This is a genomic window from Agromyces sp. H17E-10 (assembly GCF_022919715.1).
GTDB lineage: Bacteria > Actinomycetota > Actinomycetes > Actinomycetales > Microbacteriaceae > Agromyces.
In genome coordinates this window covers 2,670,945-2,728,615 of sequence record NZ_CP095042.1, presented here as the reverse complement: position 1 = coordinate 2,728,615, position 57,671 = coordinate 2,670,945, and the positions used below count along the sequence as shown (strand labels likewise).

Here is a 57,671-nt window from a genome sequence, read left to right as displayed (position 1 = left end):
GCGCGACGGATCGCGTCGAAGATGACCGAGCGGTTGAAGTCACCCATGCGCGGCAGGTTCGTGCCCCGGCGGGCTTGGGCGCCGGATGCCTGCGGCTGCGCCGACGATACCCGTTCGGAGAGCGTGGTCGTCGGAGCCTGTGCCATCTCACGCCCTCCCTCGAGTCGCAACGATACGACCCGCCTCCTCCGAGTTTGTCACATCGATGGAGAAAAGGGCAGGGAGCGCTCTCACGTTTTCCCGTGACGGCGGCGCGGACCGCTACTGCTCGCCGAGCAGGATGCCGCGTTCGCTCGTCTGCTGCCGCAGGGCGGCGAGGTATTCGGCGTACGCCTTCTTCGTCTTCGAGTAGCCGATCGCGCCGCCCTTGACGGCGCCGAGTCCGGTGGCCTCGTCGAAGCGCAGCCAGGTGTTGCCGTACTGGTCGACGCCGATGTCGAAGGTGAACGAGATGTGGAAGTTCTTGCCCGCCATCGCACCGAGCAGCATCGTCTTCGAGAAGTCGCCGCGCTCGAGCTTGATGCTGCCGGGGTTCGGCTGGGTCGCCTCGTAGCCGAGGCCGCGCGAGATCTCGATGACGACGGGCACGGTCTGCTGGTCGTTGCCGGAGAGGATGAGCTGGGTCATGGGTCAGGCTCCTGGGTTCGGGTCGGTGGGCTGGGGCGGGGTGGGCGGGACCGGAGGGGTCGCCGCGGCCGTGGAGTACGGCGCGGCTGCCTGCGGCGCGTACGGGGTGGCCTGCGGCGAGTATGGCGAGGCTTGCGGCGGGTACGGCGTCGCCTGCGGCGGATACGGCTGACCGGCCGGCTGCGGGTATCCGGGGTACTCGGGCTGCAGCATCCAGGCGCTCGGACCACGCCACGGCTCGGTGCGGCCGTAACCGATGAGCGCACCCCAGATGAGTGGCAGGAAGACGTACAGCACGGTCCAGCCGGCGGAGCGTCCGAAGCCCTTGTTGAGGCGGTTGACGGCCATGATCAGGTAGACGAGCGCGACGATGTTCGCGAACGGCACGAGCGAGAGCAGGGCGATCCAGCCCTGGTAGCCGGCGATCTCGAGGATGCGCCACGAGTTGTAGATCGGCACCCACGCCGGCCATCCCTCGTTGCCCGTCTTCACGAAGACCTTCGACAGGAAGATGCCCATGAGCACGTACTGCGCGACCGCGTAGAGGAAGAAGAAGCCGTAGAAGGCGAAGACCGGGCCGAGCACGGAGAGGACGTCGCTCGGGTTCGTCTGGGTTTCGGTGAGGAACATCTCGGTCACTCCACGGTGTCGGCCGGCACGAGGCCGACGGTCAAGAGGTCGGTGGCGGCGGCGACGGCGTCGGGCAGCTTCTCGGCGGCGTCGCAGTCGACGGAGACGATCACGGCTTCGCCGAGGTCGGTGATGCTGCGAGCGATGACCGTGTAGTAGCGGTCGCCCTCGAGGTCGATCGCGACGGCGTCGGCCACGCCGGTGTCGACACCGTCGCCCGCGATGAGCGCGACGTCGTAGGCGTTCGCCGGGTCGACCGTCGTGCCGAACGTCGAGTCGATGAGCGCGAGGCTCGCGGTGCGGTCGTCGTCGCCTGTGAGGTCGGAGCCGTCGCTGCCGTTCGTGTACCAGACCGAGCAGCCGGTGGCGGCGTTCTGGTAGGTCATCGAGTTGCCGCCGTCGGAGGCGTCGGCCGTCCAGGCGTCGTCGGCGGGGAAGCTCGAGGCGAGCGCGATGTACGCAGCGCCGTCGACCTCGAGATCCCACGGCAGGTCGATCGGCAGATCGCCCGCGGCGGCGGGGTCTTCGGCGAGCGGATCTTCGGCGTACGGGTCGTCGGTCCAGGCGCCGGCGTACGGGTCGTCGGTCGTCGACGGCAGCTGGGCGATCGAGACGAACATCCAGATCATGATCGCCGGGATCACGATGACGGGCAGCGCCGACACGATGATCGCCGCCGTCAGCGCACCGGCGAAGCCCTTCGGGCGCTCGGACTGCGGCACGGGTGCCTGCGGTGCAGGGGCTTGTACCTGCACGGGCGGCTGCGCCGGCGGCTGGGGTACCGGCGGCACCGGCGCGGACGGATCGAACGTCACGAGTCCTCCAAGGGGATTCCGTGCAAGGGGTCGGCGTGCCCGTGGTATCGCGCACGGTGATTCGGCACCGGAGCGGCACCGCCACCCGATGCTACTGGTCGCCGGTGACCCGCTCGATGGGGAGCACTCCCCGGCGAGTCGTCCACACCCGAACGGCCGGTCGCGCTCACCTGTCCTCCACAGCCGCCACGTGGATGCCTGCACCCAACTCGTCGCCGCCTCTCCGTCGCGGCAGCGTTCGCGGTGGGAGTATCCCTCCGCAGGCCCTGTGCACAGTTCCACATGTCCACAGGGCGGCAGGACACAAATCCACATCTCCACACCGTCTAGGAAGTAGATCGTCGGCTGAACCGAACGGCGATCACAGCAAGGAGGGAACATGGCGACACGAACCATCAGGGTCGACGACGGCACCCACCGGGCGATCACCGATCTCGCGTACTTGCTCGACAGCACGAAGACCTACGTCATCGCCGACGCGATCGCCGAGTACGCCGAACGGCGCGGGTCGATCGTGCGGGTCGATGGACGGGTCACGTTCGACGAACTGCCTGTCGCCGACCGCCTCGCGCTGCGACGCGACGAACTCATCCGGGTGTTCGCGAAGCGCGAGGCGGTCGACATCCGCGTCCTGCACGTGGGCGACGACCGCGACGCCGACGAGGACGAGGCCGGCGACGACGACCCCGACGACGACGCTCCGTGGACTCCCCCGCGGCCTCCGGTCGAGCTGCTCGTCACGACCGCGCTGCACCGGGGCAGCGGCGAGGCGTACGCGCTCGAGGCGATCGCCTCGAAGCTGCTGCGCACACGGGTGCACATCGAGTCGGCGACGCGCCTCGAGCTCTTCGACAAGCCGGCCCTCGAGCGCGCGATCGCGAGCTCCACTCCCCTCTGACCGCTGGGGCACTCCGCCGGTTGAGTAGCGAGCGACGAAGGAGCACGCGTACCCCTCCGCCGGTTGAGTAGCGAGCGACGAAGGAGCACGCGTACCCCTCCGCCGGTTGAGGAGCGAGCGACGAAGGAGCACGCGTATCGAAACCCCGTGACCCGAACTCGAAAGTCGGGCAACGGGGGTTCGACACGCACCGTCGCTTCGCGCCGGCGCTACTCAACCAGCGGGGGCACTCACTCCGACTCCACTTCGCACCCGTCGCCGGCCGCCTTCGACGCCGCGGACGGCGTCACGACGAGCCGGGCCTCGGCCGCGGCATCCCCGACGGTTGCCGTCACGATGCGGAGGCCGGGATGCGTATCGGGCAGCGTCAGCGTGGTCGACGCCGTGCCGTCGGCGCCGGCGACGACCGAGCCGAGGGCGCTCGACGAGCCCTTGGGCGTCTTCGGTGCGAGCGCGAGGGCGACCTCCGCGCCGCGGGCGAACCCGGCGACCGAGACCTCGACCTCCTCGCCCATGGCGGCGCGGCACACGGTGAGCGTCACCGCCTCCGAGCCGGGCTCGATCGGGTTCGGCACGTCGACGCGCCAGCCCTGGGCGGTGAGGCCGCCGAACACGTCCTCCATCGAGCGCTCGCCGAAGGTCGGCTCGACGTCGCCGCCGTAGACCGACACCACGATCGGCTTGTCAGCGGTGCCGTAGCCCCAGAACGGCGTCGACGAGTCGGCGCACTCGCTGCCCGACATGACGTTCACCTGCGCGCCCGTGGCGAGCTCCGCGGTGCGGAACTGCTCGAGCGACGTGAACGGCCGGTCGACGCTTCCGTCGCCCGCGGCAGGCGCGGCGCAGTCGAGGTAGACCTCGGTGCGCTTGCCCGGGTCGTCGGCGAGCTGCTCGTAGAGCGCGAGCGTCGCGAGCGACCACGGCGCGCGCGCCTGGTCGACCGACACGCGGAACCGCTGCGCCGTGACCGTCTGCGACAGGGTGACGATGCGGCTCACGCCGATCGTTCCGGCCTTGGCGACCTCGACCCACTTGCCGTCGACCTCGGCGTCGATCGAGAACTTCTCGACGACCTGCCCGTGGTCCATGACGCCCTCGCCGAGCTCGATGCGGCGGATCGGCTTCGCCGACCCCAGGTCGATCACAACGTCGCCCGGCTCGGCGCTCGCGCTCACCCACGACGAGCGGCGGTTGCCGTCGGTCAGGGCCGCGGATGCCTCGGCATCGGCGCCGACCGCGACCGGCACGCCGAGCGCGTGGTCGAGGGAGAACGCCTTGCGCCGCTCGGCGGCGAACCCGTCGAGGGCCGCGACCGACGCCGGTGCGAACGTGCCGGTCGTCGTGGGCGGCGTGTTGAGCAGCATGACCGAGTTGCGACCGGTCGTGCCGAGGTAGTGGCCCAGCAGTGCCGACGGGGTCTTCGGGGTGTCGGTCGGGTGCGCGAACCAGCCCTGCGTGAGCTTCATGTCCGACTCGGTCGGCCACCAGTGCAGCGCATTCGCGCCGCTCGCGACCGCGGTCTGCAGCATCGCTGCCGAACCGACCTGCTCGAAGGTTCCGCCGCCGACGACGCCGATCTTGCCGCCGTCGCCGGCGTCGCTGATCGGCACCGGTGCCCACTCGTCCTGCCGGGCCGAGCCCGCCTCGTTGCCGACCCAGCGCACGTCGCGCCCGCCGACCGCGACGACGGCGTTCGGCTGCAGCTTGCCGATGAGGTCGTAGAACGCGGGATAGTCGTAGAACTCCTGCTTGCCGGTGTTGCCGGCGGCGCCGTCGAACCAGACCTCGTCGACCTGCCCGTACTGGGTGAGCACCTCGTAGAGCGTGTTGAGGAAGAACGCGCCGTAGTCGGTCGCCGAGTACTCGAACGTCGGCAGGTCCTTGCCGGCACGGTCATCGCCCTCGACGAGGGTCGGGATCGTGCGCGGGGTCTTCGCGCTGCCGTTGCCGAAGACGCCGAACTGCTCCTCGTGCGAGTCGGCGGGCGACATGTAGAGACCGACCTTCAGCCCGTATTTGTGCGCCGCGGTCGTGAAGTCGCGCACGATGTCGCCCTTGCCGTCCTTCCACGGCGTCGAGGCGACGTCGAAGGTCGAGTAGCGCGACGGGTAGAGCAGGAATCCGTCGTGGTGCTTGAGCGTCAGGATCGCCATGCGGTGCCCGCTGTCGCGCAGCGACTTCACCCACGCGTCGACGTCGAGCTCGCCCGTCGGCTGGAACTTCGAGAGGTCCTCGGTGCCGTGACCCCACTCCTGGTTGTAGAAGGTGTTGATGCCGAAGTGCACGAAGGCGGTGAGGCCGAGCTCCTGCCAGTCGAGCTGCTGCTCGGTAGGCCGCACGAGCGACGCCTTCGCGAGCACATTGGCCGGGCAGTCGGCGCTCGTCACCTGGATGTAGTTCGCGGGCGATACGTCGCCGAGCGGCAGGCACGGCATCGGCACGTCGAGCTCCTGGTAGCGGAACGCGGCGTTCTCGAACTCCCCGTTCAGCAGCGCGAACCGGGTGCGTTCGACGGTTCCCTTGAAGCCGCGGTTGCCGATCGCGGGCACCTCGTTGCCGATCGCGAGGGTCTGGGTGACCTTCGTGTTGCGAGTCGACGGTGCGGGGGCGGTGATCTCGGGCAGTTCCTTGCCGTCGAGCCAGGCGACGACCTTCGTCTCGGTCGCGCCGGGAAGGTAGGCGAGCGAGAGCACGTGCGCCGTGCCCGCGGCCGGCAGGGCGACCTTGCCCATGTAGTCGTGCCAGGTGCCGCCGACGTTCGCACTGAACCCGTACTGCAGGCCGTCGCTGCGGTAGCGGGCGCTGAGGTTGCCGCCGACGGCGGCGAGGGTCGCGAGGTCGGACTGCGCGCCTGTGGCGGTGAACTCGGTCTCGATCACGAAGGCGCGGTCGAGGGATGCCGCGGTGAACAGGTTCTCGGACGCGGTGAAGTCGGCCGCCTGGTTGCCGCCGCCGAGCTGCAGGTCGCCGCCCGACACGGTCGCGGTGCTGCGCAGCGCGACGGCACCGTCGAGGCGCTCACCGGCCGCGGGCGTGTACGCCGCGGCATCCGCCCCGCCGTCGAAGCCGACGTCGAGGAGTGTCGTCGTGATCGGGGCCGGCTGGAACTCGAAGAGCTCGGGGTCGTAGGCGGCGACGTCGCCGACGACGCGTACGCGACCGAGGTCGCCGACGATGCCGCGGCCGGCGCCGGCGGGGTGCACCTCGTTGCCGAAGCCGAAGGCGTTGGTCGAGGCCGACTGCACGCCGACGCCCGCGTCGGACGCGAGGGTCTGCAGCTCGACGCCGTCGAGCCAGGTGTGCAGCACGGCGCCGTCGTCGGAGGTGACGTACTGCACCGAGAGCTGGTGGGCGACGCCCGCAGCCGGCACGGGTGCCTCGCCGCGGTGGCTCGACCAGCTCGAGCCGTCGTACGAGTCGAAGCCGTAGACGAGCTTGCCGCCCTGCGTGCGCACGTAGAGGTTGCCCGCGGCCGAGAGGATCGTCGCCATGTCGGACTGCGCACCGGTCGGGGTGAACTCGACCTCGGCGACGAAGCCGGGCGTCGGCGTCGCGCCGCCGAACGAGAAGTCGGCCGCCTCGAAGCGGATCCCCTCCGTTGCGCCGTGCAGGCGCACGCCGCCCGCGGCGAGCTGCTCCTCGCCGCCGGCGATGCGTCGCACGACGCCGCGCATCTGCTCGCCCTCGGTGGTCGTGTAGGCGGTCGTGCCGACGAGCGAACCGCCGAAGCGGATGTCGAGGTCGTCGCCCTCGGCGGCGCTGGCAAGGCCCGCGGGCGCGAGTCCGGCGAGCGCAACGCCGAGTGCGGCGATGAGGGCGAGGGAACGTCGGCGGGTGCGCCGTGCGCTCGATGGTGTCGGTGTTCGTCGGTCGGTCAGGGCGGTCGGCGCGGTCATCGTCTACGTCACTCCAGCGGTCGTCACTCGGGGCGGCGACACTGCCGCCCGGTCGCGAGCGTAGTAGTCATCCGATGTTTAAGCAACGGGGTGGCGGATGCCGCCCGCAAACTCGGGCGACCCCAGCGTTCTGCTGACCGGAGGTCAGTAATTCGATCGGATCTTTACGGCGAATTTCGCCGGGTGAGTCGCGCGCGACGAAGGAGCACGCGTATCGAAACCCCGAGCTGGTGGTTTCGATACGCGTCGTCGCTTCGCGCCGACGCTACTCAACCGGCCGTGCGGCGTTCGGCCTTCGCGAGGTTGGCGACGAGCTCGTCGCGGGTCTGTGCGCCCGACTCGTAGGCCGGCTGGTCGCGCTCGACGCGCCAGCTGTCGTCGAGCGGGCCGACGTTCACGGTGTCGAATCCGAACTCGTCGTAGAGCGAGGTGACGAAGGCCGCGGCATCCTCGTGGTCGCTCGCCGTCGCGAGCGCGCGGCGGGCCGGGTCGCCGGCGGGACGTCCGTCGGTCGTGATGTCGGCGGCGGTGATGTGGTTGAAGCCCTTGGCGACGTGGCTCGTGGGCAGGTGCTTCTGCAGCATGCCGGTGACGGTGTCGCGGCCCTCGTCGAGGGCAGGCACGTGGCCGTCGCGCTCCCAGTAGTAGTTGTCGGTGTCGATGACGATCTTGCCCGCGAGCGGCTCGACCGGGATCGACCCGTACGCCTTGAACGGCACCGTGACGACGGCGATGTCGGCGGCGGCCGCGGCTTCGGGGGCGGTGGCGGCGCGGGCCGAGGGGCCGAGCTCGTCGATGAGGCCCTCGAGCGTCTCGGGGCCGCGCGAGTTCGCGATCACCACCGAGTACCCGTGCTTGACGGCCGCGCGGGCGACCTGGCTGCCGATGTGTCCTGCTCCGATGATTCCGAGAGTGGTCATGGTGGATGCAACGCGAGGCGCGGCGGGTTGTTCCCCTGGTTTCGATACGCGTCGTCGCTCCGCGCCGGCGCTACTCAACCGGCCGAGGTCGGTCGTAGGCTGACCGCATGGCTGCCGCGTTGGGGGATCCGGTACGACACGCACTCGAATCGGTGCTCGACGATGTGCGAGATCGCACCGACGGAGCGGTCGCCGACTACATTCCCGAGCTCGCGAAGGTCGACCCCGACCGGCTCGGCGCCGCACTCGCGAGCACGCACGGCATCGTGCACGAGGCGGGCGACGTCGAGGCGGAGTTCACGATCCAGTCGGTGTCGAAGCCGTTCGTGTTCGCGCTGGCCGTCGACGCGCTCGGTCTCGCGGAGGTGACGAAGCACGTCGACCTCGAGCCGAGCGGCGAACCGTTCAACGCGATCAGTCTCGACGAGGCATCCGGCCGCCCCCGCAACCCGATGATCAACGCCGGCGCGATCGTGATGACCTCGCTCATGGCGGGCGACACCGCCGACGCGAAGTTCGACGCGGTGCGCGCGGGCATCGAGCGCTTCGCCGGCCGCGACCTGCGCGTCGACGAGGACGTGTACTCGTCCGAGGCATCCACGGGCGATCGCAACCGCGCGCTCGCGTACCTCACCCGCTCGGCCGGCACCCTGGGGTCGGCCGTCGACGTGGCGACGCTCGCGTACTTCAGGCAGTGCTCGATCAGCGTGAACGCCCGCGACCTCGCGATCATGGCGGCGACGTTCGCGACGGGCGGGGTGAATCCGGTCACGCGCGAGCGCGTCATCAGCGAGGATGCCGCGCGCTGGACCACCGCGGTCATGACGAGCTGCGGCATGTACGACGAGTCGGGCGATTGGATGGTGCGTGTGGGCCTGCCCGCGAAGAGCGGCGTGGGCGGCGGCATCGCTGCGGTGCAGCCCGGACAGTTCGGCATCGGCACGTTCAGCCCGCGCCTCGACGCGCGGGGCAACAGCGTGCGCGGCGTCGCGACCCTCGAACTGCTGTCGCAGCGGCACGGACTGCACATGCTGCAGCACCACGGTGCGCCGCTGTCGCCGATCGCGTCGCTCACGCGGGATGACGCCGACGGCGGTGAGACGGTCGCGGTGCTGCGCGGGGAGATCCTGTTCAGTGAGGCCGAGGAGGTGCTGACCCGGCTCGCTCCCCTGGTCGGCGATCACGGATGCCTCGTGCTCGACTTCACCGCGGTGACGCGGGTGGCCGCGGGCTCGCGCAAGATCTTCAGCGCGCTGCCCGAGACGATGGGGTCGCTCGCCGACGGGCGGCCACGCGTCGAGGTGCGCGACCCCGACGGGGTGCTCGCCGCACCGGTCGGTTGAGGAGCGCCCGACGCAGTCTGACGCGTATCGAAACCACCCGGCAGGAGGATCCCTCCGCGAACCGTGTGGAATTGTGGAATTGTGGTCGCCCACCCTGTGGTCATGTGGAATTGTGGTCGGCCCCCAAAGAGCGAACTTGCCTCCCGGGAGCCGGCAGCCGACGCCGACAGCCGACAGCCGACAGCCGACAGCACGCTCACCGTCACCGCCCACGACGACCGTGAGGGTGGAGCGCCGTGCGCCGCGCATCGAGCGCGCCGAGGCGGTGTCGCAGGGTGAGCAGCAGCGCGGCGACGCGGTCGCGGAGGTGCGGCTCGAGTGCACCGGACTCCTCGAGGCGACGCGCCTGCTGGGCGAGCGCGCGGATGCGGCCGACGGTGTCGCGACGCCAGTCGTCGTAGAGGTCCTCAGGCCGGGTGGCGAGCCGTTCGAAGCGGTCGTCGATGATCGCGAGGCGCAGCTCGAGGTCTTTGACGTCGGTGGTGAACTTCGCCTGGTCGAGACGGCGGCGGGCAGCCTCGGCCGCGCGGGTCTTGGACGCGACGAGCTCGATCGCGGCGGCCGCCGTCGAGGTGGGTCGTGCGGGCATGGGCAGTGCGGCCGTCGGTGCGGGCAGATCCTGCGCGACCGCCGGGTGCGCCGTCGGAATGGCGCGGGAAGAGTCGAACCCCATGGTCGTCTCCTGAAGTGACTCCGGGCTCAGCCGAAGATCACGACGTTAGACGGGGCCTCCGACATTCGGCCGACGGGTGTCGATGCGCGTCGGCGCCTCGCGTCGGGGCGGGGTCCACACGGGCGTGTGATCTCGATAGAAACGAAGCATGGCGATGGGGCGGTTCAAGCACGGATTCCTGAAAGTGCTGCAGCGCACGCTCAACCCGCTGACGCTGCGGGCGGCGCGACGCGGCGGCGGGCCGTTCGCGCTCATCCGGCACACCGGGCGCAAGAGCGGCAAGGTCTTCGAGACGCCGGTCATCCTCGCGCGGGCGCCCGAGGGATTCGTCGCCGAGCTCACCTATGGACCCGAGGTGAATTGGTACCGCAACATCGTGGCCGCGGGCCGGGCGACCGTCGTCTGGAAGGGCCGGGAGTACGAGGTCGACGGCATCGAGCCGTTCGAGACCGGGGCGGGGCGCCGCGCCTTCGGCCCGCCCGCCTCGTGGTTGCTGAAGCTGCTGCGGCGGCACGAGTTCCGGCTGCTGCACGAGGCGCGGCCGGGTTCGAATCCCGGTGGGGGTGCAGCATCCGGTTCGAGTGCGGCCGGCGGCGCCGCATCCGGTTCGGATAACGGCGGGCCCGCGGCATCCGGTTCGATGCCGTGAACCGGATGCCCGCTCAGTGCGCGGGGTGCAGGTGCAGGCGGTGCGCGAGCCGGTGCAGGCGGCCGACGCGCGACGCGCGATCGGCGCGCTCGATGGCGCGGCGCTCGCCTGCGGTGCGGCGGCGCTCGTTGGCTCCGGTGGCGAACTCGGCGTCGTTGCGGCCGAGGGTGGTGGCGATGAAGCCGGCTGCGAGGTCCATGGTTCCGATCCCTTTCGGATGCTTCGCGGCCGGGTTCCGACCGCCTGAGATCAGATTCGTCGCTGAGGTAGGCGGGTCGTATCGGGCGGGTGCCGTATCTTCGCGGGCGCATCGCGCGGGCCGTGCCTCAGAAGCGTCTGAGGTACCTCAGACGGGTCGCTAGAGTTGCATCCGATCCTGCGGAGAGAACTGTCCGGATCGCACCCGAATCGACGACGATCTCCGAGGGAGCCAGCGATGACCCACACCCCCACCTCCCCTCCTGCCGGGTGGTACCCGGCGCCCGACGGATCGTCGGAGCTGCGGTGGTGGGACGGCGCACAGTGGGGTCCGGCGCAACCGCAGGCGGCGCAGCCGCACGCGCAGCCGCAGCCGATCTACCTGGCCGATCCGGGGCCGGCGGCGACCAACGCCATCGCCAGGCTCGCGGTGGCCGTCCAGGTGCTCCTGGTCGTGAGCGCCGTCATGTGCATCGTCACGATCGGCGTCGAGGTCTTCGGCATCGTCGCGGTCACCGACTTCCTCGGCGGCGACGACGCGAACCTCGACCGGTTCGACGTGTACGACCTGGCGACCGCCGTGGTCAGCATCGCGGGGCCGGTCTTCCTCCTCACGGCCGGCGTGCTCTGGGTCATCTGGCAGTACCGAGTGGCCAAGCAGGTGCGAGGGCTGACGCGGCGCGTACCGGGCTGGCAAGCGGGAGCCTGGTTCGTGCCCATCATCTGCCTCTGGTTCCCGTACCAGAACATCTCCGACCTCTGGCGAGCGGTCGGACGAACGCGCCCCTCGTGGCAGATCGCCTGGTGGCTGCTCTGGGTCGTCAGCAACTTCGTGTCCACGCAGGCGACCCGCATCTACCTGGGTGCCGAGGACCTCGAGACCCTCCGCGTCGCGATGTGGGTGAACCTGGCCGCCGAGGTGCTCCTGCTGGCGGCCGCACCGCTCGCGTGGCTCGTCATCCGCGGCATCACCGAGGGCATCTCGCAACGCGCCGCGAACCCTGTGCCCGCGCCGGTGGGCTGACGCGACCTCCCCTCGCCGCGCGGGCCGCACGTCGCTAGCCTGAAAGGTGGAACCGGACCGGAAGGTGGTGAGTTCCATGGATGCGACGAAGCAGTGGAGCGTCACCGTCGACATCGACGAAGAAGAGAACACCACGATGGCTGAGGCCACGGTGCGCACGCCCGCGGGGCGGGAGGTGACCGGCGTCGGCAAGGCCGATCGCAACCCGTTCGACCCGAACGTGCCCGCGATCGGCGAGGAGCTCGCGGTCGCCCGCGCGCTGCGCGATCTCGCCGAGCGGCTGCTGCACGTGACGGAGAAGGACATCTCGGGCATCACCGGGGAGCCGTCGCACGTGCATCGTTAGGCCGCATCCCTGCAGGACCCTGTCACACCGCGCGGCCGCGCGCGGTCGTAGCTAAGGTACGCGCACCTCGTGACGTCGCCGGGCGGAACCGGTCCCGGACGACACTGCGTACACACGAGCAGCACCGACTCCGCTGCGGCACACGCCGCACAGGGCACCGGCGCGGGAAGCGGGATCGCATGGCCACCTGGATGACGCGACAGCAGCGAACCGTGCTGAGTGTCGCGATACTCGCGAGCTTCATCGCCTTCCTCGATGGCAGCGTCGTGCACGTCGCCCTTCCGGCGATCAGCGAGGAGCTCGGCGGCGGCCTCGCATCGCAGCAGTGGATCGTCGACGCGTACCTGCTCACGCTCGGCTCAATCATCCTGCTCGCCGGGTCGCTCTCCGATGTGTTCGGTCGCAAGCGCGTGCTGCTCGCCGGGCTCATCGGCTTCGGCTTCGCCTCGCTCGCGTGCGCACTCGCTCCGAGCGCCGAACTGCTCATCGCGGCACGCGCCCTGCAGGGTGTGGCCGGTGCGCTGCTCGTGCCCAGTTCGCTCGCGCTCATCCTCGACGCGTTCGCCGACGGCACCAAGGCGCGGGCGATCGGCACGTGGACGGCATTCACGAGCGTCGCCAGCATCGCCGGCCCCGTGCTCGGCGGACTGCTCGTCGACTGGCTGTCGTGGCGATGGGTCTTCGGGATCAACGTGCTGCCGATCGCGGTCACGCTCATCCTCATGCGCGGTCTTGCTCCCGACGCCCCACGCGCAGCCGGTACCCGCGTCGATGTCATCGGCGCCCTGCTCGGCATCGCAGGCCTCGGCCTGCCCGTCTTCGCCCTGATCGAGCAGCCTCGGTTCGGCTGGGGCTCGCCGATCATCGTCGGCGCACTCGCACTCGGTCTCGTGAGCTTCGTCGCATTCGTGCTCTGGGAACGACGAGCACCGCAGCCGATGCTGCCGCTCGGCATCTTCCGTGCACGCAACTTCTCGGTGGGCAACGTCGCCACCTTCTTCGTCTACGGCGGACTCTCGATCGGCACGTTCGCGCTCGCGGTCTTCCTACAGCAGGGTGCCGGCTACAGCGCCACGCTCGCGGGCTTCGCGATGGTGCCGTCGAGCATCGTGCTCATCGCGCTGTCGGCGTTCTTCGGCCGGCTGAGCGGGAGGCTCGGCCCCCGCCTGATGATGACCGTCGGACCGTTGGTCGCCGGCACGGGCTTCGCGCTGATGCTCCGCATCACCGAGGAGGCCGACTACCTCACGCAGGTGCTGCCCGCCGTGCTGCTCTTCGGCCTGGGCCTCGCGATCACCGTGGCGCCGCTGACCGCGACCATCCTCGGTGCCGTCGAGTCGACGCACTCGGGCATCGCCTCGGCGACGAACAACGCCGTCTCCCGGGTGGCGGGCCTCATCGCCGTAGCGCTGGCCGGCTCACTCGGCGGTTCGGCCGTGATCGACCTCGCCAGCTTCCACCAGCTCGTGGCTGCGGCAGCGATGGGCATGCTCATCGGCGCGGTGGTCTCCGCGGTGGGCATCCAGAACCCGAGCCCGGTGCAGGGCCTGTCGGTGCCGCATGCCGAGGCGGCTCCCCTGCAGGCGCCGGCGATGCGGCGGCGCTGAAGCGCCGCTCAGATCCACCCCTGCTGCCAGGCCTTCTCGGCGGCCTCGTGGCGCGACGTGGCGTCGAGCTTCGTCATCGCCGACGAGAGGTAGTTGCGCACCGTGCCCTGCGCGAGGTGCAGGCGGTCGGCGATCTGCTGCACGCTCATCGTCGACCGGCTGAACCGCAGCGCGTCGAGCTCGCGGTCGGTGAGCGGGCAGCGCTCCGCGGTCAGGGCGGCGGCAGCGATCTCGGGGTCGATGTAGCGGCGGCCGGCGGCGACGTCTCGGATGACATGTGCGAGCTCTTCGGCCGGCGTCGACTTCGGCACGAACCCCGACACCTTCGTCGCGAGCGCCCGCCGCAACACCCCCGGGCGGGCGTGCCGGGTGACGATCACGACCCGGGTCGACACCGTCGCGAGGATGCGCGCGGCCGCCTCGAGCCCGTCGGCCTCGGGCATCTCGAGGTCGAGCAGGCACACGTCGGGTCGCGCCGCGATCGCCTCATCGACGGCGGCGGCGCCGTTGTCGGCGGTCGCGACGACCTCGATGTCGGGCTCGAGGTTCAGCAGGGCGACGAGCGCACCCCGAATGAGGTGCTCGTCATCGGCGATCATGAGGCGGATGCCTCGGCTCGAGACATCCTCGACCGTGCCCGCTGCACCGCAGGGCTCGGAAAGGGGGGCGCTCATGCCGAGACCCCAGCTCGTACGGGGACGGTCGCGGTGAGTTCGAACGTGCCGGCCGAGGCATCCTCGCGGTGTTCGAGGCTGCCGCCGACGGCGGCGAGCCGCTCGCGCAGGCCCGCGAGTCCCGACCCGGGCGCGCGCGACCCGGCGCCGCGGGGAGTCGCCGGCGCCGAGGCATCCGTCGTCGGAATGCCGTCGTTCACGATGCGCAGTTCGCATCGGCCGCCCTCGGTCGCGAGCGTAATGGTGACCCTCGCCGCCTCGCTGTGGCGCAGGATGTTCGTCGTCGCCTCGCGCACGACCGAGGCGAGCGCGCTCTGCGCGGCGGCATCCTCGGGCAGGGCGCCGAGCCGCAGCTCGCAGGCGGCGCCCGACGCGGTGAGCACCTCACGGGCGTTCTCGAACTCGTCGTCGAAGGCGACCTGCCGGTAGCCGGCGACGAGCGAGCGGGTCTCTTCGAGGGCCTCCTTCGCGATCATGCGGGTCTCGTGCACGAGTTCGCGCGCGGCGGCCGGATCGATCTCGAGCAGCCGCTCGGCGAGTTCGGACTTCAGCGAGATGACCTGCAGGTGGTGCCCCTGGATGTCGTGCAGGTCGGACGCGAAGCGCAGCCGCTCCTGCGTGACGGCGAGCTCGGCGGCGGTGCGGCGGTTGCGATCGAGCTGCACGACGACCTCCCACCACCAGAGGCTCGTGAGCAGCATGATCGGCAGCATGATCGCGAAGAGGCCGATCATGAAGGTGTTCGAGCTCTGCGGGCCTTCTTGTGCCGGCGTGCCGTGCAGCGCGGTGAAGATCGCGACGTGCGCTCCCGTGAGGATCGCGCCGACGAGCAGCGCGAGTCGCCGTTGCGGCTTCGGCAGCAGGGCGGCGATGAGGGATGCCGCGGCCCACAGCGGCACGGCGGCGACGAGTGCGTCGCCGGGAGTTGCGAGGCCGAGGAGCCAGACGAGTGCCGCGGGGGCGACGAGCGCGACCGTCCAGCCGGGGTGGGGCAGTCCGCCGCCGCGCCCGACCCGCAGGAACCAGCAGTACCGCAGCTGCGTCGCGGTCGCGATGATCTGCAGCGCGAGCACCGCGATGGCGAGCATTTCGTTGGTTGAGTAGGGCGCGCCAGCACCCGTATCGAAACCACCACCCGCGGCATCCATCACCGTCTCGAACATGCTCAGCCCGACGATCAAATCGAAGAACCCGAAGAAGAACACGATCGACGCGAGTGTGTACAACCAGGTCGTGTGCACGCTGCGGGCGGCGGGTTCGGCAGGCATGTGGCCGAGCCTATGCCAGTGACATTTGTCACGCCGGGCGCGTGTGGATTCGCACAGGAAGGGGTGACGTGGCGGCACTGCCGGGGAGGCATGGGTTTTCGGAGGCTTGATGCATCAGCTCGGTTCCGTTCCCCTGGTTCGCCGAAGGGAACTGCCGTGCATCTCCGTCTTCACCCTCTGAAAGGACTCGTCATGCTCGACGCACTCCAGGACTTCGCCTCCTCGCTCCCCGACTTCCTCCAGTGGTTCGGGGTGATGCTCATCTCGGCCGTTCCGTTCATCGACTCGTACTTCGGCTCGGTCGTCGGCGTGCTCATCGGCCTGCCGCCGGCGGTCGCGATCGGGGTGGCCGTGATCGGCAACGTGCTGTCGATGCTCGGGTTCGTGTTCGCCGCGCACGGGGTGCGTTCGAAGGTGGTGGCGGGGAAGGCTGCTACCGCCGGCGGCTCGACACTGTCGGCGGGCTCGCCCGAGCCGTCGACCGACGGCCTCGCACCGGCCCGCCGCGAGAAGGTGCGCCGCGCATTCGACAAGTACGGCGTCGCCGGCGTCAGCCTGCTCGGCCCGTTCGTGCTGCCCAGCCAGTTCACCTCGGCGGCGATGGTCTCGTTCGGCGCGAACCGCAACGCGGTGATCGCGTGGCAGATCGTGTCGATCGTGATCTGGGGGGTCGTGGCCGGCGTGGCAGCTTCGCTGGGAGTGGCGCTAGTCCGCTAGCACGAAGCACCTATCGGGCACCCGCCGTGCCGACGATCCACAGAGGCGTTCAAGATGGGCGCGCACATGGATGGACAGGCATGCTGACGGGTCGGCGCCGCCCAGCCGCCTCATCAAAGGCTCTCGTAGTACGAGCGGATAACCGCCGCCATGAGTCGGCGCCGTTCGTCGAGGAATTCCGCGTAGTGCTCCGCCGTCAGGTCCGCGAGCCGTCCCGGGATGGCGTTCTCGACGAAATTCCGCTCGAGGTCATTCGCGTCCGTGATCTCGCCGAGTGTGAGCGTGCCCGACTCGATCTGCCGGTGCACCTCAGCCATGTACTGGACCGGAGGTTTGTTGCTGATGCTGATGTTGATCGACGTTTCGGTCAGCGCGAAGTTCGCGACCTGATTATAGTCTGCCCGGTCGGGGTAGCCGTTCTTCTGCAGGTAATCCTTCGGAACGATGTGATGGATGTCGCCCGACTGCTGGTGCATCGCAGCCACCGTGATGCTTTTCGAGAGAAAACCACGAACGCCCGAGGCCACTTGCGCTGCGAGGAAGGTTTGGAAGAAGGGGCTGGTCGTACTGGTCGTCTCGAGGGCGTTCGGGAGAGAAACCCCCCAATAGCCGTCGGATAGATCGGACTCCTCGATTTGGGCGAGGTAGTTCCCCGCCCCCATCGCACCGATCCGACGAATATCCTGCTCCCAGGTCGATTCGAAGCTGCCGGAGTGTCGGCCCGTGAGCATGGACATCACGAACCATCGTCGGACGATCCGCTTCCGCTCGCCTTCGGAGACGCTGTCGTCCTGCCGAAGACGGAGGTACAACGCGAAAGCGAAGTTCAGCGCATTCTTCGAGCCGATCATCGCGGATGCGATAAAGCCGGCTGACTTGATCAGCATGATGAAGTTCTCGTAGTGGTACTTCTTGACGATCTCGAGCAGCGCCGACTCGAGCTTGTCGTACGCCACCGGAATACGTGCTTCGTCAACCTTCCGAGTTTCCGGGTCTCGCCCTGACAATTCGGAGACGATCGACGATGCCTTACCACGACTGAATCCGACCAGTCCGGCGACACGAATGATGTCGCTGTACGCGGGGTCGTAGAGATCCTCCGCATCGTCCTTCAACCAGGCGATCGTTTTGAGGTAACCGGAAGCGACGAACTCCGAATCGTTCTCATGAATGTCGGCGTAGGCATGGGGCGCGATCGCGAGATGGGAGAAGTAGTCGATCAGCTTGCGGAGGTTGCGGCCTCGCTCTCCGTAGGTGGCGATCTTGCTCATCGCGAAGTCGGCACTGCTCAGAGGCACACCCTTCGAATTGATGCGGATGAAGATCTCGGAGACAGTCTCGACATCGAGATCGTCGTTCAGAGCGATGATGCCGATCTGCGCGTTCTTGATGCCTTCGAGTCGCGCGATGTTCGCCTCGACCGCCGCATGATCGACGTGCTCGTTCGCTTCGAAGTAGGCCTTCACGAAACCGTAGGTCGACGGAGCGGTGAAGAGTTCGCTGATGTCGGAGATCCATTCGGGATTCTTCGCGATGACGGGGGTCAGTGTCGCGAACTCTTCGGTCACGGGGTTGAACGCGATCGTGATGCGGACGGACTTGTAGCGCTTGTTGACGACTTTCAGTCCAGCGACTGCGGCCCGGAGAGCGGTGATGCGCTGCTGACCGTCAATCAGGATCTGCTGGTGCGCTGCGACTTGGCCGCCCTTGAGATGGGCGCCGACCGATTGCCACGTGATCAAGTAACCCACGGGGTAGCCGTTATACAGCGAATCCATCAGGTCGCGGACTTTCACGCTGTCCCAGACGAATGGTCTCTGGAGCTCCGGGATCGCGATGTGCTCGCGTCGAACGTCCTCGAGTAGCTGCGTAACTGCTGACTGGGTTACGTGATACTTCGCCATCAGGCTCCCCCTTCAATGCCCGCCGGTTGTCTGGTCAACATCATGTCGCGGGACGCGCGACCCCGCGAGGCGATCCTGAGCCGCTGAGCGGGGAATGCGACGGCGCGTCGGCCCGCGGCGACGATCCGATGAGCGGTGACGGGGCACCCTGCCACGCCACGACGAGTGCGTCCCGCGCTCGGCTGGCGGCGACATACAGGAGTGAACGCTCGCGCAGCATCGCATCATCGCGCTCCTCCGGCGCGGCGCTGCGAATCGCGTGTACGTTCGGCACGACGCCGTCGGAGATGTCGTAGAGCACGACGCGACTGAACTCCATGCCCTTCGCCGTGTGCATGGTGAGAGCGACGGGCTTGTCTCCGCCGGACTGCTGCGCTGTGATCACGTCGACGTGAACCGACCGAGCGTTGAGCGCATCGCGCGCCGCGGTCGCGTCACGCCGGGTCCGAGCGAGAATGGCCACTGTCGACGGCTCGATGCCCTCCTCGAGCCACTCGCGTACGAGATCTCCGATGCGCTCGTCCATCTCGTCCGTGTTCGCTGCGGTGATCGACATGGGTAGCGGCCCACGGCGTGCCGATCGATACCCGCTGACACCCTCCCCCTCGTTCGAGCTGTCGAGGTACTCCGCACCCGCGAGCACTCCGAGTGCGTACCGCAGGTTCTCCTCGGTCGTGCGGTAGTTGAGCGTGAGCCGCCGCGACCGTCCGACGATCCGGATTCCGTAGCGGGCGAGCACGACGTGCTGCCCGTAGATTCGCTGATGCGTGTCCTCTGCGACGAAGAGGTCGTCGGCGCCCGGCCTGGCGAGAGCCCGCAGGAACTGCCATTGCGACGGGTTGAGATCCTGGCCCTCGTCGACGAGGACGTGATCTGCGAGCACTCCGGCCGCGTCTCCATGGAGGTCGAGCCAGGCGGCGGCGATCGACGATTGTTCAGCCCAGCCGATCGTTCCTGATGCACGCGAGTTCGAACGGTACTGCTCGATCACCCGCCAGACCTCTGTGCGCTTCTTCCTATCCAAGGCGACGACCCGGCCCGGGCGACGGATGGCGAAGTACTCCTCAACCGTCGTCACCCGAGCCGGCAGCACGACCTGCAAGTACTCGCCTTCGAAGAACGAGGCATGCCGCAACTGATCGGTCAGGTCGGGGTCGACGGTCGAGATCGCCTCCGACCACCCGTCGTTGTTCGAGATCACATGCGTAATGGCTGCAGGAGCCTCGCCGAACACGGCGGCAGCCGCAGCCGCGAAGCCTTTCCCGGCCTTGAGCCGGACCGCTGTCGCCAGCTGATCGACCCCGCGCACCAGGATTCCGTGGTCCCCCAGAGCTCCCGCAGCTGGCAGAGATTCGTCGAGGCGATCGAGGTCGCGCTTGAGGTTCTCAGCGAGCGCGCGAGTGAAGGTCGTGAGCACGATCTTGGCGGCCGGGTTCGCCTCGGCGAGGTGGCGGGCGCGGTGCAGAAGCACCACAGTCTTTCCGGTGCCGGCACCACCAGTGAGGCGGAACGGACCGTTCCAGCTGCCGCTCGCGTAACGCTGCTGTTCCGGGTGCAGGAAGACGCGCCACGCGCCGAAGTCGCCTCCGTCGATGATGCGGCGAAGTTCGTCGTCGTTCTCCACGAACGTGAACTGCATCTTGGATGCCGGGTGCTCGAGCGCCCGCAGAATCCGTTCATCTTCGGTCTCCGGTATGTCGACCGTGGCCGGCTCTTCGGCGAGGCCGAGATCCAGCCGGATCTTCGCGAGCGAGTCGCCGACGGCGAGGCCGAGCGCGGCCGTCTGCTGCCACGCGTTCTCGAAGCCATCTGCGACCGCGAGCACCTCGTCTTCGCTCGTGGCGTCGAGCAGCAGCAGGGCGGATGCCTCGTCGAAGCCGAGTTCATCCACGAGGTTCGCCCGCGTGTAGTTGAACTGCGTCTCGAGGTACGACGAATCTTTCGGCAGAGCCCGCTCATCGCTCCTGCCTGCAGCCGCATGGGCGGCCGCCGTCGTGTCGGGCATCGACGCTGCGATGAGCTCGGCGACCCCGTTGATCGGGTTGTACTTGAGCACACGCGTTCGGGCGTACTCGCTGCCCTCGTCGTGCTCGAATGTGCCGACGTAGACGTAGGTGCGGTCCTTCTCGCTCGTTTCGAGCCGGTAGAGCACCGCGCGAAGCCCGCGATCGACGCGGCCTGTGCGAGCTCTCGGATCAGCCGGGTTCTGCATCTTCTCGATATGCAGACCGGGAGCCGTATCGTCCTCGCGCAGCTTCTCGAGGAACGAGTAGATCTTCGCCTTGACCATCTTGTCGTGGTCGGGCCCCTTGAGGTTCGTCCAGACGACGTTGGGCATGGTGAATCCGCTTCCGTATCGAGTGCGAGTTGTCGTCATCGTATCGACGCGACCCGTTCTCTCCGCGCAGGCTCCGATCAGTAGTGTTGACTCACATGACGACGGTGGCCTCTCGGCATCCATTGCGAGCGCGCGAACGTCCGGATTTCAGTGCCGGCTCGGAAAAGATCCGCCTGGTCGATTTGTTCGCGGGCTGCGGCGGACTCACGCTCGGTATCGCCCAGGCTCTCCAGATTCATGAGCAAGCCCTCGAAGTTGCACTCGCCGTCGATTTCGAGTCGCTCGCGACCGAGGTGTACTCGGCGAACTTCGTCGAGGCGGAACGCGTGGAGGCCGAATCGATCGAAACGTACTTCGATGGAACGCTCGGTGAGCCGCTCACACTTGCTGAACGTCGACTGAAGGGCGAACTCGGCGACATCACCGCGCTCGTCGGCGGTCCGCCCTGCCAAGGGCACAGCAACCTCAACAACCACACGCGACGAGTCGATGCGAAGAATGCGCTCTACCTTCGAATGGTGCGCGCCGCAGAGGTCCTCGACCCGAGCGTCATCATCATCGAGAACGTCCCGGCTGTGCTTCGCGACCGGCATGACGGCGAGGGCGTAGTGGCCCGCGCGGAGCGGCACCTGAAGAGCCTCGAGTACCAGGTCGAGCACCAGGTCGTCGGGGTCGACTCACTGGGCGTCGCTCAGACGCGCAGGCGCCATATCCTGCTCGCGACCAAGCGGGGAGAAATCCCGCCAGAAGATCTCTTCGCGAACATCTCCGCCAACCCGATCGAACACGATCTCGAGTGGGCGATCGGCGATCTTGTGGGAGTCGAATCCGACTCCCTGATCGACCGTGCTCCTCAGGCCAAGGCCGACAACCTGACGCGCATGCAGTGGCTGCTCGACAACGACGAATACGACCTCCCGAATCGCCTTCGGCCCACCTGTCACCAGGACTCCCATTCGTACAAATCGATGTACGGCCGCCTTAAATGGACAGAGCCCGCGCAGACGATCACCAGCGGCTTCGGCAGTATCGGACAGGGCCGCTACATGCATCCCGACCTCCCCCGCGCCCTGACCGCGCACGAGGCCGCACGCATTCAAGGCTTTCCCGACTACTTCGACTTCTCGGCATGCCCGACCCGGTCGGCTCTCGCGACCATGATCGGCAACGCGGTACCCCCACAACTGGGGTCAGCGATCTTCGAGGAGATCCTGAAGTTCCGCGCGATCACTGGGCAGACGGGCGAATCGCCGAACGCGCTGCCGGCTTGAAGCCGACGCCGATCCCGGCATACTGAAAGGCTCTGCTGGCATCCGGAGGAAGGACGATCGGTTTGACCGTCATCGATGAAGAGACGCGAATCACTTCGCTCGAGGTGCCGGAAATCGGCAACCTCGTCAACGTGCGCGGTGCGCGCTGGTCGGTCACCGATGTCTCGGCGCAGTCGCTCCCCCGCAGCAGCGCCGACGACGGCCGAGCAGAGCTGCAGCACGCGATCACGCTGCAGTCCGTCGAAGAGGAGCACTACGGCCACGAGCTCACGGTGATCTGGGAGCTCGAGCCCGGCCGCAGCGTCGTGCGCGAGCAGGGCCTCCCCGAGACCATCCGTCCCGATCGGTTCGACGACCCGAAGACGTTCGCCGCGTACGTCGATGCGCTCCGCTGGGGTGCGCTGACGAGCGCCGACCCGAGAACGCTCCAGGCTCCTTTCCGTTCCAGCGCATCGGTCGAGGCGTACCAGCTCGAGCCCCTCCGGCGCGCAATCGACGCCCCGCGCGCGAACATGCTGCTCGCCGACGACGTCGGCCTCGGCAAGACGATCGAGGCGGGCCTGGTGATCCAGGAGCTCCTGCTCCGCCATCGCGCCCGCTCGGTGATCGTCGTCTGCCCGGCGGGTCTCGTCATCAAATGGCAGGAGGAACTGCGCGACAAGTTCGGCCTGCACTTCGAGATCGTCAACTCAGACACGATGAAGAGCTTCCGCCGCACGTTCGGCGTGCACGCGAACCCCTTCAAGGTCTACCCGCGAGTCATCGTGTCGATGTCGTGGCTGCCGTCGCCCCGCGCCGAACGCATGCTCGAAGAGGTCTACGCGAGCGTGAAGGACAACAAGACGGCCGACCGCCGTGCGTTCGACATCCTGGTCGTCGACGAGGCCCACCACGTCGCACCGGCGACGCCGAGCCGCGGAACGAACGGCGACAAGGCCCGCTATGCCGTCGACAGCCAGCGCACGATCGCCGTTCGCCGACTCGCCGAGCTCTGCGAGCATCGCCTCTTCCTCAGCGCGACTCCGCACAACGGCTACACCGAGTCGTTCACGGCGCTGCTCGAGATGATCGACCCGCAGCGGTTCGCCCGTGGCGCCGACCTCGATGAGGAAGCATTGAAGCAGGTGGCTGTACGCCGCCTCAAGCGCGATCTGCCCGACGAAGGCTTCATGCTCCGCGAGGTGAAGCAACTCGTGTTCGATCCCACCGATGACGAGGCCGACGCCTACGACACGCTGATCGCGTTCACCAGACGCCGGAATCAGGCGGTGAAGCAGGAGCGCGGCAAGCGCGCCTCCGACCTTGCGACCCTGATCCTCAAGAAGCGCTTCTTCTCATCGCCGGTCGCCTTCGCGAGCACCGCCGAGGCGTACCTGGCTGCGAGAGGCGACGATGACCTGCAGCTTCCGGATTACGACGACATCCTCGGCGACGAGGCGGCCGATGAGGAGGAGGGCCGCCTCGAGCAGCCCGAGCTCGAGGCCCTGCGCACCGCGAAACGGGCACAAGTCGCGCTCACGGAGCAGGACAAGACCGATCTCGAGCAACTGATCGCCTGGGGCAACCGATACGAGGGGCGTCCCGACACCAAGCTCGAGGCGCTGCTCGCGCTCATCGACGGCGAGCTGATCGTGCCCGGATTCGGCTGGGGCGATGAGCGCATCGTGATCTTCACCGAGTACGTGTCGACGCTCGAGTGGCTGCGGGATGTGCTCGAGTCGCGGGGCCTCGGAGGCGATCGGCTCGCCATTATCGACGGCTCGACGGATGCCGAGACCCGCGAGGAGATCCGTGCCCGCTTCACGGCGTCACCGAGGAACGAGCCGATACGCATTCTGCTCGCGACGGATGCCGCGGGCGAGGGCATCGACCTGCAGAATCACTGCCACCGGCTCGTGAGCTTCGATATCCCGTTCAACCCGAACCGGCTGGAGCAACGCATCGGCCGCATCGACCGGTTCGGCCAGACCGAAACACCGCTCGTGTGGCACCCGCGCGCCGCGAAGTCGAACGACCGCCCGTATGCGAAAGACACCGAGTTGCTCGCCCGGTTGGCGAGCAAGATCGCCAACGCAGACCACGACGGTGTGCACGCGAACGAGATCATCGCGCCCGACCTGCAGCGCGAACTCGGTTTCGGCGAGGGTCCGGCGCGCAAGGTGAAGACGGATGCTGGAGAGCAGGTTATCAACCGCGTGCTGAACGCCGAGCAGAAGCAACGCGCCGATCTGACGCGCTTGGCCGAGCGGCTGGAGGGTTCGCGCGACCGCATGCACCTGCACGAGGACAACCTGCTGCGAGTGTTCGAGGAGGGCCTGCGCGTCTCCGGCCAACCGGCCTTGATCGAGCTGTTCGACAAGTACGAAACTCGACTCTTCGAGGTTCCCTCGGGTCTTTCGAAGACGTGGGTTCCCGCCCTCGCCGGCCTCGATACCCGCCTCGCCCCGGGCGTCCTCCGCCCGATCACCTTCGACGAGGAGCGCGCGAAGCACCAGACCGACGTCGTCTACGCGCACCTCGGCCACCCGCTCATCCAGCGCGCTGCTCGTGAACTCCGCGGCCAGGTGTGGACGCGCACCGACCAGGTACGCGGCGTCAGCGCCGTCGTCGTCGACGGCCTCGACCAGTCGTTCGCTGCCGGCGTCGCACGGCTCGTTCTCGTCGGCGAAGGCGGTGTGCGGCTGCACGAGGAGGTCTTCCTCGCGGGTACTCGTTTCAATCAGCGACGGGAACTCGGCATCGAGAAGGCCGAAGACCTCCTTGTGACCACGCTCGACGGCTCCCGAATCTCGATGCCTGGGCCCGGTGCACTCGCTCGAATCGTCTCGCATTGGAACTCGGATGCGTCGCACTCCGATGGCATGCGAGCCCGCGTTGCCGACGCCATCGCACGGCGTGCGGAACGGCGACGCCTCGAGGTCGAGGCGAGTCTGCAGGGTCGCCGCGAGTCCGACCTCGCCGCGGTCGATCAGATCTTCGATCGCTTCCGGAGCACGCTCGAAGGTACCCTCGCAACGGCTGACGAAGCCCGTCGTGCCGGCGAGGAGATGCTGTTCCAGCTGGCGGAGGAGAGACAGCAACGCGAGCAGGACCTCGCCCGCGTGCGCACACGCCTCTCGTTGCTCGACGAGGAGCAGCGCGTCGAGCGCGAATCGGTCGAGCGCCGTTACCGCGACGTGCAGGCCCACACCTTCGTCGCGGCGCTCGTGTTCGCCCTCACCCCCGAAGACGTCGAGAAACTGGAGACCTCCGGTGGCCGCTAGACCGTTCCGCAAGAGCCGCACCCCTGAATGGGAATGGCTGTCGATCATCGATGCCGACGGTCCCTTCCTTTCGCGGACGGCGTTGAAGTCGTTCTACCCGCAGGGGTTGCCGAAGGCGGATGCCTCGGTCGACGACGTGAATGCGACCTTCGTCGACGAGTTCGCGCGCTGGTCGACGGCGTGGTCGTCGAGCGCCGAAGAGTACGCGGAGAGCCGCGATCGCTGGGTCGAGGCGGTGCTGCGCACCCTGCTCGACTGGTCGGATGACCTCCAGCTCTCGCCGACGGGCATCGAAGCGAAGTCGCCGAACGGGGCCGTGATGGTGACTCCGTTCGCGGCCCTCGACGGCGGCGACGGCGACGCCCCCGCAGCCCTCGTCACGGTCGTCGACCGGACCGAGAACCTCCGCTCGGTCGGTGCCGACGGGTGGTCGGCGAACGCGATCGACCGCATGGCGGTTCTTCTCCGCGAGACCGGCACGACGATCGGCATCGTCACCGATGGTCGCTGGTGGGCGCTCGTCTCGGCGGCGAAGGATGTCACTACTGCGAGCGGCGTCTGGGACGCCCTCCTCTGGCGGGAGGAACGCCCGAGCCGCGACGCGTTCCTCTCCCTCGCGAGCTTCGCGTCGATCGCCGGCGGCCAGCCCGAGAAGCGTCTCCCGCTCCTCTTCGCCGAGAGCGTTGCCAGCGCCGAGCAGATCACCGAGGCGCTCGGCGACCAGGTTCGCCGCGCGGTCGAGCTCGTGCTGCAGTCGATGTCCGACACGCACCTGCGCGCGATCGCCCACGGCGACTCATCGCCGCTACCGGAAGACCCGAAACTGGTCTACGAGGGCGCCGTCACGATGCTCATGCGCATCGTCTTCCTGCTCTTCGCCGAGGAGCGAGGGCTCCTGCCCGAGCACGACCTCTACCGGTCGTCGTATGCGATCGCGGGCCTTCGCGAGCAGCTCCAGCGCGCGGCGACGGCGACGTCGGATGAGGCCCTCGACCACTCGTGGGAGGCGTGGCACCGCCTGCTCGCCGCGAGCAATGCGGTGTTCAACGGCGTCTCGTACCCCGACGCGCGGATGCCCGCCTACGGCGGCTCGCTCTTCGACCCAGGTCGCTTCCCGTGGCTGCAGGCGACGGATGCGCAGGGCCGCCTGCAGGTGCGCCTCACCGACCGAGCGATGCTCGCAGTACTCCGCGCCGTGCAGACCATCGAAGACGGGGCCATGCAGCTCTCGTTCCGCGACCTCGACGTCGAGCAGATCGGGTACGTCTACGAGGGCCTGCTCGGGTACTCGGCCGAGTACGTGGCCGAGGTGATCGTCGGTCTGCACGGCAAGGCGGGCTTCGAGCCCGAGATCCCGCTCCGCGAACTCGAACAACTCGCAACGGATGCCTCGTCGCCGAAGGACTTCGGTGAAAAGCTCGTCGCGCATCTCAAGAAGACGCAGGAGCACGCGAAGTCCCGCACCGCGGGTCAGATCGCGAAAGCCTACGGCACGGTCGATGCGGATGCCGCGGCCGACGCCCGCACGCGGCTGCGGCACGCCCTGCTCGGCGACGACGAACTCGCCGCGCGACTCGAGCCGTTCCACGCGCTCATCCGCGACGACCTGCGCGGTTTCCCCTACGTGGTGCCCGCTGGCGGCCTCGTCATGACCGAGTCGTCGCAGCGCGCGAACACCGGCACGCACTACACGCCCCGTTCCCTTGCGGAAGAAGTCGTGCTGCACGCCCTCGAGCCGCTCGTCTATTCGCCGGGTCCGCTCGATGTCGAAGATTCGACGCATTGGAAGCTGCGCTCGTCGGCCGAGATCCTCGATCTCAAGGTCGCCGATATCGCCGCCGGATCCGGTGCATTCCTCGTCGCGGCCGCGCGGTACCTCGCCGATCGGCTCATCGAGGCACGCGAACTCGAAGGCGTGCCGATCGGCGGCGACGACCCGAAACGGTTCGCAGTTCGCGAGATCGTCGCCCGCTGCCTCTACGGCGCCGATATCAACGGCATGGCGGTCGAGATGTGCAAACTCTCGCTCTGGCTCATCTCGATGGACCCGGGCAAGCCGTTCTCGTTCGTCGACGACCGCGTGTTCCACGGCAACTCGCTGCTCGGCGTGACGACCGAAGCGCAGCTGAAGGCACAGCACATCTACCCGAAGGATTCGGTGAAGCGCCAGCTCGCCGCGTTCGACGTCGACAAGGACCTCGAGGATGCCGCGCGGCTCCGCCGCGAACTCGCCTCCGGGCAGGTCGACGACGCCGACCGCATGCGCTCGACCCGCGCGAAACGCGCCCTGCTCGAGCAATCGAAGCACGTCACAGCGAAGCTCCGCGATGTCGCCGACGGCATCATCGCCGCGGGCCTGCTCGAGGGCGGGAAGCCCGGTCGCAAGCTCGAGGAGCGTTACGACGAGCTCGCGGAGGCGCTCCGCGATGCGTACCCGGTCGATGGCTCGGCAGGTGAGCGGCGGCGGCTCGACGCGATCATCGATGCCGGACTCACGCCGACCGTCGACACCGGCGAAGCGCGCTGGAAGCCGCTGCACTGGATCCTCGAAGCACCCGATGTGGTTCACGACCACGGCGGATTCGATGCGATCATCGGGAATCCGCCGTTCCTTGGCAGCCAGAAGCTTGTGGGGGCCATTGGTGCAAGCGCACGATCATTGCTGGTCGAGGTGGTTGCAGACGGGCAGCCGGGTACCGCGGACCTTGTCGCATACTTCGTGTTGCGCAGCCACGCTCTCATGCGCGCGTCGGAGGCAACATTCGGCCTCATCGCAACTAACACCGTGGCTCAGGGCGTGACCCGCGAAGTTGGTCTCGACCAGCTAGTAGGTGTTTCGGTCACCGTATTCCGGGCTGTGAGGAGCGCGAAATGGCCTTCTCGAAACGCCAACTTGGAGTTTGCGGCCATCTGGGCGACGAACTCGGATCTCTCCGCCGAGGTTCGCGTCATCGCAGATGGAGTACCTGTCTCGAAAGTATCCTCGATGCTTGAACCGCAGGGTCGCGGTAACGGCATACCCTTTGAGCTTCGGGAGAATGCAGGCGTCGCGTTCCAGGGATCAAGTCCTCTTGGCACCGGATTCGCAATGACCAGTGATGAGGCACAGGCACTCATCCAAGAGGACCCGGGCTCCGAAAGGGTCATCCGCCCATACCTAAGTGGTGAAGACCTCGTCTCAAGACCTTCAAACGACGCCAGCCGAATGATTATCGACTTCTTCGACAGTAGCGAGTCTCGCGCCCGCATGTTTCCTGCTGCGTTCGGCAGAGTCGAAGAGCTCGTTCTGCCCGAACGACGGCGAACGCGACCAGACGGTACTTTCGTCCTTCGCACCCCTCTCCCGGATCGTTGGTGGCAGTATGCGGAGAGACGTCCCGGCCTCTACCGTGCAATCGCCGATACGGCCCAGGTCATCGCCATTCCGCGCGTAAGCAAGGTCGTCCTCCCTTCGCTCTGCGTATCGACGCAGGTCTTCAGCGAACAGGTCGTCGTTTTGGCACTGAACGATGGAGCTGATCTCGCGTTCCTATCGTCCGCTGCACATTTGCTTTGGTCCTTCACGTACAGCTCGACGCTTGAGAGTCGAGTTCGTTACTCCCCGCAATCAGTCTTCGGAACGTTGCCGCGCCCAACGAATAGTGAACGCATGCGGGGGCTCGGCGAGCAGCTCGACGGCGATCGACGCGAGATCATGTTGCGCCGTCAGCTCGGGCTTACAGCGCTGTACAACCTCGTGAACTCCCCCGATGTCCAAGGGGATGCCGATGTCGACCTCATCCGGTCGATCCACATGCAGATCGACGAAGCGGTGATGGAGGCCTACGGCTGGACCGACATCCCGCTCGACCACGGTTTCCACACCTACCGGCAGATGGAGCGGTGGACGGTGAGCCCGGCGGCCCGCGTCGAGATCCTCGATCGGCTGCTCGAGGAGAACCACCGGCGCGCGGCGATCGAGGCGCCGCAGAACCCGAAGAAGGCGAAGCGCGGCAAGAGCCTCGAGGAATCCGAGAAGCCCGAAGGAGCGATGTTCTGATGGCCGAGGCATCCACGATCACGTCGGCACAGGTGCGCGGCGAGCTGCTCGATCTGCTCGGTCGTGACCTGGTCGGCCCGTGGGACGGCCCGAACGAGGAGATCGTCGGCACGCCACGTGCCCGCTACCTCTCCGGAGCGCTCGCGCCGATCTCGCTCCTTGAGGGCGCCGCGTCGAGCGCGGCCAGCTCGATGCCGAAGCCGACCTCGCTCGACGACGTCCGTAACGACGAAACCCTCGCGGTCTCAGATCTCTCCGACGCCCATGAGGTGCAGGGCGTGCCGGTCGACGAAGACGAATCGGTCGGCGAAGCCTCCCCCAGCGAACCCGACGAGGACCGCGGGCCGGAGTCCAAGATCATCGCGCCGTCTTCGATGGGTCTGCGCTTCCAGGTCGCAGCCGACACGACCTCGCTGCGGTTCACTGCACGTTGGGGCCGATACGCCTCGCGCCGTGAAACCGACCCCGACACCGGCAAGATCCAGACCTACTACGACCGCACACCGTTCGACGTACCTGTCGAGATCGATCTCGCAGCCGTTCCGAGCGATGAATCCACGCGGCGGGATCTCGGCGACGACGTCGCAATCTCAGTCGAGGTATTCGACCACGAAGGCAGCCGCGTCGTCGAGGCGGCACTTCTGAACACGGCAGTTACCGGGCGCGAGCTGCCACCGAAGCTCTGGCTGTTCCAGGCCGAGCTCGAGGTCACCTCGCTCGACGGCTCATCAGCGGTATTCCTGCCGACTCGCGACGCGATCGAGCACGACCGCAAGTCTCGCGACCCCGAGGTAAGACGACTCGACCTGCTCTACCGCGACCGGCTCGAATTCGCCGTCGGCCGCACCGCGTCGGCGACCTGGGACGTCGCCCTCGACGATGCGCGGCGCGCGATTGCCGTGCGCACCACCTGGCTTCCGACCGCTGAGGTGCCGCAGACTCGCGCTCCCGAGGTCGAGGGCGCGGTGCTGAGCATGCGTGCGCTCATGGAGGCCTCCGCAGGGGAGCTCGTCGCCGGCTTGCAGCCGATCGTCGATGCGTATTCCGCTTGGCTCGACAAGGAGGAGGTGAAGAACGCGCACCTTCCTGCACACCTGCGCACCGAGGGCGAGATCGGCGTCGCGGACGGACGAGCCGCATTGAAGCGCCTCGGCGAGGGGCTCAACCTGCTCACGGAGAGCGAGGAGGCGCGCAAGGCCTTCTGGTTCATGAACCGCACGATGCGCGACCAGCGACTGCGGTCGCAGGTCGCCGCGCTTCGCATCGAGCAGCCCACGCTGAAGATCGCCGAAGCCGTCGACAAGATCAACGCAAAGGGCGACAAAGCCGCGTCATGGCGCGCGTTCCAGCTCGCGTTCATCCTCATGCAACTCCCGTCGGTCGTCGACCCGACGCACAAGCGGCGGTCCTCCGACTTCCCGCGCGCCGAACTGCTGTTCTTCCCGACCGGTGGTGGCAAGACCGAGGCCTACCTCGGGCTGGCGGCGTTCACGTTCGGCATCCGCCGGCTGCAGGGCTCGGTGCAGACCCCGGAGGGGATGCTCGACGGAGGCGATGGCGTCGCCGTACTCATGCGCTACACGCTTCGACTGCTCACCTCGCAGCAGTTCATCCGTGCGACCACGCTGCTCTGCGCAGCTGAACTCGTGCGTCGCGAAGACCCGGCGACCTGGGGTTCGGTGCCGTTCCGTATCGGGCTCTGGGTCGGGTCGAGCGTCAGCCCGAAACGTTTCTCCGAGGCAGCCGAGCAGGTGAAGGATGTCCGCGAGAGCGAGGGCAACTCGGCGTACGGCCTGTCGGTGCTGCAGTTCGATCACTGCCCGTGGTGCGGTACCGCGATCAACGGCAAGAGCAACGTCGAAGCGGACGACGTCGAGAAGCGCATCCGCGTGTACTGCGGCGACAAACGTTCAGGTTGTCCGTTCGCCGCCGGTGGCTCGGCGGTCGAGGGCTTGCCCGTGCTCACAGTCGATGACGAGATCTACCGGCATCCGCCGACGTTCCTGCTCGCCACCGTCGACAAGTTCGCGCGACTCGCTCGCGAGGGCGAGGCCGCGAGCCTGTTCGGGTACGTCGCGAAGAAGTGCCCACGGCACGGGTACAAGCACGCCGACACCGACGCGAGCGTCTGCGGCGCCGAGCATCACAACGCGTCGAAGAAGAACGGGCGAACGTACCCGCCCACACAGGTGACGACCGTCGGCCGGCTCCGACCACCGGACCTGATCATCCAAGACGAGCTCCACCTCATCACCGGCGCACTCGGCACAGCGGTCGGGCTCTTCGAGGGCGCGATCGACGTGCTCTCGAGCTGGGAGCTCGGCGATGAGGCATCCACGAAGCCCGTGAAACCGCTCGTCATCGCTTCGACCGCCACCGTGCGCAAGGCCGGCGATCAGGTGCAGAAGCTCTACGCCCGCGACGTCGAGGTCTTCCCGCCGCAGGTGCTCGCGGTCAGCGACACCTTCTTCTCGAAGGAGGTGCCGCTCGAGGACGAGCCGGGTCGGCTGTACCTCGGCGTCTGCCTGCACGGTGCGCGGCTCACCCTCGCCGAGATCCGTCTCAGCGAGATCCTGCTGCTCGCCGGGCAGAAGCTGCTCGACGCGCACGGCGCCGCAGCCGAGCCGTACCTCACGCTCGTGGATTACTTCTCAGCGACGCGCGAGCTCGCCGGCATGCGACGGTATCTCGAGGACGATGTTACGACGCGCGTGAGCAACCCCGACAAGAACAGCGGGTACCTGCGGCGTCGAACTCCGCTGAAGATCGGCGAACTCACCTCGCGCATCTCGTCGTCGGAGATCGGGCGCACGCTCACGCATCTCGCGTCACCGTTCGATCCCTCGCTCGATTCGACGCTCGGCCGTGCCGAGATCGCTGCGAAGCTCAAGGCCGGCCAAAAGCTGCCGGACCGCGACCTTCCATTCGACGTCGTGCTCGCGACTTCGATGCTCCAGGTGGGCGTCGACGTACCGCGCCTCGGGCTTATGCTCATCGTCGGACAGCCGAAGAACACCGCCGAATACATCCAGGCGTCGTCGCGCGTCGGCCGCGAGGCATCCAAGCCCGGGCTCGTCGTGACGCTCGCGAACCGATCGCGCCCGCGCGACATGGCGCACTACGAGCAGTTCGAGCACTACCACAACACCTTCTACGCGAACGTGGAGGCACTGTCGGTGACTCCGTTCTCGGAGGCCTCCCTCGAGCGCGGACTCACCGGACTCATCGTGTCGGCCGCACGGGTGATGGATGCCGCGACGACGATCGCCTCGCTCTCGCCCGACGCGACAACAGGAGCCGGCCGCATCGTTCAGCGGCGGTCGGCGGTCGATGAACTGGTGGGGAAGATCGTCGCCCGAGTCGCACAAGCGGGCGATGATCACGCCGCCGACCTCGCCATGAGCAAGCTCGTGCTGCGCCTCGACGAATGGACCGAGCGGTCCGATGCGCAGAGCGGAGCGCTCACGTACGCGCGGAAGACCCTGCCGAAGCAGCACGTCGTTCCGCTGCTCGTGAGTCCCGAGGATTCGATCGGAGAAGAGGGTGATCGCCTCTTCCAGGTCGCGAACTCGATGCGCGAGGTGCAGCCCGAGATCGATCTACTGGTCTCGCCCTTCCCGGGCAAGCTCGCCGAAACCCTCGGCGGCAACGCACCGAAGTGGACGTTCACCACGAAGAAGGATGCGAAATGAGCGACGAAATCGAAACCATGGTTACCGCTCAGAACGACGATGCGGCCGCTGAGAGCGTCGGCATCCCCGGCGATGTCGCCGACCCGTTCGCCGACGGGCCGCAGAAGGGGAAGAATCGCGCCCGCGTCGGTTCCATCCGCCCGAACGCCATGCTCTACACGTCGGGCATCGGATCGTCGGTCGACTTGCCGCACCTCTCGGTGATGCCGCAGGGTATCGATTCGTGGGATACCGCGTATGCCCGCATGGGCGGCGACCCGACGCTCGTTCTCGTGCCGCGGCTCATCGAGGCAGTGCGGCGCCAGCTCGGGACCCAAATCGGGGAGCTAAGGCAGCCACCGTGGCTGCCCGATGAACTCGGCGGCGACACGACGCCGATCGGTATTCCGACGCGAGTGTTCCCGCAGTGGCTCCGATGCACCGGATGCGACCTGCTCGCGCCCGTGTCGGCGAACGTCTTCGAGTTCGAGAACACCCGCAAGCATCGGCCGGACATGGCGCGGTTCGTGCACCGCAAATGCAGGGGACGATTCAAGGGCGACGGGCGCGATCGCGTCGCCGTGCCGGCGCGCTATCTCATCGCCTGCACGAACGGGCACCTCGACGAGTTCCCCTACAACGATTGGGTGCACGGCGCCGACGGCAACCGCAAGGAATGCGTCGCCAATCCTCAGCTCAGAATGCGCGAGTGGCGCTCGAACTTGGGACCGCAGGTCTCCATCGTCTGCGTCCAATGCGACTCGTCGCGCAACATCGCCGAGATCACGAGAGCCGGTGGCGAGGCATCCCTGCCGAAGTGCCGCGGCCGCCACCCGCACCTGCCGACGTTCGCGCCGGCCGATAAGCCGTGCGACGGCGAGGTCAGACTGATGCTGCTGGGAGCAGCCAACCAGTGGTTCCCTGCGACGATCAGTGTGCTCGTACTGCCGTCGCGCAAAGAGCCGAAGCCTGCCGACACCGTCGACGAGGTGCTGGGACTGCCACCCGCGCAAGTCGCGAAGCTGACCTCGCTCGCCTCAGTAGTCGGCTGGCGCCAGTTCGCGCCCGAGCACATGGTGGAGAAGTTCGCCGGCATCTCCGATGAGGACCTCTGGCAGGCGATCCAGGTCGCGAAGGGCGACCTTCCGCCGCTCGCGCCCGCTGCTGCAGGGCCGGTCGGGTACGACCCGAATCATCTGCTCGTGCCCGAGTGGGCGACGCTCACCCATCCCGACGAGTTCCTCGCAGAAGACCGGCGCAACGGGTTCAAGGTGCACCCGGTGGCTGTGGCCTCGTCGCTCGGCTCCGCCGTGCAGGAGGTCATCGCCGTCGACCGTATTCGCAAGGCCAACGCCTTCATCGGGTTCACGCGCATCGACGCCCTCGACCGCGTCGGCGACGACGCAGCTCGCGTGGTGCCAATCGCGATCTCGGGGAGGCCGAAATGGGTGCCGGCGACGGAGGATCGCGGCGAAGGAATGTTCATCCGATTCTCCGAGCCGGTGATCGCCGCTTGGGAGGCGTCGGTGCTCGAGAGCCGAGTATGGGAGGATCACGTCGCGGCGCATGAACGCAACCTCGCCCGGCGGCAGAGTCGCACCGCCGCCGAGCTCGACGCCGACGAGCGGATGCCGCCGCCCCGCTACTGGGCGCTGCACACACTCTCGCACCTGCTCATCCGAGAGATGGCGATGTCGAGCGGGTACGGTTCGGCTTCGCTCTCGGAGCGAATCTACGCGTGGCGGGAAGAGGACGACCGCGCGCCGGCGGCAGGCATCCTGATCACGACCACGTCACCAGACAGCGAAGGGACGCTCGGCGGGCTCGTCGACCTCGCGCGAACCGAACGGCTCGAAGAGGTCATGCTCGAGGCACTGCATCGTGCGGAGCGCTGCTCGTCGGACCCGATCTGCGCGCACCGCGTGCCGAAGGATCAGGAGGACTTCCTCCACGGCGCCGCGTGCCATTTCTGCGCCTTCCTCTCGGAGACGTCGTGCGAACGAGCGAACAGGTTCCTCGATCGTCGCTTCGTGCTCGACCTGCACGAGGGGTCGCATGGACTCGCACCGTTGCTTGTGGGCGTCAAGGCAGGAGTAGTGAGCTGAGATGAGCGGGGCGCTCGAGGAGCTGGCACGCGTGGTGTCGCCATCGCAGGCGCTGAAGCTGGCGTCGAGCCTCGAGATCGACGGGAGCCTTTCGAAGGCCGCATCGAAGCTCACCAATCCGGCCGCGCAGAAGCTGCTGGGCGAGGGCTTCGAAGTTCTCGGCGCTGATCAGCTCGCCGCCGTGCTCCGCGGTTTCGCCGCGGCAGCGGCGGCGAACGGGACCGACTTGCGCGCTGTGTGGAGCGGGCCGACGTTCCCTGGAGACGGCGACCACACGACGGCCGCGCTCGCCCATCTCGTCGACGAGGCGACGGAGGACGTGTTCGCTTCGACCTACTCGGCCAGCCCCACGTCGGCGTACCTGAAGTCATTGTGGAAGGCCATCGCCCGCGGGGTGAAGACGACCGTGCTGGTCGACCCGAAGCTGAACGGCGGCAAGACAGCCGGGTGGATGCAAGAGCAGCTGTACGGCGCAAGATTCTTGGGATTCAAGCCCGGCCCGGATGGCGGTATTCAGCATTCGAAGGTGGTGATCGTCGACTCGCGAGCAGCCTTCATCACGAGTGCGAATCTCAGCGAGGCGGCGCACGAACGCAACCTCGAGGCCGGTGTGATCATCCGCGACTCCGAATTCGCCTCGGGGATGCGTCAGCGGTTCTCCGCACTGCTGAACGAGGGGCATCTCTACGAGCTGGCCCCAGGTAACGCGAATGGCTGACTCCTGGGCGACGTCGGAGGGCACACGGAAATCGATGCTCTCGAACAAGCGGCGCGACACGACGACCGAACTCGCGGTTCGCAGGCTGCTGCACGCTCGCGGACTGCGATACAGAGTCGACTATGCGCCACTCGCGACGCTGCGACGGCGTCGAGCGGACATCGTCTTCACGCGCGCGAAGGTCGCCGTATTCATCGACGGATGCTTCTGGCACGGCTGCCCCGAGCACGCGACCCACCCTAAACAGAACGCGGACTATTGGGCGCCGAAGCTCGAAGCCAATATCTCACGCGACCGCGACACCGATGCTCGTCTTGCAGCCGCTGGGTGGACCGTGCTGCGTTTCTGGGAACATGAAGTCGCTGCGCGAGTTGCGGCCACCATCGAGGCCGCCGTCCGCACCTATCCGGACCAGACCGAGCGGAGGGGATGAGTGTGAGATCACGCGAGGAGCAGCAGGCGATTCGCCAGGATGTGTTCCGGTGGCTCGACGAACTCATGTTCGCGGGCACCTACGAGTTCAGCCGGGCCGAGCTCATCAACTATCGCTTCCGAGGCGAGCGGATCCCGCTGCTCGATCAGGCACGCGGCATCCGGAACCCTGCCGATTTCGCCTCGACGCTGTCGATCATGACCAGCGCCAAGAACCACGGATACGACGACGAAATCCGCCCCGATGGCCTGGTCCGATACTCGTACCAGTCGAAAGACGGCGGCGACAATGTCAAGCTCCGCAACGCCTACGCGGAAGGCGAACCGCTCGTCTACTTCCACGGCGTACGGGACGGCTATTACGTGGCCTACTACCCCGTGTACATCGTGCACGACGACCCGGACGCGCGGCAGGTTCACATTGCACTCGACGAAACGCTTCGATTCTTCGGAGACCCGCTCGCGCCCACTCCCGACGAACGCCGTTACGCGGAACGGGTCGTGCGGCAGCGGCTGCATCAGCCGATGTTCCGTGCGCGAGTGCTGCGCGCATATGACGCGACCTGCGCGGTCTGTTCGCTGAAGCACGCAGAGCTGCTCGATGCCGCCCACATCGTCGCCGATGGCGACCTCTCGGGACTGGCCCGGATCACCAACGGACTTGCTCTCTGCAAGATCCACCATGCCTCGTACGACCGGAACCTCCTGGGAATCACACCGGACTACGAAGTGCGCATCGACCGCGACCTCCTCGACGAGATAGATGGACCGATGCTGCGCCACGGGTTGCAGGATATGCACGGACGGACGCTTGCGTTGCCTAAGCGGAAGGTCGACTGGCCATCGCGGGAACGTCTCTCGGAGCGATTCGAAGGCTTTGCGGCGTAGCAGACAATGGACATCAGAGACTTCATCAACTGGGTCACAGCGATCGGCGGCATCGTCGTCATCGTTGGTGGCATCTTCGCGGTCTTCCAGCTGTGGCTCATGACACGACAAGGCCACCGACAATTCGAGCATCTCTACTCCCAGCGCTACTGGGCGATCATGGACCGGCTGAGTGTTGAAGCTCAACTCGGAACACGCGGCCCATGGCATCGAAGACGAAGCGAACAAGAAGCACTGTTCGCCTACGTCCAACTCTGCGAGGACGAAGCGGACATGTACGAGCAGGGCCGCGTCACTCGGGCGACGTGGACCATCTGGAAGTCAGGAATCGATTCGATGCTGTCGTCCCCGCGCGTCGCACACATCATCGATTCCGCTCCTCCGACCAGATTCGACACCCTCCGGCGCTACCGGGCCGAGGGCGAGCTCCGGCCGAAATACGCCGGAATTCAAGCGCTGATCCGCGGTCTCTAGCACTCACCGCAGTCGGTCGTGCACGGTCTCATCAGGGGAGCAAGCGGGGCGGACCGGCGCGCTGCGCGTGACCCCCATTTCGGGGCACAACGCCGAGTTCCTTCGCCGCCGATCTCGCTGTGCTCGTAGCCTCGGTCGTAGCCCTACCTCCGAAGGATCACCGATGATCAGAGACGACTCGACGCAGACGCCACGAACGCTCACGTACGAGGAGTACAACTCGGCGCTCGTCGAAGCCTACTTCTCGCCCACGCGCGCGGGGCAGCCCGTGTACCTCGATCTCGATGACGCAGTGCTCGCAGACGCCGCTCAGTCGCTGTCTCTGGATCGCGACGAGTTCACGCTCGGATTGCAGTTCGCGGTACGAGCGCGATTGCCGATCCGCCACCCGGGGGTCAACATGCTCGACGAGTTCAACCGGGATTTGGACAGATGGACTCCTCGATTCAGGCGAGCCATCACCGCAGGCAAACGCCCGCCCCATCCGCCGATCGTCGCTCTTCTCGTCGTGTTCACGATGGCTGCCGAGCATATGGGCGACTCGGCCCAATCCGATATCCATACGAACGCCTACTACGCACACCTCAATCGGTTGCTCGGTCTGCCCGAGAGTGACGAGGGTCGTTTCCGCACAGCGTTCCAACACCACTCGGAGTCGTACTGGGCGGCTCTCGCCGCCTGGCTCGAATCCTTCGACGGAGAGATCGGGCTTCCAACGGCTGTTGCTCTTTCGCACCGATACATCGGCCTGCCTGTTTCCCAGGCAGTGGTGCGTGAGGCGGAGCGAAAACAGCTCCTCCGAATGTTCGAGGAAACGGGACTTCCAACTGGCACAGCGATCTCTGCCATCGACATGGAAGCAAGCCTCGGCGACTGGATCACGAGCGCGGACCCGCCACCTTCGAAGAGCTTCGCACGCTTGTGGGAATCGAGCGCACGCGATGCAGTCGTCGATGTCGCCGTGAACGAGCTCGTCGTGTGGGACGGAGTTCCCCGCTACGGGCGGTCCAAGCGCCGCGGCCGGGCCGATGGGGCCGCCGAGCTGCGAGAGGTTCGGCTCGGGCTGAGCGAAGAGTTCGGCATCTTCGGCAACGAGTTCCGTTTCGTCGCCATCGGCCCTCCATATAGCGATGGCACACCGGTCACGCTCGAAACGATGAATGGTGACCTACCCGTCACCTACACCAGTGTGAGCAACGGGTCGAGCGCAATACCGTTCGAACCGAACGGCATCACCGCGGCGCAGGGTCTAGCCGGCGTACTTCGACTCAATGACCCCACAGGAACGCGGACCCGCATACCGAGGAAGGTCGTGCCCCTCGCACTCGACGCGTTGACCGGACTCCTCATCGAAACTGACCGAATGCCGATCGGCGCGCGGGCGGCCCTTCTAGTCAGTGAGGATGAATCGCTCGCTGATCAAGCTGCGAGCATGCTCGAGGATGCCGCCCGGCCGGGCTTCAAGCGCGTGCAAAGCGCCCAGGGCGTCCCACCGAGGTGGAGCTTGTTCGTCGATGTCACGATGCTGCAGCCACCGATCTCTCCACGCGCTGGGCTTGAGGCGCTGCTTCCGCGACTGACAGTGCAGATGACCCTCGCAGGCGGATTCCGCATGCCAGGACGGCTTACTCGTTGGAGCGCGCTCTCACTACCTGAACTCACGGTGGTCTCCGACGATGACCATCCCGTCGAGATCGAAATTCAACGCCGCGAGCTCGGCGAGCAACATGCGGCCGTCTCGGTCCATTCGGGGCCACCGCCGATCGTCATACCACTTGACCGCTACGTCACCGCCGAAGGTGACTACGACATTGTTCTGAAGCGCGACCGTCGGAGTATCCAAGCAACAACGCTCCGAGTGCGTTCGGCCGCTGAACCCGATCAATCCTCCTGGTCCCGCGCCATCGGCATCGGACATGACAGCGCAGATGGGCTCTGGCCGCTGCGCGCAAGGGCGATCGAGGGCGAGCTCATCGTGGACGGCGCCCTGACCTTGGTCGGCGGCCAGATGGTCCGCAGCCCAGCACCACACTCAGAGGTCACCGTCGTCGGAGATAGCGAGCAACACGCCGCTGAAGGGTCCCCCGTGGTGCTCCCGCGCCCAGAGCCGACGTCGTGCATCTTGACTGGTCGGCACCGATTCCAACTTCCGAGAGCGGTGCCGGATTCAAAGGAACCGTATGTGGTCGGCGTGTGTTCGACGTGCGGATTGAGGAAGCGATATCCGACTGACCATTGGCGGGCCCGCAAGCGCCAACAACAACGTAAAACCCTTGAACCTCGGCCCCTCGCCGACTTCGAGCCTGCACCCGAACACGGCAGTTGGAATGCCGCCGTCGATGCGCTGGTGTACCTGGGGTCTGGGAACTCCTCAGATCTCTCGGCGATCGCTCGTCAGGTCGAGAACTCTGCAATGTTCGAACACCACTTCGTTCGTTCTCTCGAATCACTCGGCGTCATCGAGACTGAACGAGATGACTCGCTCGTCGTGCGATCATTCGAGATCGCGGCGACCTCGATGGCGGAAGTCGATGGCGGGTTTCTGCTCACGGGTTCCTGGTCACACGTCGACTTGGCCACAGCGCTTTCCGCCGCGGACGAACGGGGCATCCCATCCGATTGGCCGAGCGGAGTCGGGGTACCCGTACCCGTGGTGCGCATCGATGCCAATTCGATTCCCGACGATGTGCGCCTCGACTCGACGATCGCCACAGACGCTGGGCTGAACATGCTCCTCACGCTCCCGCACATCAACGAACTCGCGAAACATCTGGCGACTACGAGATCCGGGCTTGTCGCGGGCAGGGCCGAGCGCTTCGCCCCTGAAGATGCACGCTGGGTTCGCGCCGACAGCGTCGACCAACCTGGCGCCTACCGTTCCCGTTCCTTCGCCGGAGCCGACTACTTCGTTCGGTCGGAGTCGGACGTTGAATCGAACGAGGCGCGGCAGGTGCGGTCAGATACCGCGAAGTACATTGCAGCGAGTTGGGCCGCGGTCAGCCTCGTTCGTTATGACAAGCGTGACCGAGTGCTCTCCGTGCCGCTCGGAACCCCTCTACCGGGCCTCTACGAACGGGCAGCTGTTCTTTCGAGCGGCAAGCTGCCTACGCCAACCCGGAAGGGTTGGACACTCGCGTATCACGCCATTACGCCAGAGTTCGCTGAGCAGATGATTGCGAGACTGCTGTGAATGCCCCCACTCCCACCAGCATCGAGCGATCCCTTCGGGAGGCTCTCCTTCGCTATATCGAGACGAACTATCGCTTCCGGCACCCCGACCTCGCGGCCGAGCGACGATCGATGCTCGAGCGATCAGGCCGTCTCTTCAGCGACACCCTGCTCGAACCCGTCCTGCCCTATCCTGCAGACGTGCCAATTGCTGGCCTAGTCGACGGACTTACGGTCGAGCCAGCAGCAGCCATTGTCGCAGGGCGGGCCGTCTTCGGCAGGTTCGCGGGCGGCGATCCGATGTTGCGTGAACATCAGGCAGACGCTCTACGCGTTCTGCTCAGCACCGACGGCCCACGGCATATCGCTGTGACGTCAGGCACAGGTTCCGGCAAGACGGAAGCCTTCCTCCTGCCGATCATCGCCCGTTTGGTCGATGAATCGGAATCATGGTCAGCGCCACGCGAGGCGCACCGTTGGTGGGCCCGCAATGTTCAACCGGAATGGTCCTCGCTCCGGCGGGATGAACTACGACCCGCTGCGATGCGGGCAATGGTCTTGTACCCGACCAATGCCCTTGTCGAGGATCAGGTTGCACGCCTCCGGCTTGGGTTCAGAGAGGCAGAGCGGCTAACTCCGAACGCACGATTCTGGTTCGGCCGCTTCACAGGTATCACCCTTGGGTCGAACACGCCCGGGCCTGCGGCTTCATCGCGCGCAGTGGCCGATGTCGCTGCCGAACTGCGCGCAATCGAGCGCGAGTTCGACCTGCTCCTCGAATCAGATCGAACAGCGAACGACCTTGCCGCATTCGCGGATCCGCGCCGCCATGAGATGCTCACCCGCTGGGACATGGTCGCCGCACCGCCCGACGTTGTCGTCACGAACTACGCGATGCTCAACGCCATGCTCATGCGCACCTCGGAGGAGTCGTTCTTCTCCTCCACACGAGAGTGGCTCTCAGCAGATTCGACACACGAATTCACCCTCGTCGTCGACGAACTCCATTCATACCGCGGGAGCAGTGGAAGCGAGATCGCACTGGTGATCAGGAAGCTGCTCGATCGGCTCGGGCTCGGGCCCACCTCGCACCAACTCCGAATCGTCGCGACAAGCGCATCGCTGGGTGACGGAGATGCGAGTAGCGCGTTCCTGGAGCAGTTCTTCGGTGTGCCCCGTCATGATTTCTACGTGACGGGCGGACGTCCGAAAACACCTAGGCGTGGTGAGCCCGTGACTCTCACGACGGATCCGAGTTCGCTACCGTCGGCAGCGCAACTCTCTCAGCGGATCGCGGCGCTCTGCATCGACGAAACCGGTGTTCCGCGCGCCGAATCGATCCCTGACCTCTCCGTTAGGTTCTTCGATACGGAGCCCGCCGACCAGGACACGTCTCCCACCCTCGATGCCGCATTCGATGCAGTCCTTGAAAAGATCGCGCTCGCTCAGCCGTCACCCTCCAGTATTCCGCTTCGCGCACACCTCTTCACTCGTTCCCTCCCAGGTCTCTGGGCATGCGTCGATCCAGCATGTTCGGGCGTCGACGACCGGGGTTCGGGCACCCGACCCGTCGGTTCATTGACGATGACACCGTCTTCGACCTGTGTGCACTGCGGGTCGCGAGTCCTGGAGTTGCTCCAATGCGAAGACTGCGGCGATGTGAGCCTCGGCGGTTATGTCCTCGGACTTGCGCCAGGCGAGGAGATCTTGAGCCCCACACCTTTTGCGATCCCCTCGTCGGCATCGCAGTATCTCAACCGCCGGCGACGCGCTGAGTACCGTTGGTATTGGCCCGCGTACGACGCGACTCAGCCTCTCGGCGCCGCCAAATTCGTGGTCGGCGGCAACTCAGCGTCCTGGGTACCTGCAACCCTCGATTCCGCAGGGAAGCTCTCGCTGAAGGGTCTGCGAAGCCCGACCGGCTGGTGCATCCAGTTCAGCGGGGAACTTGAGAACACTGACAGACTCCCGGCGTTGCCGAGTCGATGCCCGCATTGCGGTAGTGCCGCCGCGGGCCAGGACAAGGCGTCATTCGCTGAGGGCGAGGTGCGCTCGCCCATCGGCGCTCTGAGCACTTCCGCCGCGCAGACGACGCAAGTCTTCGTGTCGCAGCTCACGCGGTCGCTGGGTGCATCCCCCGAGCAGTACCGAACGATCGTCTTCACTGACAACCGTGACACTGCCGCTCGCACGGCAGCGCAACTCAATCTGAGTCAGTACCGAGACCTACTTCGGCAGATCGCACGTCGCGAACTGCACGAAGCGGCACCCGAGAACCCAGTCGATATCGTTCGGGCAATGCTCACCGGTACACGGACACTGTCCCCTGCTGAGTCCGAGATTGCTTTAGCAACAGCTCAAGCTCACCCCGAGATCGCTGGGCTTCATTTCAAGATCGCCGGCGATTTCGCCTCGGATTCGGAAATCGCCCGTCTCGAGGAGATCCGGGCTGCGATGGAAACTCCTTCGGTGACGTGGACGCTCGTCCGGGATCGCATCACAACGACCTTGACGGGCCTCGGCGTACCGCCTGGCGGTATCAGCTCGGAGGGAAGGTCCTTTCAAGGCAAACCCTGGTACCAGCACTATCCGCCGCCGCTCGCTGGAATGTGGGAGCAGTTGTCGGCGACCGTCTCGCTCGCTGGCCGCAACGAATTCAGCAAACTGCTTGATATCGAGCTCGCGCAAGCGGCGTTCGACACCGACCGACGCGACTTCGAATCGACTGGAGTCTCCTATCTGTCGGCAAGCACCCGTACGCACGTTTCGCAGGCTCCCGTGGGAATCAGCGCAGACGCAGCAACGGAAATCTTCGACAGCTGCATCCGCATTCTGGGATTGCGAGGCCGAATCCTCGGTGCGCCCCATGCACGACCGTCTTCGGAAATCCCTGCCGCGGTGAAGGCCTACCTCGAAGCGATCGCCGCTGCCCACGGTGTCGCTTACGAAGAGATCGGCGCTTGGATCTACTCGAGCGTCGTGGATGGGATTGCGTCTGACTGGCTGTTGCTGGCATCCCAATCCTCGGAGTTGATCTTTCAGCCGCCGAGCCAATCCGCTTACGAATGCGAGGCCTGCGGGTTCAGGCACCTTCACCCATCGGGCGGCGTATGTGCAAGCCCTGGGTGCCACTCGCGCGGACTCCGTGCAGTCCCGCTCGCCGAGATCACCCGCGTTGATTACTACGAGTGGCTCGCCCGAAACGAGCCTCGACGGATCGCTGTAGCGGAGTTGACGGCACAAACGAAGCCGCTGAGCGAGCAGCGCACCCGGCAGCGTTGGTTCCGTGGCATCCAGCTCCCAGCGCCGTACGAGAACAACCTGACGAATCGATACGACGTACTCAGCGTGACGACGACGATGGAGGCCGGCGTCGATATCGGCTCGCTGTCATCAACGGTGATGGCGAACATGCCTCCGCAGAGGTTCAATTACCAGCAACGCGTCGGCCGTGCTGGGCGGCAGGGCCAGCCGTTCTCCTTCGCGATCACCGCATGTCGTGACTCCGCCCATGACGAGTACTACTTCCAGAATCCCCGGAGGATGGCAAGTGACGACCCGCCTGCACCACGCCTCGACCTTCGCCGGCGCAGGGTCATCCAGCGTGTCGTCGCCGCGGAACTGCTCCGACAAGCATTCGCGGCTTCGCCGTTTCCTCCGAAACAAACACCGGGCAGCATCCACGGAGTATTCGGTTCGACCGAGAACTGGCCCGACTACCGAAGCTCGATCGGTGCTTGGCTGCGGACGTCCAAAGAAGTCGAACGAGTCGTGTTTCGACTTACTGAATTCACTGGGCTTGATGGCGTCGACGTCGACGAGATCATTGATTGGGCGAGGAACGAGCTCGTGAAGCAGGTGGACGAAGTCGTCGATGCGCCCGATCGGCTGAATAGCAAGGAACTCAGCTTCCAGCTCGCTCACGCCGGATGGCTTCCGATGTTCGGGTTCCCATCTCGAGTACGACAGCTCTTTCATGAAAAAGTTCGGGATCGTCGTCAGGCGGACTCTGCAGTGGTGTCCGATCGACCGCTGAACGTTGCCATCTCTAACTACGCCCCTGGTGCGGAAGTGATTCGTGACGGCCAAGTGCATCTTGCAGTCGGATTCGCCGCGTACGAGTATCACGGTCGATTCTCGCAGGCCATCGAGCCGATGGGAGCACCTATTTCACTGTCACTCTGTTCCGAGTGCGGCCGAACTTCGCTCGACCCCCACGTGGCGGCTTGCCTCGAGTGTGGATCGAGCGTGAAGTCCGTCCAGCTCTACGAGCCGAAGGGGTTCCGCACGTCATATCGCGATCGACCTTTCCGCGGCACAACACCGGCTACCTCAGGTCGATCTGCACCAGTCTTCACTCCGGTCGGGAGCCCGAGCCGAACACACGATCTTCAGAATGCCCGCGTCGAACTGTACGAGCAGAGCCGCGTGGTCGAGTACAACGACAACAGCGGTCGGGGTTTCGATCTTGTTCGCCTGAATGACCAGTCGGTGGTCGCCGTCAATCCGAATTACCGTGGAGAGTGGAAGCTCCCGGAGGATCAAGGCGCAGCCCTTGGCAACGCCGTCATCGGTGAGATCCGGGTGACAGACGCGTTGACAATCGATATCAGCCGGACCGACGTTCCCATCGAACGCATCGCACTCGACGGCTCGCTTCCCGCGGGCTCTTCCGCGCTTTGGTCGTTCGCGGAAGTCCTTCGGCGTGCAGCCCAAGATGCACTCGACGTCGACCCGCAGGAACTCCAGGCTGGACTGCTCCCGTTCCGGGGAAACGGCATCAGCACCGCGAAGATCTTCATCGCTGACGCAATCGAAAATGGCGCTGGTTACGCCGCGCAGATCAGCGAGCCTGAGCAGTTCACGAAGCTTCTCGCGACCTGCCGCACCGAGCTGACCCGCCGGTATGAGGACGCCGCTCACGCATGGTGCACCTCTTCCTGCCCCGACTGCCTCCGCGCCTGGGACAACCAGCGACTTCACGGCGCGCTCGACTGGCGCCTCTCACTCGACCTCGTCGACCTCGCCTCCGGGGCGGATCTTCACCTTGATCGGTGGTTCAATTCGATCGAGAGGGTTGGGGAGGCCATTCGCACCGTCTATCCGGGCAGAGTCGACGTTCGCCCAGCGGGTGAGCTCGGCATACCGGTGTTGCGGTTGGTGGACCACAACGGAGTCGTCATCGTTGGTCACCCACTGTGGTGGCAGCCTGAAAGTCTCTGGTCCGAACGACAAGGCGCAGCGATTGCGGCAGTGGAAGCTGCCTACCCGACCGCCACAATCGGCCTTACCGACTTTGTCGAGATCGACCGAGCACCGCTTCGGGTGCTGGAAGGAGTCTTCTCCGGCAAGCGGACGATCCGATCGCAGCGTTCCTGACGCGAACCAGCCTCAACTGTCGCGAGGAGCAGCATGAACTTCTACGCTTCGCATTGATTCCCCGAATCGATCAATACACGTTGACGGTGTCGACGACCGGCGCTTCGTTCGTCCCGCTCACGTAGCACTCGGCATTCACCTGGAGCTCGCCACCCGCGGCGGATTCGACCTCACCTTCGACCTTCAAGAACCATCGGTCGTCCTCGATCTGCTCCGCGAGCTTGCCGAGCACCCACGCAGGATTCCACGCATCGGGGTACAGGTAGTCCGTGATGGCCGCGTCGCACGCCGCCTGCGCATACGTCGCAGTGAGGCCGGTCGATGTGGCCGTCAAGGCGTCGGCATCAGGTCGCGGTGGCTCCGGCGATTCGTTCTCCTCAGCTGCCGCCGTGGAGGGTGGATCGGGGAACTGCTCGGCTGGCGGCGGTTGAACCTCTGAGTTCGAGTCGGTGGCAGGCTCCGGGTCGGCCGATCCTCCGGGATTCAGGAGACCGTTGATCGCCCAGATGATCAGTGCTATCCCGATGAGGATCACCCACCATCGCAAGTACCAAGGGCGGGCACTGCTTGAGCCCGCACTGTTGTGCTCACTCATAGTCCGACTGTACGACTCAAATCGGCCTTGGGAACCGCCTGACCCCCGTACTGGGGCGGCGGCCTGGCACTTCCCAGCAACGGCGCGGATGTCGCGAGCCGCTGAAGCCCCGAGGCATCCGTTTCGCACGCTCTGAAGCCTTCGTTTGTCGCACCCCGTCAATAGCTTCAGATCCGCCACCCGCCGGGTGGACAGCATCCGCTTCATTGAGAGGCCGGCTCATGTCCGAACCCACCATCCCTCCGATCCCGAACCCGCCGCAGGGCGAGTCCGCGCAGCCGCCGAGCGCTACGCCGGTGTCTCCGCTGCCCGAGCAGTCCGCGCCGCCCGCCCCGCCCGAACCGCCGCAGCCCTACGGCGCGGCAGCCGCTCCGGCCGCACCCACCGACGCCCCTGAGGGCCCGAAGTCGTTCGTCGCGACCTGGCTGCTGTCGTGGCTCGTCGGATTCTGGGGCATCGATCGCTTCTACCTGGGCAAGGTCGGCACCGGCCTCGCGAAGCTCTTCACCCTCGGCGGCCTCGGCATCTGGTGGCTCGTCGACCTGATCCTGGTGCTCACGGGTGCGCAGCGCGACCAGCAGGGATTCCGGCTGCAGGGCTACCAGCAGCACAAGAAGATCGCGTGGATCGTCACCGGCGCCGTCGTCGCACTCGGCCTCGTGATCAACATCATCACGGGAGCCACGGGCGCAGCCCGCGTCGCGTCGAGCAGCAATGATCGTCCGGCGGCGGTGGTCGAGGCATCCGAGGATGCCGCGACCGACGCATCGCAGGAGGAAGCCGAGCCCGCCCCCGAACCGGTGATGGTCGCCGTTCCGACGGGGCTCGTCGGCATGACCGCCGCCGACGCGGCCGGTGCGCTCGAAGCCGTCGGGCTGATCGCCGTCTACGACGGCGAGGCCACCGCGAAGGTGCTGTCGATCAGCCCTGCGGCCGCCGAGGTCGAGCCGGGCTCGACGATCACGCTCACCGTCGAGCAGCCGCCGGCGATGAGCATGGGGCAGCAGCAGGCCGTCGGCAAGGCGGAGTCGTACCTCGGGTTCATGGCGTTCTCGCGCACCGGGCTCATCGAACAGCTCGAGTACGAGGGCTTCTCGAACGCCGACGCGACGTTCGCGGTCGATCACATCGCTCCCGACTGGAACGCGCAGGCCGCCGCGAAGGCCAAGAGCTACCTCGACACCATGTCGTTCTCGCGCGAGGGCCTGATCGAGCAGCTCGTCTACGAGGGCTTCACGCAGGAGCAGGCCGAGCACGGGGCGAGCGCGAACGGGTACTGACCAGCGACCGCCACGCGCGGTGCGGGTGCAGCGACCGGCTGCACCCGCACCGCACTCGCGGACCGGCGCGCCCCACGGCTCGACGTGAAGGCGTTACCCCCGTTTTGGGGTGGGCGCGGCGATGGCGCGCGATCCCCGTGATCTTGCGGATCGCGAGCAGCGGAGGGCTGCGTCTGGTCCGAGGCGCCCCAGTCGTTCGGGCAGGATTGACGTATGAGCGACGAAGCGACCATGGCGGTCATCAAGACCGACGACGGTGTCCTCTTTCTCGGGTCGGAGAAGGCGCTCTCTGTCTTCGATAGCCAGTCGCAGTTGGTCGCGCGCAAGATGACGAGCACGACCTTGGCGCGGGCCGGCCGGGCACTGGGAGCGGTCGATCAGATCCAGGCGAACAGTGGGCGCTGGGTGAAGCTCACGTCGGAGTCGGCGGCATTCCTCAAGAAGAGCGGGGTGTCCGAGGTGACCTCTGGAGTGGTGCGCGCCAAGAATGGTCAAATCCTCAAGCACCTCAAGTTCGAACACGCTGCCCTCCTCACGCCCGCTGCCCCTGCAGCTCTTGCCGCGATGGCGACGCAGGCTTCGTTGGAGGCTGCGCTGGCGGAGATCAAGGAATACCTCGCGGCCATCGACGCCAAGCTCGATCGGTTGCTGAAGCAGCGCAAGATCGAGACCCTCGGCCAACTCGGCGGGGTCACTCTGGCGATCGATGAGGCCGACAGCATCTACCGGGAGACGGGAGTCGTCTCCTCCGTCACGTGGTCGAAGGTGCAGGGCAACTCGTTGGCGCTGCAGACTATGCAGGCTGAGGCGATCGCGCAGTTGAATGCACTCGCCGAGGACGTGAGCGAACGCGTCGGTGACACCGACGCGTCGGCCAAGGCGCTCGAAGTCGCTCAGAATGACGCACCATTCTGGCTCGGTGTGCTCGCTCGAACGCTCGCGCTTCAAGACCGTCAGTACGTGCTCGAGCTCGCCCGGGTCGCGGACGACGAGCCGAGCCAGCTCGAGACGCACCGTCAGGGCATCAAAGTGGCGCGGGCGGATCGGACAACGCGCATCATCCAGAGCCTCGAAGCGATCGGTTCGTCGGTGCGCAAGAGCGCTGAGCTGACGAACTTCGCGCGAGTAGCGAACCCGTTCAGCTCGCAGGCCGTGACCAACCATGCCAATCGCCTCGGCCAGAGCGTCAAGGACTTCGCGGAGCACGCGGATCTGCAGCTCGCTGGAATCGACCAGCTCGATCAGACGCGATGGGGGCACGCTGCGAAGGCGCTGCTCGGCGACGCGGCCTCACGCGTCGGGTCCACGAGCGCGGACGTCGCGAACCGAGCCAAGGCTCTGGGAGACCAGATCCAGGAGCGACGAGATGACGCGCTCCTCGCCAAGGCGGAGAAGGTCAAGGACAAGCGGGGCGTGAAACCGGAACTCGCGGCCGAAATCGGAGCGGATCCGGCAACTGCGGCCGCTGACGACTGAGAGTCGGGATTCGCGACTGCGAACTCAGTAGAGCTTCGCCCGAGCCGCGTCGGCGAACTTCGGTACCCCGGCACGGGCCAGGGCCAGCAGGAAGTCGTCGACGGTCATCGCCGGAGAGTCGTATCCTTCGACGAGTTCGACCAGGGCGCGCAGCGTTGGCGCGTGGTACAGGTCGAGCTGGTCGAGAAGGAATTCGTCGGGGTGGACTACCCCGAGATCGAACGGATCGACGGAAGCGGCCGGAAAGTCCCTCGTGTTGAAGGTCACCAGCACCTCTGCGCCTCCGCGGACGGCGGCCGCGAGGACGTGTCGATCCTTCGCGTCGTTCGTCATCGTCGGCACCAGATCTTCATAGCCGCTGACCATCGCGTCGGCGAAGTAGAGCTCCATCGTGCCGACACGCTTCTCGACGAGCGACGGGTCCTCGCCGTTCTTGACCAGGTTCTTCGCCAGCTCGAAGAGGACGTCCTGAGACCACAGGGGCCGGAACAAGCCGCGGTCAGCGAGTTCGAGGATGAAGTCGTTGAGCAGCGCCCCGTAGAGCACGTTGGTATCGAAGAACGCCGGAAAGCTCACTCAGGATCCAGCTCCGCGAGGCGCTTCACGTCGTCAGGCCTTCCGACCCTGACCTTCGCATCGACACTGGCTCGCTGGAGTTCACGCAGTGCGGCACGCCGTTCGGCCCGGAAGTTCGCCTGGTAGGCGACCAGGTCTTCCAACCGCACACGACGATGGCGACCTGGCTTGTCGAACGGGATGTCGCCGGCCTCGAGCAGACGAACGAGCGTCGGGCGACTGATGCCGAGAAAGTCTGCCGCCTGCTGCGTCGTCATGGTCATGCCCTGAGGCACGATCGTGATGCCCTCGCCCGCGGCAAGGGCATTGGTCACCTGATCGAGGATGCGGAAGATCTCGTCGGGGATCGGACGAGCCTTGCCCTCGGGGTCGACGAGCGCAGCCTTGGACGAGTTCTGCGCCAGGAAGACCTCGAGCTCGCGCATCAGCTCTGCGAAATCGAGAATCTCCTCGCGAGCATCCGCTTCGGGGAGGTAGGTCTGTGCCTTTCGGGCACCGCGTGGCGTGTCGGTCGGGGTGCTCATGGCACCCATACTACGCTCGCAAAACGAAAAAATCGAACATCAATGCGGCACTCCGATGCGCCGGGCCGGTCCTTCTACGAAGCCGTGCGCGCCCGCTCCTGCCCGATCAGACCCTGCAGGTAGGCGACTCGGTTGTAGACCTCGGCGCGGTCCTGCGCGCTCCATACCGGCACGTTCTCGACGTAGGCCTGTCCGTTGGCCTGCACCGTGATCGAGATGAAGCCCTGCACGCGGCTCTCCCTCGCGAGCAGGAAGAGCAGGCTCAGCAGGAAGAACCAGATGAACAGCACGACCATCACGATCGCCCAGGCCGGCGTGTGCGTCGTGACCTGGGTCTGATCGTTCGTCGACACGTTGACCTCGGCGAGAGGCCAGTTGCCGCCGGGTGTCACCAGCCATTGCTGGGTCGCGTGCATGTTGCCGATCGAGACGAGGTAGGGCGTCGGGCCTGCCGGTTGCGCGAGAGTCACAAGGCGAGCGTAGCCATCCGTCCCCCGGACTGGGGGACCGAAAACACGCACACCGCAGGAGTCGAGCGAGAGGATCGAAAGCGTGAGCGATCCGAGCAACCTTCCGGCCGGCTGGTACGACGACGGCAGGGGCGCACTGCGCTACTGGGACGGCGCCGCGTGGACGCAGCACACCGCGCCACTCCCGCCGGCACCGCCTGTCGCGCCCGTGGCACCTCCCCCGCCCCGCCGGCATCCGCGCCCGTGCCGTCGCCCCACGCAACCGCCGTGTACCCGCCGGCGTACGGTGTCTCGTCGGCCGCTCCGCCGAGTCCACCCGCGCCGCCTGGGCCACCCGTATCTCCCAGCCCGTCCGCACCGCCCGCGCCGCCCGCACCGCCCATGCCGACGTACGGCGCGCCGAATGCCGACGTCGACTACCGGGAGGGCCCGAAGTCGTTCGTCGCGACTTGGCTGCTGGCGTGGCTCGTCGGGCTCTGGGGCATCGACCGCTTCTACCTCGGCAAGGTCGGCACCGGCCTCGCCAAGCTCTTCACCCTTGGCGGCCTCGGCATCTGGTGGCTGGTCGACCTCATCCTCGTGCTCACGGGGGCGCAGCGCGACCAGCAGGGATACCGGCTGCAGGGCTACCAGCAGCACAAGAAGATCGCGTGGATCGTCACCGGCGCCGTCGTCGCACTCGGCCTCGTGATCAACATCATCACTGGAGCGGTCGGAGCGGCCACACGCTCGATCTCCCCTGAGCCGCAACCGTTCGTCGCGGCATCCCCGACACCGGCGCCCGCGCCGGAGACCGCGGTGCCCGCCGAACCCTCGCCGACGCAGGCGCCGCCGGCCGCCGTCGATGCGGCGGCGTTCAAGACCGAAGCGAACTCGCACCTCGACGACATGGAGAAGGACCTCGACGACATGATCGTCACCCTCGACGAGGACGGGTTCTGGCGGCTGCTCTCGAATTCGGGTGAGCTCGCGTTCAACATCGGGCAGCTCGAGGCGCTCGACATCCCGACGAACGTCGAGCCGGCCTACTCCGACGGGCTCACCGCGATGACCGCCACGCTCGACGCGTTCGCCGACCCGATCTCGAATGAGGACGACGCTGCGTTGCGCGGGCTCATCGATCAGATGCGCGGGCAGATCACGGCGCAGCGGGGGATCGTCGACACGGCGGTCTGAATGGGGCTTGCCTGACGGCGTGACCGCGTGGGGGCTGGTCTCGATACGCTCCTTCGCACCCCAGCCATTGACGCGACACCCCGCCGCGCTCAGGCTGGGGACATGCCATTCTCCACACCCGGCGACTGGCGGCGCGTCGACGGCTTTCTCGCGCGCACCCTCGTCGCCGATGATCCGACGTTGACAAGAGCGCTGGCGGACGCCGCGGCGGCCGGGCTTCCCGCGATCGAGGTCACACCGCTCGCCGGCAAGCTGCTGAACCTGCTCGCCCGCATGTCTGGTGCGAGGCGGGTGCTCGAGGTGGGCACGCTCGGCGGATATTCGACGATCTGGCTCGCCCGCGGCATCCGGCCCGACGGGCGCGTGGTGACCCTCGAACTCGAACCGCGCCACGCCGAGGTCGCGCGCGCGAACTTCGAGCGCGCCAGGGTCTCGGAGCAGGTCGAGATCGTCGTCGGTCGGGCCGCCGACTCGCTGCCGCTGATCGCCGAGCGCGGCGACGAGCCGTTCGACCTGGTGTTCATCGACGCCGACAAGGAGTCGAACCCGATCTACCTCGACTGGGCGATTCGGCTCGGGCGGCCGGGAACGGTGATCGTCGTCGACAACGTCGTGCGGGCGGGCGAGGTCGCCGACCCCGACAACGACGATTCGATGGTGGTCGGGGCGCGGCAGGCTGTCGAGATGCTCGCGTCTGATCCGAGGGTGGATGCCACGGCGCTGCAGACCGTCGGGGCGAAGGGGTGGGACGGGTTCGCGATCGCGGTCGTCGTGTAGGCAGGGTCACTCGGCCTGCCGCCCGCGGCCTCAGAGGATGTTGTACTCCGGCTTGTACTCCGACCAGAGTGCGTCCTTCAGAGACCTGCTCTCGTCGGCATCGCTGCAGATGATCCACGCGACCTCGAGCTCGGCCATGACCTCGTTCACCTCATCGACCATCGACTGGAGCAGCACGCTCGGCCGCTGACGCGCAGTCCACCGACTGATGCCGAGGACGTCGACGGCGACGCTCGCGCGGAGTGTGCTGGAACTGAGGTCGGTACCCGTCGCCAGGTGTTGGCGCATTCGCCCACGGAGCCCGGTCTTTCCTGCACCGGTGCCCACGTAGACCGGTCGACCGTCTTCGAAGAACACGAGAACACCGGGTTCACGGGGCACGCCGGTCGCGAGAAGACCACGCATCCGCCGGCGAGGAGCGGTCATCGCGCGCTCCCAGACGCGGCCGCTGCGCCACGGCGAATCCTGCTCGACACCGCTCTCGCGATCGAGTGCCGAGAGGATGCTGACGAGCTCCTGCATGTCTTCAGCCCCGTAGGTATGCCGGTCGCTGTCGGTGAGCCCGTAGACCCGCCCGTAGTACTCGTCGTTCACCCTGCGAACGCTATCCAGCCTCGGTGTGCTCGCGCAGGCCCCCGTTCTGGGTATCGCACCGTCGGCGGCGTGGTCATGTGGTCATGTGATCGGCTGACCGGTGGCGATGTGGGTATGTGGTCGCCCCGCTCGAAGCGAACCTCCGCCGGTGACGTCATGCCTGACGGTCAGAGAGGCTGGGCTCAGCCGACGGCACGATGTTCTGATTCAGATGGAACACGTTCGCCGGGTCGTACGCATCCTTCACCGCCGTGAGCCGCGCGAGGTGCTCGGGCGCGTACGCGCGCCGCACGCCCGCGGCTCCTTCGTCGGCGAGCGCGTTGACGTACGCGCCACTCGCGAACCGCTCGAGCGGCGCGGCATACCGACGTGCGCCCGCGATCCGGCGCTCATCATCAAAAGCGTCGACCCACTTCGATGCGCACACGAACTCGAACGCCGTGTCGCGCCGCGAGAACGCCGTCTCCCCCGGAGCGACATCCGCGATCGCCCCGCCGTACGCCTGCAGGCTCACGTTCGGCAACTCGTCGCCGTCGCGCGCGAGCACCGCGTCGATCACCTCGTCAGTGAGATCGCTGAAGTAGTGGCCCTTCCAGTACCGGCGCCACTCGTGCGCCTCGTCGTCGTCTTCGCGGGTCTGCAGCTCGAGGTACGTCATCGGCACGATCACGCGCTCGAAGCCGTCGTCGACCTCGGCGAGGCTCGTCGCGAGCGCGGCCGCAGCGGCCTCACCGTCGACCGGGTCGCCGACCCAGACGAATCCGAGCGACAGCGTGCCGTCGGAGATCGTCGCGTTGTAGGTCGCGCGACGGTCGGCCGCGGCGCTCTCGTCGCGCCAGCGGCGCATGGCTTCGGCACCGGATGCCACGGGGTAGAGGTACTCGACCGAGAGCACGTCGCCCGGCTCGGGGTGCAGGGCGAGCTCGAACTCCGTGACCACCCCGAAGTTGCCGCCGCCCCCGCGGAGCGCCCAGAACAAGTCGGGGTGCGAGTCGCGGTCGACGCGGAGGATCTCTCCGTCGGCGGTCACGACCTCGAACGAGACGACGTTGTCGCACGTGAGTCCGCGCTGGCGGGCGAGCCAGCCCATCCCTCCGCCGAGCGCCAGCCCGCCGACACCGGTGTGCGAGACGTTGCCCGCGGTCGTCGCGAGTCCGTGCGCCTGCGCCGCGCGATCGAGCGCACCCAGCAGCGCACCGCCTTGTACCCGGGCTCGTCGCGCCGCGGCATCCACCTCGACCGAACCGAGCGGTCGCAAGTCGATCATCACGCCGCCGTCGGGCACGGCGTGGCCGACGATGCTGTGCCCTCCGCAACGCACGCCGATCTCGAGGTCGTTCGCGCGGGCGAAGCGGATCGCGTCGGCGACCTCCTCGGCGCTCGCGCACGCGATGACGTAGCGGGGCCTGCGGTCGACCATCGCGTTCCATACGCGTCGCGCGTCGTCGTAGCCATCGTCGCCTGGTTCGAGTTTCTGCACAGCAACTCCCCCGTCTGCCTCCGGCCGAGAATGCCCCGGTCGGGCGCCGGCGTCAAGACCCGGTCCACAACCAACGGGGTCTGGTCGGGCCGGCGGAGCGCAGACTACGGTGGCGGGAGGGAGGCCACCATGTCATTCGATGGGCAAGACGTCGACCCCGGGTCGGAGACCGACCTCGCGATTCAGCGGGCACTCGAGGGCGCGAACCTGCGCGCCGGCGATGCGCTCGGCGGCACGAGTGCTGCGGTGATCGAGGATTGGGAGCCGTCGGCCGCCGAGGCGGGCGACATCGGCGACTCGGCCGACGGCGACTGAGGGCGGGAAGTACCGGCCGCGCACCGATGCACATCACTGCAGAACGCATCGAAGATCGTGCAGAACTTGGGACTGGTGCCCGGCCGTTCAAGGAGGTGGCGTCGATGGGGCACTGGTGGTGGCGTTGATGAGCAGCGGAGTTCCTCGGGCGGACTGATCCGGGGATGATCCGAATTCACCACGAGGGTAGGGCGGGATGAACCGCCCTACCCTCGATTCGTTCGGGGTCGAGGATCATCAGGGCTGCCAACGCTGTGACGTGGTCTCGGCACAGCGACCGCGCACGCTTGCGTCGACACATCGGTGCTGAGCGAAAGAGTTCGCCCGTATCGTCGTTCGGTGACTCCTTCGCTCCAGACCGACCCAGCGACCGACACCCGCGGCTTCATGGCCATCGAGCCGAGCATCCTGTACTTCGGAACACCGGTCGTGCTGATCACGACCATGAACTCGGACGGAACGCCCAACCTCGCACCGATCTCATCAGCGTGGGCGCTCGGCCACACGCTCGTGCTCGGAGTCGGCTCCGACGGACAGACAGCCGCAAATCTCCGCGAGCGGCCCGAGCTCGTCGTGAACGTGCCATCGCCGGGAATGTGGGAGCACGTCGAACGGCTCGCACCACTGACCGGCCGTTTTCCGGTGCCGGCGACCAAGCCCACGGGCATGCGGTTCGAGGCTGACAAGTTCACTGCTGCAGGCCTGACGTCGATGCCGTCGGCGACGGTCGCTCCGCCGCGGGTGACCGAGTGCCCGCTGCACCTGGAGGGCGCCGCGGTCAGCATCACCCCGGGGGTCGCGGGAGGGTTCGTGATCGTCGAAGTCGCCGTGAGCATGGTGCACGCCGCATCCGAGATCGTGGTCCACGGAACGAACCACATCGACCCGGGCGCGTGGAGCCCCCTGATCTACAACTTCCGCCACTACTTCGGGCTCGGCGGACAGTTGGGCCACTCCTACCGTTCCGACACCCCTGCCTCCATGCACAGGTGAGCCACACGCCGGTCAGGGGGCCCATCAGAGCTCACCGCGACCCCGGGATACGGGTGCATCCGAGACTTCGGGTGCGACATCCGTTGTCGGGTCGGCAGGGGTCGCGCGATGCCGCGTGACGAGATACGACCCGAGCAGCACGAGCGCGAAGCCGACGATCGTCCAGACGGTGACGCGCTCCCCCAGCACGACGACGCCGGCGATGATCGCCACGGCCGGGTTCACGTAGGTGATCGTGGTCGCCTTGACCGGGCCGATCTCGGCGATGAGGCCGACCATGAGCAAGAAGGCGAGCGCGCTGCAGACGACGGCGAGCACGACGACGGCGACGATGACCTGGGTCGACGGCCACGCCGTCGGCACGCCGCCGGTCGCGAGCACGAACGGGACGTACATGACGGCGGTCGCGCCGAGCGAGACGGCCACGATGCCGATGCCGGGTAGGTCGGGCATCCACCGCGCGAGGATCGCGGGGCCGAGCGCGTAGCCGACGACGACCACGGCCATCTGGGCGACGGCGAACAGGTCGGACCCCGCGACATCCAGCCCGACGAGCGCAGCGACACCGAGCATGCCGAGCGCGATGCCGGCCCAGTTGGTGCCCGAGAGCCGCGCAGGCCGCCCCATGAGGAACGCGATGCCCACGCCCGCGAGCGGCACCGCAGCGAGCAGCAGCCCGGCGGTCGAGCTCGGCAGGCTCTGCTCGGCCGAGCTCAGGAAGTACCACGGCAGCACGATCTCGACGAGGGTGTACGCGAGCATCGGCTTCCACCGCCGCAGCACCGGCCCGACCTCGTGCCGGAAGCGCGCGAGCGGCAGCAGCAGGATCGCCGCGAGCGCCGACCGCGCGAGCACCACCATGCCCGGGTCGAGCTCTGCCACGGCGACCTTGATGAACAGATATGGGATGCCCCACGCGATGCCGAGCGCGATGAAGAGGAACAGCCCACGACGAGTCACTTGGACATTCTGCCGCTGACGTCCGACATCGGCACGGGGTCGCGGCTGTCGAACAGCCGCGATATCGCGCCAACGGTCCGTGTATTAGAGAGCCGCCTCGGAGCTCCGGGCTACGTGAGCGCGGCCGCCTCATCGGTCGGGCGCCATGCCGCGGCTTCGCGAGCCAGGTGCGCACGAGCTGCCTTCAGACGCGGGGACGGCCGTTCTACGTCGGTCAGATTGAGCGGCGGCTGGAAGCGGAAGATAACTGCGCGTTCGAACGGTCGAACCGGCAAATTCGCTGGGGAAGCCCACCACGAGAGGGTCAACCTCTCATGCATCCACTCGCTCAAGCGAGCGTCGGACACGGGCTCGAGGCCGAAGCTCGCGAAATGGGCGGGCTTCGCTGGGTTTCGCGGTATCGCGCGAAGGCTCAACTCGTCATGCAGGAGCGCGGCGAACGAGCGACGGACAGTCGATGAACCGGTCTTCCCGGCTTCGAAGTGCGTGCGCACATCGCGGGAGCGGAGACTTCGCTCTG

The 57,671-nt window shown here is 66.9% G+C and carries 44 protein-coding genes and 1 pseudogene (2 of these 45 cut by a window edge); 25 read left to right on the top strand and 20 right to left on the bottom strand.

The genetic code is table 11. From position 1 onward, the window contains the following. From MUN74_RS12310 to MUN74_RS12295, 4 genes are all read right to left on the bottom strand, one after another. Positions 1-47 carry the start of an ROK family transcriptional regulator gene (locus MUN74_RS12310; RefSeq protein ID WP_244856441.1) on the bottom strand. The gene continues 1,153 nt to the left of window position 1, outside the view, so only the first 47 of its 1,200 coding nucleotides appear in the window; the start codon lies at positions 45-47; its stop codon lies beyond the left edge, outside the window. A gap of 214 nt (positions 48-261) precedes the next feature. After that, positions 262-627 carry a hypothetical protein gene (locus MUN74_RS12305; protein WP_244852532.1) on the bottom strand — a complete coding sequence of 122 codons (366 nt, stop codon included), beginning with the start codon at positions 625-627 and terminating at the stop codon, positions 262-264. Between the two features lie 3 nt (positions 628-630). Further along, positions 631-1,257: a DUF5684 domain-containing protein gene (locus tag MUN74_RS12300; RefSeq protein ID WP_244852531.1), complete on the bottom strand. Its 627-nt coding sequence runs from the start codon at positions 1,255-1,257 to the stop codon at positions 631-633. Positions 1,258-1,262: 5 nt separating this feature from the next. After that, positions 1,263-2,072, bottom strand: coding sequence for a hypothetical protein (locus tag MUN74_RS12295; protein WP_244852529.1), 810 nt, complete (start codon positions 2,070-2,072; stop codon positions 1,263-1,265). 379 nt (positions 2,073-2,451) lie between these two features. On the opposite strand from MUN74_RS12295, the gene MUN74_RS12290 reads away from it, so the two are divergent. After that, positions 2,452-2,970: a hypothetical protein gene (locus MUN74_RS12290; RefSeq protein ID WP_244852527.1), complete on the top strand. Its 519-nt coding sequence runs from the start codon at positions 2,452-2,454 to the stop codon at positions 2,968-2,970. 230 nt (positions 2,971-3,200) lie between these two features. On the opposite strand, the gene MUN74_RS12285 is transcribed toward MUN74_RS12290, so the two are convergent. Both MUN74_RS12285 and MUN74_RS12280 read right to left on the bottom strand, forming a co-directional pair. Further along, a complete protein-coding gene (locus MUN74_RS12285; protein ID WP_244852525.1) occupies positions 3,201-6,866 on the bottom strand; it encodes an alpha-L-fucosidase in 3,666 nt (1,221 codons plus the stop codon). A gap of 269 nt (positions 6,867-7,135) precedes the next feature. Further along, complete coding sequence (locus MUN74_RS12280; protein ID WP_244852524.1) at positions 7,136-7,786, bottom strand: NADPH-dependent F420 reductase; 651 nt, start codon at positions 7,784-7,786, stop codon at positions 7,136-7,138. 107 nt (positions 7,787-7,893) lie between these two features. On the opposite strand from MUN74_RS12280, the gene glsA reads away from it, so the two are divergent. Beyond that, entirely contained in the window at positions 7,894-9,129 is a 1,236-nt protein-coding gene (gene glsA, locus MUN74_RS12275) for a glutaminase A (protein WP_244852522.1), read from the top strand. A gap of 202 nt (positions 9,130-9,331) precedes the next feature. On the opposite strand, the gene MUN74_RS12270 is transcribed toward glsA, so the two are convergent. Beyond that, the gene (locus MUN74_RS12270; RefSeq protein ID WP_244852521.1) at positions 9,332-9,802 is read right to left on the bottom strand and encodes a hypothetical protein; all 471 of its coding nucleotides are present in this window, start codon (positions 9,800-9,802) and stop codon (positions 9,332-9,334) included. Between the two features lie 148 nt (positions 9,803-9,950). On the opposite strand from MUN74_RS12270, the gene MUN74_RS12265 reads away from it, so the two are divergent. Continuing rightward, a complete protein-coding gene (locus MUN74_RS12265; RefSeq protein WP_244852520.1) occupies positions 9,951-10,451 on the top strand; it encodes a nitroreductase family deazaflavin-dependent oxidoreductase in 501 nt (166 codons plus the stop codon). Positions 10,452-10,464: 13 nt separating this feature from the next. Here the strand turns inward: MUN74_RS12265 and MUN74_RS12260 are convergent, their stop codons facing one another. Continuing rightward, the gene (locus MUN74_RS12260; protein WP_244852519.1) at positions 10,465-10,650 is read right to left on the bottom strand and encodes a hypothetical protein; all 186 of its coding nucleotides are present in this window, start codon (positions 10,648-10,650) and stop codon (positions 10,465-10,467) included. A 237-nt stretch (positions 10,651-10,887) separates the two neighbouring features. Between MUN74_RS12260 and MUN74_RS12255 the strand changes: the two genes are divergently transcribed. The 3 genes from MUN74_RS12255 to MUN74_RS12245 all read left to right on the top strand — a co-directional run bounded on the left by MUN74_RS12255 (position 10,888) and on the right by MUN74_RS12245 (position 13,626). Beyond that, entirely contained in the window at positions 10,888-11,673 is a 786-nt protein-coding gene (locus MUN74_RS12255; RefSeq protein WP_244852517.1) for a DUF4328 domain-containing protein, read from the top strand. 76 nt (positions 11,674-11,749) lie between these two features. After that, a complete protein-coding gene (locus tag MUN74_RS12250; RefSeq protein WP_244852515.1) occupies positions 11,750-12,019 on the top strand; it encodes a DUF1876 domain-containing protein in 270 nt (89 codons plus the stop codon). A 179-nt stretch (positions 12,020-12,198) separates the two neighbouring features. Then, on the top strand, positions 12,199-13,626 hold the full coding sequence (locus tag MUN74_RS12245) for a DHA2 family efflux MFS transporter permease subunit (RefSeq protein WP_244852513.1): 1,428 nt from the start codon (positions 12,199-12,201) through the stop codon (positions 13,624-13,626). Positions 13,627-13,634: 8 nt separating this feature from the next. Here the strand turns inward: MUN74_RS12245 and MUN74_RS12240 are convergent, their stop codons facing one another. Both MUN74_RS12240 and MUN74_RS12235 read right to left on the bottom strand, forming a co-directional pair. Beyond that, the gene (locus MUN74_RS12240) at positions 13,635-14,225 is read right to left on the bottom strand and encodes a response regulator transcription factor (RefSeq protein ID WP_244856440.1); all 591 of its coding nucleotides are present in this window, start codon (positions 14,223-14,225) and stop codon (positions 13,635-13,637) included. A 71-nt stretch (positions 14,226-14,296) separates the two neighbouring features. Continuing rightward, on the bottom strand, positions 14,297-15,568 hold the full coding sequence (locus MUN74_RS12235) for a sensor histidine kinase (RefSeq protein ID WP_244852511.1): 1,272 nt from the start codon (positions 15,566-15,568) through the stop codon (positions 14,297-14,299). Positions 15,569-15,760: 192 nt separating this feature from the next. Between MUN74_RS12235 and MUN74_RS12230 the strand changes: the two genes are divergently transcribed. After that, positions 15,761-16,285 (top strand): hypothetical protein, encoded by a 525-nt coding sequence (locus MUN74_RS12230; protein ID WP_244852509.1) that lies wholly within the window; start codon positions 15,761-15,763, stop codon positions 16,283-16,285. Positions 16,286-16,398: 113 nt separating this feature from the next. On the opposite strand, the gene MUN74_RS12225 is transcribed toward MUN74_RS12230, so the two are convergent. After that, positions 16,399-18,189, bottom strand: coding sequence for a GmrSD restriction endonuclease domain-containing protein (locus MUN74_RS12225; RefSeq protein WP_244852507.1), 1,791 nt, complete (start codon positions 18,187-18,189; stop codon positions 16,399-16,401). A gap of 40 nt (positions 18,190-18,229) precedes the next feature. Beyond that, positions 18,230-20,527, bottom strand: coding sequence for a UvrD-helicase domain-containing protein (locus MUN74_RS12220; protein WP_244852505.1), 2,298 nt, complete (start codon positions 20,525-20,527; stop codon positions 18,230-18,232). A 95-nt stretch (positions 20,528-20,622) separates the two neighbouring features. Here MUN74_RS12220 and MUN74_RS12215 point away from each other — a divergent pair, with 95 nt between their 5' ends. The 11 genes from MUN74_RS12215 to MUN74_RS12165 all read left to right on the top strand — a co-directional run bounded on the left by MUN74_RS12215 (position 20,623) and on the right by MUN74_RS12165 (position 45,935). Beyond that, positions 20,623-21,798, top strand: a complete 1,176-nt coding sequence (locus MUN74_RS12215) for a DNA cytosine methyltransferase (RefSeq protein WP_244852503.1) — start codon at positions 20,623-20,625, stop codon at positions 21,796-21,798. Between the two features lie 62 nt (positions 21,799-21,860). Continuing rightward, on the top strand, positions 21,861-25,061 hold the full coding sequence (drmD, locus tag MUN74_RS12210; RefSeq protein WP_244852501.1) for a DISARM system SNF2-like helicase DrmD: 3,201 nt from the start codon (positions 21,861-21,863) through the stop codon (positions 25,059-25,061). Continuing rightward, positions 25,051-29,100, top strand: coding sequence for a DNA methyltransferase (locus tag MUN74_RS12205; RefSeq protein ID WP_244852499.1), 4,050 nt, complete (start codon positions 25,051-25,053; stop codon positions 29,098-29,100). The genes drmD and MUN74_RS12205 overlap by 11 nt, the downstream gene beginning before the upstream one ends. Beyond that, positions 29,100-32,792, top strand: a complete 3,693-nt coding sequence (drmA, locus tag MUN74_RS12200; RefSeq protein WP_244852497.1) for a DISARM system helicase DrmA — start codon at positions 29,100-29,102, stop codon at positions 32,790-32,792. The genes MUN74_RS12205 and drmA overlap by 1 nt, the downstream gene beginning before the upstream one ends. Continuing rightward, on the top strand, positions 32,789-34,876 hold the full coding sequence (gene drmB, locus MUN74_RS12195; RefSeq protein ID WP_244852495.1) for a DUF1998 domain-containing protein: 2,088 nt from the start codon (positions 32,789-32,791) through the stop codon (positions 34,874-34,876). The genes drmA and drmB overlap by 4 nt, the downstream gene beginning before the upstream one ends. Position 34,877: 1 nt before the next feature. Beyond that, on the top strand, positions 34,878-35,594 hold the full coding sequence (drmC, locus tag MUN74_RS12190; protein ID WP_244852493.1) for a DISARM system phospholipase D-like protein DrmC: 717 nt from the start codon (positions 34,878-34,880) through the stop codon (positions 35,592-35,594). Further along, entirely contained in the window at positions 35,587-36,027 is a 441-nt protein-coding gene (locus tag MUN74_RS12185; protein WP_244852491.1) for a very short patch repair endonuclease, read from the top strand. The genes drmC and MUN74_RS12185 overlap by 8 nt, the downstream gene beginning before the upstream one ends. Positions 36,028-36,029: 2 nt before the next feature. Next, the gene (locus tag MUN74_RS12180) at positions 36,030-36,914 is read left to right on the top strand and encodes an HNH endonuclease (protein WP_244852489.1); all 885 of its coding nucleotides are present in this window, start codon (positions 36,030-36,032) and stop codon (positions 36,912-36,914) included. A gap of 6 nt (positions 36,915-36,920) precedes the next feature. Next, positions 36,921-37,388 carry a hypothetical protein gene (locus MUN74_RS12175; RefSeq protein WP_244852487.1) on the top strand — a complete coding sequence of 156 codons (468 nt, stop codon included), beginning with the start codon at positions 36,921-36,923 and terminating at the stop codon, positions 37,386-37,388. 163 nt (positions 37,389-37,551) lie between these two features. Further along, the gene (locus MUN74_RS12170) at positions 37,552-40,578 is read left to right on the top strand and encodes a hypothetical protein (protein ID WP_244852485.1); all 3,027 of its coding nucleotides are present in this window, start codon (positions 37,552-37,554) and stop codon (positions 40,576-40,578) included. After that, complete coding sequence (locus MUN74_RS12165) at positions 40,575-45,935, top strand: DEAD/DEAH box helicase (RefSeq protein ID WP_244852483.1); 5,361 nt, start codon at positions 40,575-40,577, stop codon at positions 45,933-45,935. The genes MUN74_RS12170 and MUN74_RS12165 overlap by 4 nt, the downstream gene beginning before the upstream one ends. Before the next feature lie 70 nt (positions 45,936-46,005). Here the strand turns inward: MUN74_RS12165 and MUN74_RS12160 are convergent, their stop codons facing one another. Further along, entirely contained in the window at positions 46,006-46,530 is a 525-nt protein-coding gene (locus MUN74_RS12160; protein WP_244852482.1) for a YPYG domain-containing protein, read from the bottom strand. Between the two features lie 221 nt (positions 46,531-46,751). Between MUN74_RS12160 and MUN74_RS12155 the strand changes: the two genes are divergently transcribed. Further along, on the top strand, positions 46,752-47,810 hold the full coding sequence (locus MUN74_RS12155) for an Ltp family lipoprotein (protein ID WP_244852480.1): 1,059 nt from the start codon (positions 46,752-46,754) through the stop codon (positions 47,808-47,810). Positions 47,811-48,023: 213 nt separating this feature from the next. Further along, positions 48,024-49,286, top strand: coding sequence for a hypothetical protein (locus tag MUN74_RS12150; RefSeq protein ID WP_244852478.1), 1,263 nt, complete (start codon positions 48,024-48,026; stop codon positions 49,284-49,286). 24 nt (positions 49,287-49,310) lie between these two features. On the opposite strand, the gene MUN74_RS12145 is transcribed toward MUN74_RS12150, so the two are convergent. The 3 genes from MUN74_RS12145 to MUN74_RS12135 all read right to left on the bottom strand — a co-directional run bounded on the left by MUN74_RS12145 (position 49,311) and on the right by MUN74_RS12135 (position 50,856). Next, entirely contained in the window at positions 49,311-49,862 is a 552-nt protein-coding gene (locus tag MUN74_RS12145) for a PIN domain-containing protein (protein WP_244852476.1), read from the bottom strand. Further along, the gene (locus MUN74_RS12140; protein WP_244852474.1) at positions 49,859-50,386 is read right to left on the bottom strand and encodes a helix-turn-helix domain-containing protein; all 528 of its coding nucleotides are present in this window, start codon (positions 50,384-50,386) and stop codon (positions 49,859-49,861) included. Before MUN74_RS12140 ends, MUN74_RS12145 begins: the two co-directional genes overlap by 4 nt. 74 nt (positions 50,387-50,460) lie before the next feature. Next, positions 50,461-50,856 carry a hypothetical protein gene (locus tag MUN74_RS12135; protein WP_244852472.1) on the bottom strand — a complete coding sequence of 132 codons (396 nt, stop codon included), beginning with the start codon at positions 50,854-50,856 and terminating at the stop codon, positions 50,461-50,463. 82 nt (positions 50,857-50,938) lie between these two features. On the opposite strand from MUN74_RS12135, the pseudogene MUN74_RS12130 reads away from it, so the two are divergent. The 3 genes and pseudogenes from MUN74_RS12130 to MUN74_RS12120 form a co-directional block, all read left to right on the top strand. Then, positions 50,939-51,043, top strand: a pseudogene (locus tag MUN74_RS12130) (DUF2510 domain-containing protein); the annotation flags it as partial. A 194-nt stretch (positions 51,044-51,237) separates the two neighbouring features. Beyond that, entirely contained in the window at positions 51,238-52,032 is a 795-nt protein-coding gene (locus MUN74_RS12125) for a TM2 domain-containing protein (RefSeq protein ID WP_244852470.1), read from the top strand. Positions 52,033-52,134: 102 nt separating this feature from the next. Then, positions 52,135-52,809 (top strand): O-methyltransferase, encoded by a 675-nt coding sequence (locus tag MUN74_RS12120; RefSeq protein WP_244852468.1) that lies wholly within the window; start codon positions 52,135-52,137, stop codon positions 52,807-52,809. 30 nt (positions 52,810-52,839) lie between these two features. Here the strand turns inward: MUN74_RS12120 and MUN74_RS12115 are convergent, their stop codons facing one another. Next, positions 52,840-53,403, bottom strand: a complete 564-nt coding sequence (locus tag MUN74_RS12115; protein WP_244852466.1) for a GIY-YIG nuclease family protein — start codon at positions 53,401-53,403, stop codon at positions 52,840-52,842. Positions 53,404-53,557: 154 nt separating this feature from the next. After that, a complete protein-coding gene (locus MUN74_RS12110) occupies positions 53,558-54,883 on the bottom strand; it encodes an FAD-binding oxidoreductase (protein WP_244852465.1) in 1,326 nt (441 codons plus the stop codon). A gap of 129 nt (positions 54,884-55,012) precedes the next feature. On the opposite strand from MUN74_RS12110, the gene MUN74_RS12105 reads away from it, so the two are divergent. Both MUN74_RS12105 and MUN74_RS12100 read left to right on the top strand, forming a co-directional pair. Next, on the top strand, positions 55,013-55,198 hold the full coding sequence (locus MUN74_RS12105) for a hypothetical protein (protein WP_244852463.1): 186 nt from the start codon (positions 55,013-55,015) through the stop codon (positions 55,196-55,198). A 339-nt stretch (positions 55,199-55,537) separates the two neighbouring features. Next, the gene (locus tag MUN74_RS12100) at positions 55,538-56,191 is read left to right on the top strand and encodes a flavin reductase family protein (protein ID WP_244852461.1); all 654 of its coding nucleotides are present in this window, start codon (positions 55,538-55,540) and stop codon (positions 56,189-56,191) included. 24 nt (positions 56,192-56,215) lie between these two features. Here the strand turns inward: MUN74_RS12100 and MUN74_RS12095 are convergent, their stop codons facing one another. Together MUN74_RS12095 and MUN74_RS12090 are read right to left on the bottom strand one after the other, a co-directional pair. Next, complete coding sequence (locus MUN74_RS12095) at positions 56,216-57,151, bottom strand: DMT family transporter (protein ID WP_244852459.1); 936 nt, start codon at positions 57,149-57,151, stop codon at positions 56,216-56,218. 110 nt (positions 57,152-57,261) lie between these two features. Then, a protein-coding gene (locus tag MUN74_RS12090; protein ID WP_244852457.1) for a GIY-YIG nuclease family protein crosses the window boundary here: on the bottom strand, positions 57,262-57,671 show its 3' portion. Its footprint extends 205 nt past the window's final position; only the last 410 of its 615 coding nucleotides appear in the window; its start codon lies off the right edge, out of view — the gene reads right to left on this strand; its stop codon occupies positions 57,262-57,264.

Bases quoted from the DNA above. Each gene is read 5' to 3' on its own strand.
- drmA (WP_244852497.1), top strand. From the start codon at position 29,100: ATGGCCGAGGCATCCACGATCACGTCGGCACAGGTGCGCGGCGAGCTG.
- MUN74_RS12185 (WP_244852491.1), top strand. From the start codon at position 35,587: ATGGCTGACTCCTGGGCGACGTCGGAGGGCACACGGAAATCGATGCTC.
- MUN74_RS12105 (WP_244852463.1), top strand. From the start codon at position 55,013: ATGTCATTCGATGGGCAAGACGTCGACCCCGGGTCGGAGACCGACCTC.
- MUN74_RS12245 (WP_244852513.1), top strand. From the start codon at position 12,199: ATGGCCACCTGGATGACGCGACAGCAGCGAACCGTGCTGAGTGTCGCG.
- MUN74_RS12300 (WP_244852531.1), bottom strand. From the start codon at position 1,257: ATGTTCCTCACCGAAACCCAGACGAACCCGAGCGACGTCCTCTCCGTG.
- MUN74_RS12240 (WP_244856440.1), bottom strand. From the start codon at position 14,225: ATGATCGCCGATGACGAGCACCTCATTCGGGGTGCGCTCGTCGCCCTG.
- drmB (WP_244852495.1), top strand. From the start codon at position 32,789: ATGAGCGACGAAATCGAAACCATGGTTACCGCTCAGAACGACGATGCG.
- MUN74_RS12260 (WP_244852519.1), bottom strand. From the start codon at position 10,650: ATGGACCTCGCAGCCGGCTTCATCGCCACCACCCTCGGCCGCAACGAC.
- MUN74_RS12215 (WP_244852503.1), top strand. From the start codon at position 20,623: ATGACGACGGTGGCCTCTCGGCATCCATTGCGAGCGCGCGAACGTCCG.
- MUN74_RS12175 (WP_244852487.1), top strand. From the start codon at position 36,921: ATGGACATCAGAGACTTCATCAACTGGGTCACAGCGATCGGCGGCATC.
- MUN74_RS12285 (WP_244852525.1), bottom strand. From the start codon at position 6,866: ATGACCGCGCCGACCGCCCTGACCGACCGACGAACACCGACACCATCG.
- MUN74_RS12230 (WP_244852509.1), top strand. From the start codon at position 15,761: ATGCTCGACGCACTCCAGGACTTCGCCTCCTCGCTCCCCGACTTCCTC.
- glsA (WP_244852522.1), top strand. From the start codon at position 7,894: ATGGCTGCCGCGTTGGGGGATCCGGTACGACACGCACTCGAATCGGTG.
- MUN74_RS12160 (WP_244852482.1), bottom strand. From the start codon at position 46,530: ATGAGTGAGCACAACAGTGCGGGCTCAAGCAGTGCCCGCCCTTGGTAC.
- MUN74_RS12270 (WP_244852521.1), bottom strand. From the start codon at position 9,802: ATGGGGTTCGACTCTTCCCGCGCCATTCCGACGGCGCACCCGGCGGTC.
- MUN74_RS12155 (WP_244852480.1), top strand. From the start codon at position 46,752: ATGTCCGAACCCACCATCCCTCCGATCCCGAACCCGCCGCAGGGCGAG.
- MUN74_RS12250 (WP_244852515.1), top strand. From the start codon at position 11,750: ATGGATGCGACGAAGCAGTGGAGCGTCACCGTCGACATCGACGAAGAA.
- MUN74_RS12280 (WP_244852524.1), bottom strand. From the start codon at position 7,786: ATGACCACTCTCGGAATCATCGGAGCAGGACACATCGGCAGCCAGGTC.
- MUN74_RS12225 (WP_244852507.1), bottom strand. From the start codon at position 18,189: ATGGCGAAGTATCACGTAACCCAGTCAGCAGTTACGCAGCTACTCGAG.
- MUN74_RS12265 (WP_244852520.1), top strand. From the start codon at position 9,951: ATGGCGATGGGGCGGTTCAAGCACGGATTCCTGAAAGTGCTGCAGCGC.
- MUN74_RS12140 (WP_244852474.1), bottom strand. From the start codon at position 50,386: ATGAGCACCCCGACCGACACGCCACGCGGTGCCCGAAAGGCACAGACC.
- MUN74_RS12305 (WP_244852532.1), bottom strand. From the start codon at position 627: ATGACCCAGCTCATCCTCTCCGGCAACGACCAGCAGACCGTGCCCGTC.
- MUN74_RS12290 (WP_244852527.1), top strand. From the start codon at position 2,452: ATGGCGACACGAACCATCAGGGTCGACGACGGCACCCACCGGGCGATC.
- MUN74_RS12220 (WP_244852505.1), bottom strand. From the start codon at position 20,527: ATGCCCAACGTCGTCTGGACGAACCTCAAGGGGCCCGACCACGACAAG.
- MUN74_RS12170 (WP_244852485.1), top strand. From the start codon at position 37,552: ATGATCAGAGACGACTCGACGCAGACGCCACGAACGCTCACGTACGAG.
- MUN74_RS12255 (WP_244852517.1), top strand. From the start codon at position 10,888: ATGACCCACACCCCCACCTCCCCTCCTGCCGGGTGGTACCCGGCGCCC.
- MUN74_RS12235 (WP_244852511.1), bottom strand. From the start codon at position 15,568: ATGCCTGCCGAACCCGCCGCCCGCAGCGTGCACACGACCTGGTTGTAC.
- drmC (WP_244852493.1), top strand. From the start codon at position 34,878: ATGAGCGGGGCGCTCGAGGAGCTGGCACGCGTGGTGTCGCCATCGCAG.
- MUN74_RS12120 (WP_244852468.1), top strand. From the start codon at position 52,135: ATGCCATTCTCCACACCCGGCGACTGGCGGCGCGTCGACGGCTTTCTC.
- MUN74_RS12150 (WP_244852478.1), top strand. From the start codon at position 48,024: ATGAGCGACGAAGCGACCATGGCGGTCATCAAGACCGACGACGGTGTC.
- MUN74_RS12125 (WP_244852470.1), top strand. From the start codon at position 51,238: ATGCCGACGTACGGCGCGCCGAATGCCGACGTCGACTACCGGGAGGGC.